The following is a 56,700-nucleotide window of genomic DNA, read 5'->3' as shown; positions in this document are numbered from 1 at the left end:
GATCTCCAGGAACTCGTCGGCCAGCAGCGCATTGGACGGCACTTCGCACATCATGATGATCTTCAGGCCGTTCTCGCCCTGCTTCAGGCCATTGGCGGCGAGCACTTCCACCACCTTGCGGCCTTCTTCCAGGGTGCGCACGAACGGGATCATCACCCACAGGTTCTCCAGGCCCATCTCGTTGCGCACGCGCAACACGGCCTGGCATTCCAGCGCGAAGGCCTTGGAGAAGCTCGGGTCGACGTAGCGGCTGGCGCCGCGGAAGCCGATCATCGGATTCTCTTCGTGCGGCTCGTAGTTGCTGCCGCCGATCAGGTTGGCGTACTCGTTGGACTTGAAGTCCGACAGGCGCACGATCACCGGATTCGGTGCGACCGAGGCGGTGAGGGTGGCGATACCCTCGGCCAGGCGGTCCACATAGAAGCTCACCGGATCCTTGTAGCCGGCAATCTTCTCGTCGATCTTCTTGCGGGTGGCCGCATCCTGACGGTCGTATTCCAGCAGCGCATTCGGGTGGATGCCGATGTGGCTGGCGATGATCATTTCCAGGCGGGCCAGGCCGATGCCGGCATTGGGCAACTGACCGAAGTCGAAGGCCCGTTCCGGGTTGGCCACGTTCATCATGATCTTGAGCGGTGCCGGCGGCATGTTCTCAAGGTCGGTGGTGGTGCGTTCGAAGGCCAGCTTGCCGGCGTAGATGAAGCCGGTATCGCCTTCGGCGCAGCTCACCGTCACTTCCTGGCCGTCCTGGATCAGGCTCAGCGCATTGCCGGTCCCGACCACGGCCGGAACACCCAGCTCGCGGGCGATGATCGCCGCATGGCAGGTACGGCCGCCACGGTTGGTGACGATGGCCGAGGCGCGCTTCATTACCGGCTCCCAGTCCGGGTCGGTCATGTCAGCGACCAGCACGTCGCCGGGCTGCACGCGGTTCATGTCATCCAGCGAACGGACCACGCGGGCCACGCCGGCGCCGATCTTCTGGCCGATGGCACGGCCTTCAGCGATCACCTCACCCGTGGCCTGCAGCGCATAGCGCTCCATCTGGGTGGCCTTGGCACGCGATTTCACGGTTTCCGGGCGGGCCTGCACGATGAACAGCTTGCCGGATACCCCGTCCTTAGCCCACTCGATATCCATCGGGCGGCCGTAGTGCTTTTCGATGACCAGTGCCTGCTTGGACAGCTCCTGGACATCTTCATCGCTGATCGAGAAGGTGCCGCGCAGTTCCGCCGGGGTGTCCTCGATCTTGACGCGCTCGCCCGGGACGTCCGAATAGACCATGCGGATGGCCTTGGAACCGAGCGAACGGCGCAGGATCGCCGGCTTGCCGGCCGTCAGGGTGGGCTTGTAGACATAGAACTCGTCCGGGTTGACCGCGCCTTGCACGACCATTTCCCCCAGACCAAAGGACGAAGTCACAAACACCACGTCACGGAAACCGGACTCGGTGTCCAGGGTGAACAGCACGCCGGAAGCGCCAACACCCGAGCGCACCATCAGCTGCACACCGGCGGAGAGGAACACGTCCTCGTGCTTGAAGCCGTGATGCACGCGGTAGGCGATGGCGCGGTCGTTGTACAGCGAGGCGAACACTTCCTTGACCTTGTGCACGACGTCGTCGGCCCCGGTCACGTTCAGGAAGGTTTCCTGCTGGCCGGCGAAGGACGCGTCGGGCAGATCTTCGGCGGTGGCCGAGGAGCGCACGGCCACGGCCACCTCACCGCCGCCGTTGTCGGCGCACAGTTTGGCGTAGGCGTCGCGGATGTCGGTGTCCAGCTGCGGCTGCAGCGGGGCATCGATGACCCAGCCGCGGATCTCCTTGCCGGCAGCGGTCAGCGCATTGACATCCTCGACGTCCAGCGTTGCCAGCTTGTCGAAGATGCGCTTGGACAGGTCGTTATGGGCGATGAAGTCCTTGAACGCTTCGGACGTCGTGGCATAACCACCGGGCACCGAGACACCCAAGCCGGCCAGGTTGCCGATCATCTCGCCGAGCGAGGAATTCTTGCCACCCACGCGGGCCAGGTCGGCCAGGCGCAGCTCATGCAACCACAGGATATTCTCGTTCAAGCGCGATGCTCCGTTGAGGCCATCGCCCGAGGCGGGCTTGGATGGCCACGTCCGTAGGAAGAAGCCAATATGATGCAGCGCACACCTGGGCGGCACAAGCTTGTGACAGCGCTTTGTCTTGTGCTTGTCTTTTCCGGGACAGGCGATGGCTGCCGGCCTGACCCGGGGTCATCATCACAACTTTGAGGAGCGGATATGGCGGCGATTCGGCCGGTTTTCTATGTTTCCGACGGCACCGGCATCACCGCCGAGACGGTGGGGCACAGTCTGTTGACCCAGTTCACAGGCTTCAGTTTCGTCACGGATCGCATGTCGTTCGTCGACGATGTCGACAAGGCGCACGACGCCGCCGCGCGCATCCGGGCCGCGGGAGAGCGCTACCAGGTGCGGCCAATCGTGATCAGTTCCTGCGTGGATTCCGACCTCGGCGCGATCCTGAACGAGAGCGGCGCGCTGGTGCTGGATGTGTTTGCGCCCTTTATCGGCCTGCTGGAAAGCGAGCTCGACGCCACCCGCCATTCGCGGGTGGGACAGGCGCACGGCATGGTCGATTTCGACACCTACCACCGGCGTATCAACGCGATGAACTACGCGCTCAGCCACGACGATGGCATCGCGGTGAACTACGATGAGGCCGACGTGATCCTGGTGGCGGTATCGCGCGCCGGCAAGACGCCGACCTGCATCTATCTGGCAATGCACTACGGCATCCGGGCGGCGAACTACCCGTTAACCGACGAGGATCTGGAGCATGACCGGCTGCCACCGCGGCTGCGTCCTTATCGCAGCAAGTTGTTCGGCCTGACCATCGATCCGGAACGGCTGCAGCAGATCCGCCAGGAGCGCCGGCCCAATTCGCGGTATGCCAGTGCGGAGACGTGCAAACGCGAGGTCGCCATGGCCGAGAAGATGTTCCGCGCCGAACGGATTCCGACGTTGAGCACCACCCATACCTCGATCGAGGAAATCTCCAGCAAAGTGCTGGGCACGCTGGGACTGCAACGGGAAATGTTCTGAAGCCCCCGCCGGGCAGCGCCATGCTGCCCGGTTCGCGGCACAGCGTGTAGGATCGAAACATGACCCGCGCACTGTCCCGCATCGACCGCATTCCCAAGCTGAGCCGTCTTGGCTGGCTGATGGGCCTGTATGCGGAAAACTATGTCCACCTGATGCGCCTGTTCGCACCGGATCACCTGCAGCCCGGCTGCCATGTGTCATCCATTGGCGATGGGTTGGACGTGCGGCTGGATGTCATCGAGTGCCACCGCTATACGGTCGAGCTGCGCATGACCTATGACATCTGCGACCCGCTGACCGGCGAGCCCGATCCTTCGGCCTATCTGCGGCTGTATCGGGACGCGCGCCAGGCCGAGACCACACATTGCTATGTTGGCCGCCGCTGGCAGGACGTGATGGGGATGTACCCGCCAGCCGATGAGCTGATCAGCCATCGCCTGCGTATGAACACCTTTCTGGGCAAATGGCTGGAGTACCTGGCCGAGCGCGGTCATGGGGTGGCGACGTTGCAACGCTTCCCCGGCACCCCGCACGCGGCGCGCGATCCAGCCACGCTGCAGCACCGCTGAGCCGCGGGAGGGGATCGGTCATAATGGCCGACCCTGCCGGCCGTGACCCTGCTGATGCCTTACACCCCGATTCTCGCCACGCTTGGTTATGTGCTGTCGGCAGATGGCCGCCAGGCATTGATGATCCATCGCAACACGCGCCCCGGCGACATCCACCTGGGCAAGTACAACGGGTTGGGCGGCAAGATGGAGCCTGATGAGGACATCCTGGCCTGCATGCACCGTGAGATCCGCGAGGAAGCGGGTATCGAGTGCGGCACCACGCGCCTGCGCGGGACCATCAGCTGGCCGGGCTTCGGCAAGCAGGGTGAGGACTGGTTTGCTTTCATTTTCGTCATCGACGATTACACCGGCACGCCGCTGGACGCCAATCCGGAAGGCACGCTGGAATGGGTGCCAGTCGACCAGCTCGAATCGCTGCCGCTGTGGGAGGGCGACCGCCACTTCCTGCCACTGGTGTTCGATACGGACCCGCGCCCATTCCATGGCGTGATGCCCTACCGCGATGGACGTATGCAGTCATGGAGCTACACCCGGCTTTGAGTGGCAGCGCCGCGGTCCAGGGCGACTGTTCGTGCAAATAGCGAAGCGCGCATTCGCGAAATTCGCGTTAGGCTGATGCGGTTCCGGCCAAAAGACCCGATATGAAGCGCCACTTTTCGATGCTCCGTGAATTCCAGCTCGCCGATTGGTTCACGCTCGGCAATGCCTTCTGCGGTACTGGCGCGGTGTTCGCCGCGATGCGCTTCCTGCAGGACGGGCAGCGTGGCTTTTTGATGTTCGGCATGGCGCTGATTCCGCTGGCTTTCATCTTCGACGCCCTGGATGGACGCGTGGCCCGCTGGCGCCAGTCCTCGTCCACGCTCGGGCGCGAACTGGATTCGCTGGCTGATGTCATCTCCTTCGGCGTCGCACCAGCCGCACTGGCTTATGCCTGCGGCATGCAGGGCGGCTGGGACTGGATGGTGCTGAGCTATTTCGTCTGTTGCGGTGTCAGCCGGCTGGCCCGCTACAACGTCACCGCCGAGGCCTTGTCCGGGGATTCGGACAAGGTGCCTTATTTCGAAGGTACGCCGATTCCCACCAGTCTGGCCTTGGTGATCGTGCTGGCGGTTGCCGCGCACTTCCAGGCCATCGGCCCCGCGCTCTGGGGCGGCAGCTGGCAGCTGGGGCCGTGGCAGCTGCATCCTCTGGTGCTGCTGTTCGCGCTGTCGGGTTCGTTGATGATCAGCAAGACACTGCGTATCCCCAAGCCCTGACACGGCCGCAGGGTGGCATTGTTATGATCCCCGGATACTCCGGGAGTGGATCGATGGCAGCGCCAGGCAACAACGACAGCAAGGGTTTCGAGGAGGGAATGCGCCGCCATTGGGAGGCCTGGACCCAGGCCATGCAGGGCCAGGGCGCCGCAGCCGCCGCCGACTTCCCGTGGCGCGAAAGCATCGAGCAGTGGACCCGGCTGGTTACCACTGACACTCCGGCGGAGGTCCAGGAACTGGGTGCGCGCTTCCAGCACCAGGCTGGTGACTGGCTGGCGGCGATGCAGCAGGTGGCGGCACGCTTCGCCGGCCGTGATACCAGTGCCGCCGAGGTGGCTGGCGCCTGGCGCGACACGGTGCAAGGGCAGGGCGATGATCTGCTGCGCTGGATGCTGGAGGCCGCCCGGGGAGGCAACGCACTCAACGACCAGCCATGGGTTCGCGAGTTCGCGCGCGCGGCGCAAACCGGCTTCGGTGGCGAATGGCTCAATTCTCCCTTGTTCGGCCCGGCCCGCGAGCACCAGGCGCGCTGGCAGGCGCTGCTGAAAATCCAGCAGGACTATCAGGCGCGGGCCGAGGCTTATATCGATTTGATCCGCACGGTTCTGGACGACGCATTCAAGCGCTTCGAGGCCAAGCTCGCCGAGCACGAATCTTCCGGAAGCCAGCTGACCAGCGCCCGGGCGATGTTCGATCTATGGATCGATGCCGCCGAGGATGCGTACGCAAAAATGGCGCTGTCGGAAGAGTTCCAGCGTATTTACGGGGAATTGGCCAACGCGCAGATGCGCCTGCGTGCGGCATCGCAAAGCGAACTTGAGCGCGCCTGCGAGGCGATGGGCGTGCCCACGCGCAGCGAGATGGATACCGCGCACCGCCGCATTACCGAACTGGAGCGCCAACTCCGGCGTTTGCTGGAGGCAACCGCGCGTACCACGGAGGCCCCGGCTTCGGCGGCGCCGGCTTCCCGATCGCGCAGCACATCCGCAGCGAAGGCCGAACCGCACGCCCCGAAAGCCTCCAAAAAAGCGGCAGCAAAAGCAACGCCGGCAAAGGTCAAATCGCCGCCGGCCAAACCACGGGAGAAGGTGGGCGCGACCAGTAAACAGCCGCCGGCCCGCGGTGAGGGCAAGGCATGAAAGGGCCACTGGGATTTGGCAGCGATGACCTGCTGCAGGAGACCCTGCAATGGCAGCGAAAACTGCTGGATGGCCTGAAGCTGCTGCCACAGGTGGAAGACGTCAATTACGGTGTCACCGAGCGCCAGGAAGTATGGAGTGACGGCAAGGTCAAACTGTACCGGTTCGTGGGAGAACACCCCAAAGGGGACCTGCCCCCGCTGCTGATCGTCTATGCCCTGGTCAATCGCCCGTACATGGTCGATCTGCAGGATGGCCGTTCGCTGGTGCAGAAGCTGCTCGCCTTGGGGCAGGACGTCTATGTGCTGGACTGGGGGTACCCGGACCGCTCCGAACGTTTTCTCACGCTGGAAGACTACCTGCTGCGCTACATCGACGGCGCGGTGGATCACCTCCGCGCGCAGCAGCGCGGCGCGCCGGTGAACCTGCTCGGCATCTGCCAGGGCGGCGTGTTCTCGCTGTGTTACAGCGCGCTGCGGCCGCACAAAGTGCGCAATCTGATCACCATGGTGACGCCGGTGGATTTCCATACGCCCGACAACATGCTGTCGCATTGGGCGCGCCACGTGGATGTGGATCTGTTCGTCGATACGCTGGGCAACATCCCGGCAGATCTGATGAATGCCAGCTACCTGATGCTCAAGCCCTTCCGCCTGAACGTGCAGAAATACGTGGGGCTGATGGACATCCTGGACGACAAGCAGGCGCTGGAGGATTTCCTGCGCATGGAAAAATGGATATTCGATTCACCGGACCTTGCCGGCGAAGCGTTCCGCCAGTTCGTCAAACAGTTCTACCAGGCCAATGGATTGATGGAAGGAAGCATCCTCATCGGCGAGGAAGCGGTGGACCTGGCCCAGCTGCAGATGCCGTTGCTGAACATCTATGCCGAGCAGGACCATCTGGTGCCGCCCGCCGCATCACGGGCGATGCGGGATCGGGTGGGCAGCCGCGACTACACGGAACTGGGGTTTCGCGGGGGGCATATCGGCATCTATGTGTCAGGCCGGGCACAACGCGAGGTTCCTGGCGCGATCCATCAATGGCTGAGCGAACGCGCATGAACCGTTGGACGGTGCTGTGGATATGCGCGGTCCTGACGGCCACGCCAATGCGCGCGCAGGCCGCCCCCACTGCAACCACGCAACGCGAAATCGCAGGACTGATGCAGGCGCTGGAAAATTCCGGCTGCCGCTTCCAACGCAATGGCAGCTGGTATGGCCCCGGCGAGGCACGCGCGCATCTGCAGCGCAAATACGACTACCTGCTCAAACGTGACCTGGTCGGCAGCAGCGAGCAGTTCATCGAACGCGCGGCCAGCCGCAGCAGCCTGAGTGGCCGGCCTTACCGGGTTGCGTGTCCGGATGCTCCCGAGCAGGACGCGGCGGCATGGTTCCAGCACACGCTGCGGCAGTTGCGCGCACCGTCACCCTGATGGCCGGCATTCGGGCGCGCGGTGATTGCGGTGCGAGGGCGTGATGACTGGTCACACGCCGTCCTTGCGTTGGGGATTGCGTGCCTTGCAGGGGCTTGGCGCGTTGTGGACGCTCCCCAATTCCCTTGTCGGCCTGGCTGCGGGCCTGGCCGGATGCGTTGCCGGCGCGCGCGCCTACTGGAGTCCGCGCGACTGTGCACTGGTGTTCAGCCACTGGCCCTGGGGGCCGGGGGGTGCAATCACCTTCGGCATGGTGATCCTGCATACCGGTGACAATCTCGACGGGCTGTGCGCGACCTATGAACATCGGGCCGGACACTGCGAGCATCCCCGCGTGCGACTGGGAGACCATGAACGTGCACATGTGTTCCAGTACATGGTGCTGGGGCCGCTGTTCCTGCCGCTCTATCTGCTTTGCGGCGGTGTCAGTGTGCGCAATCCTTTCGAACGTGCGGCGGATCGCTATGCACTCAGCGGCCGCGGCTGGTGGCCGGGGCGTCACTGAACTTGTGTGAAGGTTTGCCCTGTTTTGACACGGCAACACCACGGTCATGAAGCGTCAACGCGATCTGTACATCCTTCTAACACGCCGCCAAGTAAGGTGGCGCGGTTCTGGTTTCTGGAGGAGTACCAACCACCATGGCGGTTGTTCTTTATATCGGTGGCAGCAAGGATGGCGACAAGGGCGTGGTGCCCTACGGTTTCAGCAAGACCCGCGCGGACACGGAGCAAGGTCCGGAGTTCTATGTGGAGCGGATGATGGATGTGAACGGTAGAGGGCGGGTGCGCGTGATGGTGCTGGAGGATCTGCGCGACGAAATCGCCATCCAACGGCTGAGCCAGCACCTGGGGTGAGTGAGCTTGCCGCGCGCCGGGCAACAGGTCCGGCGCCTGCTGTCAACGGCTTCCGCTGACAGCCATGCGTTGCCAGAATGGCTCACCTGTCATCGTGGTTTCCGCATCAAGCAATGCAAGACATCAAGCTCGCGCAGCACATTGCGCAGACCATCGCTGCCGAGATCGGCGCAGATCCGTCACAGGCCAAGGCCGCCATTGCCCTGCTGGACGAGGGGGCGAGCGTTCCGTTCATCGCGCGCTACCGCAAGGAAGCTACGGGCGGCCTGGACGACACGCAGCTGCGCAATCTGGAAGTACGTCTGACCTATCTGCGCGAGCTGGAGGATCGTCGTGCCGCGGTACTGGCCAGCATCCAGGAACAAGGCAAGCTGACCGACGAGTTGCGCAGCGAGATTGCCGGGGCCGATACCAAGTCCCGACTGGAAGACCTGTATCTGCCATACAAGCCCAAGCGCCGTACCCGTGCCCAGATCGCCCGCGAAGCCGGGCTGGAGCCACTGGCCGATGGCCTGCTGTCCGATCCTTCACTGGACCCACAGGTGTTCGCCGCTGGATTCGTTGATGCCGACAAGGGGGTGGCCGATACCAAGGCGGCGCTGGAAGGCGCACGCGCCATCCTGATGGAACGGTGGGGCGAGGATGCGGCACTGGTCGGTGAATTGCGCCAGTGGCTGGCTGAAACCGGCGTCATCCGCGCCTGCGTGGTCGAGGGCAAGGAGGCTGAAGGGGCCAAATACCGTGACTACTTCGACCATGCCGAATCGCTGGCGAAGATTCCCTCGCATCGCCTGCTGGCGCTGTTCCGCGCGCGCCGCGAGGAATTCCTGTTTCTCGAACTGGACCCGGGCAGCGATGCCGAAGCCGGGCACCAGTACGCCGAAGGACGCGTGGCCTACAACGCCGGCATCGCCGACAAGGGGCGGGTTGCTGATCGCTGGCTGCTCGACGCCTGTCGCCTGACCTGGCGCGCCAAGCTGCACATGCACCTGCTGCTGGATCTGTTCAACCAGGCGCGCGAGAAGGCCGAGGCGGAAGCAATCGCGGTGTTCGGTGACAACCTCAAGGATCTGCTGCTGGCCGCTCCGGCCGGACCCAAGACAGTCCTGGGGCTTGACCCCGGCATCCGTACCGGCTGCAAGATCGCCGTGGTCGATGCCACCGGCAAGCTGGTCGCGACCGAGACCATCTATCCGCACGAGCCGCGCCGGCAGTGGGAGCAGTCGCTGCAGACGCTCAAGCACCTGTGCGCCAAGCACAACGTCGAGCTGATCGCGATCGGCAACGGTACCGCCAGCCGCGAAACCGACAAGCTCGCGGGTGAGGTCATCGCTGCCTGTGCCAATCCCAGGTTGCAGAAGGTGGTGGTCAGCGAAGCCGGTGCATCGGTCTATTCGGCGTCGGAGTTTGCCGCCAAGGAGTTCCCTGAGCTGGACGTGTCGCTGCGCGGCGCCGTTTCCATCGCCCGGCGCCTGCAGGATCCGTTGGCCGAACTGGTCAAGATCGAGCCCAAGGCCATTGGCGTGGGCCAGTACCAGCATGACGTGGACCAGTACCGGCTGGCCAAGGCACTGGATGCACGGGTGGAAGACTGCGTGAATGCCGTGGGCGTATTCGTCAACACCGCCTCGGCGGCATTGCTGTCGCGTGTGTCGGGCCTGTCGCCCAGCGTGGCGGAAAATATCGTGCGCCATCGTGACGAAAATGGCCCGTTCAAGCGCCGCAAGGAACTGCTCAAGGTGCCGCGCCTGGGCGACAAGACGTTCGAACAGTGCGCTGGATTCCTGCGTATCGCCGATGGTGATGAACCGCTGGATGCGTCGGCGGTGCATCCGGAAGCCTATCCGGTGGTCGAGCGCATCGTCTCCGCCGCTGACCGGCCGATCAAGGCCCTGCTTGGTGATGGCAGCTATCTGCGCAGCCTGAAACCCGAGCAGTTCACCGACGACAAATTCGGTGTGCCAACCGTGCGCGACATCCTCAGGGAATTGGAAAAGCCCGGCCGCGATCCGCGTCCTGAATTCAAGGCGGCGCGCTTTGCCGAGGGCGTGGAAGACATCAAGGACCTGCGTGAGGGCATGATTCTGGAAGGCGTGGTCAGCAATGTCGCCGCGTTTGGCGCATTCGTCGACATCGGCGTGCACCAGGATGGGTTGATCCATATCTCCGCACTGTCGGACACCTTCGTCAAAGATCCGCGCGATGTGGTCAAGGCCGGCGATATCGTCAAGGTCAAGGTGCTGGAAGTGGATGTGCCGCGCAAACGCATCGCGTTGACCCGCCGGCTGGACGATGCCACCGGCCCGGCCCGGCCTGAAGAGCGGGCGCCGCGCCGCGATGGGCAAGGCGCCGGCCCGCGTCGCGATAACGGCAACCGCGGCGGAGCCGGCCGCGGAAGCAACACCGGAAGTCGTCCGGGCGTCAGCTCCGCCCCTGCCAACAACGCGCTTGCCGATGCGTTCGCCCGGGCACGGCGCGGTGGTTGATTGCTGCAGATTGGCCGCCGAGGGTCTCCCCACGCAGACAGTCCCCGCACCACAGCGGGGCGGCAGCACGGTGACAAGGCAGGAGTCACCGGGAGATTTTTCAGGATTTAAGTGAAATCTTGCTGCCCAAGCGGAAAAGCTCAGCTATAATCGCCGGCCAGCCAGCCGAAGTGGCGGAATCGGTAGACGCAGCGGATTCAAAATCCGCCGCCCTTAAAAGCGTGTGGGTTCGAGTCCCACCTTCGGCACCAAGCATGTAAAACGCCCCTCGTCGACAACGACTTGGGGCGTTTTTGTTTATGCAGCACCGGGGACGATTGTGAAAGACGCTGCGGTCTTCGCCAGGTTGCACAGGTTCAAGCGGGTTTCGCGGTGCGGCTACTCGGCCAGCGTCCGATCTCCTGCCTGATCACCTCGCCCCTGCAGGACACCGGGATCGGCATCCAGCAACCTTGGCCTGCGGCAGTCGCAGGCCACGGTTGAGCAGGCGCTTACTTCGGCATCAGCACGCTGTCGACCACGTGTACCACGCCGTTGGACTGCATGACATCGGCGGTAGTGACCGCGGATTTGCCACCCTTGGCATCCACCACCCAGACTTTCCCGTCTTTCAGTTCGACGGTCAGTTCCTCACCCTGCACCGTCTTCAAGGTACTGCTGCCGCCCTGGCTGCTCGCGGCGGCGACCAGCTGGCTGGAAGGGTGGGTGCCCGGTACCACGTGATAGGTCAGGATGCCGGTCAGCGTGCCCTTGTTTTCGGGCTTGAGCAGGGTATCGACCGTGCCCTGGGGGAGCTTGGCGAACGCCTCGTTGGTGGGAGCGAACACGGTGAACGGGCCCTTTCCGGCGAGCGTGTCCACCAGCCCGGCGGCCTTCAGCGCAGCTACCAGGGTGCTCAGTTCACTGGTGTTGGAAGCGGTCTCGACGATGGTCTTCTGTGCACCCATCGCTGCGCCATCTGTGGCCGGATTGCCGGCGGCGAAAGCGGAAGGAACGGTGGCACCGGCAAGCGCGAGGCCGGCGGCGATGGCAAGACGCTGGATCTGGATACGCATGTTCAAGTCCTCATGGATATCGCCTCCGGTCGGAGGCGGGGGGAAAACGCAGCCTTGGCTGCGGTTGTTGTCGATCGGCAACCGCACCGTCTGTGCACCACGTGGCAGCGTGAACGGTGCAGCCGTTGAAACAGCGTCCGGATCAGAAGTCCCAGCGGGCGGCGACGCTCATCGGCACCGAAATCCGCTTGGCATCGTTGTTGATGCTGCCCAGGCCGAGCCCACCGATATCGGCGTCATCACCGCTGAGCTTGTCGACGTAGCGAACGCCGGCCTGCGCGGTAAAGCTGAAGGTCTCGCCGACCGGAATGATCACGCCCACATCCAGACCACCGGACGCGGACCAGGTCTTCTTGGTGAAGCGTGCATCCGGAATGGAAATGGCGGCATCCGGAATATCGAACGAGGCGTTGATGGCGTCGGTATGCGTCGCGCCGATGCGGGCGGCAAGGAAAGGACGCGCAGCGCCCGGCTGCATGAAGAAACGGCGGTAGCCGAACTCGGCGCCGTAGCTCTTGTAGGCGCTGAAACGGCCGTACACCGGCAGCTCTGTGTCCAGCGCCGGCACGAAGGCGCCGCCCACCTGCACGCGACCGGGCGAGGCATAGCTGTAACGCACCTGTCCGAACAGCTCGGCGCTGTCGCTCAAGCCATAGCCCATTTCCAGGCCGTAGGTGTCGGCCAGGCCATAGATGCGGTCATGGCTGCGCGACTGGATACGCAGCTCGGCACTGACCCCTGCCAGCGCAGGGTTGAGGGGTCCGAGGTCGGGCACGGGCGCGGTGGCACCGCCGTGCACGTCGCCGCTGGTCGGCATGTCAACGCCACCGAAGGCGGAAAAACTCCACTTGCCGGCTTCTACGCCGGACGCGTGGGCAGTAACGGATGCAGCCAGACCGGCAGCGAGAACGACAAAGGCAGCAGACTTCATTGGGGCTCTCCAGGCTGAAAGGGAAGTGCACAGGGTCATGCGTCTTCCAATACGCAGCACGCACACGCTTGGATGCACGCCAATCGCGATCGAAGCCGGAAAATCCATCGGATAGAAGTTGCGGGGTTGGCGTTGACGCGGCGTACACACGCGATAGCCCCAGAATCCACCGCGGTGATCGGTGAAATACGCAGTGCGGTGGCGCCTGCGGCCTACAGCTAGGCCCCCCGCCTGTTCGGCGGTGTCGGTGATGGCCATCCGGTGGGCCGCCGCAAGGCGTCTCGGCGGCGTGCCCGGGGTATGTGGCTGGAAGACGCCGATACCCGCCCCGTCATCCAGGCGCGGAACTCAGCGGCGCTGGAACAGGTAGTGCGAGACCATCCACTCCTGGCCGTCGGTATGCCCGAACAGCTCGGCGCAGGCCATCCAGAACATCCGCCAGCGCTGGAACCACAGCCCGGCGGCCTCGCCATAGGTCTGGCGCAGGATCGTCATCACCGCTTCGCGGTTGGCATCCTGGTGTTCCAGCCACTGGTTGGCGGTGCGCTCGTAGTGGGTGCCCTCGACCAGCCACTGCTGCTTGATCGTCAGTGCGTCCTGGAAGTGCAGCAGGGTATCGGCCGCCGGCATCAGCCCGCCGGTGAAGAAGTGGCGGCCCATCCAGTTGTCCGAACCGGCGGTCTCGAACGGGTAGAGCAGGGTGCGGTGCACGAAGATGTGCACGAACAGCTGGCCACCCGGGCGCAGCCAGCTGCCGATGCGGCCGAGCAGGGTGTCGTAGTTGCGCATGTGCTCGAACATCTCCACCGAGACGCAGCGGTCATAGGCGGCCTCGGGCAAGGCCAGGTGGTTCACGTCGCGGGTGAGTACCTGCACGTTGTGCAGGCCACGCTCCTGGCAACGCGCCTCGATGAAGGCGCGCTGGCCGTTGGAGTTGGACACCGCGGTGATGCGTGCGTTCGGGTAGTGCTCGGCCATCCACAGGGTCAGCGAGCCCCAGCCGCAGCCCAACTCGAGGATGTCCTGGCCATCGGCCAGCCCGGCGCGCTCGCAGTACAGCGCCAGCATCGCTTCCTCGGCCTGGGCCAGGGTCTCGTCGCCATTGGGGTAGTAGCAGCACGAATACTTCAGCCGCGGCCCCAGGCAGTGGGTGAAGAAGGCCGGCGGCAGCTCGTAGTGCTGGCTGTTGGCCGCCTCGGTCTCGATCGCCAGCGGGCTCTGGCGCAGCTCCTCCAGTCGCTGGCGCTGGCGCAGCGACTGCGCCTCCACGCCGCCTTCCAGTTCTTCGCTCAGCCGCTGCTCGCACAGCCGGCGGATGCCGGCGCGTACCAGCGCATCGGGCAGCAGGCCACGTTCGGCCAGGCCGAGCAGGCCGGGGGCCGCCCGGTCGGGCGAGAGTTCATTGCGGTCCAGGGTGGTGGTGGTCATGGCGCGGTCCTCGGCAATACGGTCAGGGTTTGGGGAACCAGGGGAAGAACATCGGCGTGCGCCGCTGGTACTCCCGGTAGTCATCGCCCCGCGTGCGCAGGGCCTGTTGTTCGGTGAACGGGATGCCGCTGATGAAGCGCAGGAACAGGTACATCAGGACCGGGCCGAGCAGGCCGAGCCAGACCAGCGGTCCGCCGAGCGCGGCCACGGCCCAGGCGCACCAGTGCAGCCATTCGAAGAAGTAGTTCGGGTGGCGCGAGTAGCGCCACAGGCCACGGTCACAAGTGCGGCCGCGGTTGGCCGGATTGGCGCGGAAACGGGCCAGCTGGGCATCGGCCAGTGATTCGCCCAGTACCGAGAAAAGCCACAGCGCAGCGGCGCCGGCCAGCTGCAGCGGTGACGGGTCCGGGTGGGCGACCACGGCGGCCAGCGGCAGCGAGAACAGCACCACCAGCAGAGCCTGGAACTGGAAGAAGGCCAGGAACTTGCGCTGGTCGCCGTGCCAGTACTGGCGCAGGGCCAGGTAACGGCCGTCCTCGGCTTCGCTGCGCACACGCCGCCACAGGTGCCAGGCTAGGCGCAGGCCCCAGGCAGCGGCCAGGCCACCGACCAGGGCGCGCGCGGTCAAGGCGCCGCTGCCGCTCAACGCCAGCCACAGCGCCGAGCAGGCCAGGCCGAAGGCCCACAGCACATCGACGATGCCGGCATTGCTGCGCCGGCGCTGCCATTGCCAGCCCAGCAGCATCAGCACGACGGCAAAGGCCCAGATCAACAACAGTTGCATGCCAAGGTTCATCGGGTCGGTTCTCCGGGTTGATCAGGTGCCAGGCCACGTGCGGCCAGCACTGCCAGCAATGGCATCGCCAGCGCCCAGCCGGCGGCCAGCGCGAGCAGGCCGTGCCAGCCGGGCTCGCTGAACTGCACCGCCTGCCAGCCACGGGCCGCGCCCAGGTAGGCCAGCGGGCCGCCGATCGCGCCCAGCAGCGCGGCCAGCCACAGCCGCCGGTGCAGGTAGCCCAGCAGCGGCACGATCACCAGCGCGAAGGCCAGCCACAGCGCCAGGATCCAGGCCGGCGAGCCGGCCCATGGCCAGGGCGCGGCATAGGTCAGCAGGCCGCTGCCGGTCCACAGGTTTTCCAGCACCAGGCCGATGGCCAGCGCCGCCAGCACCAGCCGGGTCTCCAGCGCACGCTGCGGCGAGACCGCCAGCCGCCACAGCGCGAACAGCACCGCGCACAGCACGCCCGGCCACCAGAGCCCGTGCCCGGCGCCGATCACCGCGGCAAACCAGGTGGCCTGGTAGACCAGCAGGATGGCCAGGTTGTTCATGCCGGCTCCACCACGCCCGGGCGCCAGCCCGGCTTGGCCATCACCAGGTGCGACACGCCGATCGAGCGCTCGCGGAAGCCGCCCTCGCAGTAGGCCAGGTAGAACTCCCACAGCCGGATGAAACGCTCGTCAAAGCCCTGCGCGCGCACCGCCGGCAGCTGGGCCAGGAAGCGCTCGCGCCAGGCCTGCAGGGTGCGCGCATAGGACAGGCCGAAATCCTCCAGCGCGATCAGCGCCAGGTCGCTGCTGCGGGTCTTGGAGGCCAGCATCGCGTTGACTGAAGGAATGAAGCAGCCCGGGAACACGTGGCGCTTGATGAAGTCCACCGACTTCAGCGCCTGCTCGTAGCGGTGGTCCTCGATGGTGATCGCCTGCACCAGGGCCAGGCCGTCGGGCTTGAGCAGGCGGCCGATCTGGCCGAAGTAGCTGTCCTGGAAATCGGCGCCGACCGCCTCGATCATCTCGATCGAGACCAGCTTGTCGTACTGGCCGGTGAGGTCGCGGTAGTCCGACTGCAGCAGGGTGATGCGCCCACCCAGCCCGGCCTCGGCGATGCGCTGGGCGGCCAGGTCGTGCTGTTCGCGCGAGATGGTGGTGGTGGTGACCCGGCAGCCGTAGTGGCGTGCCGCATGCAGGGCAAAGCCGCCCCAGCCGGTGCCGATCTCCAGCACATGGTCATCCGGCCCGAGGGCGAGCTTGCGGCAGATCAGGTCCAGCTTGCGGGTCGAGGCCGCTTCCAGGGTGTCCTCGGCGCCTTCCCAGCAGGCCGAGGAGTACATCAGGTCCGGCGACAGGAACAGGCCGAAGAACGCGTTGCCCAGGTCGTAGTGGGCGGCGATGTTGCGCCGGCTGCCTTCCCGGGTATTGCGCCGCAGCGCATGCAGGGCCTTCATCGCCAGCCCGCCCAGGCGCGCGCTGCCGGTTTCCATGCCGTCGAGCAGGTCGCGGTTGCGCACCAGCAGCTGGATCAGCCCGACCAGGTCGCTGCACTGCCACAGCCCGTCCATGTAGAGGGTCGGCAGGGATTCGTGTAAAAACGGGCCGAAAGTGAGCTAACTGCCTGTCGCAGCTGGCTTTATTGGCCGCTCCAGAAAATCGAGGGTTGGGCAGCACTCTCCCGCCGGCACTTGGGCGCACCGCGCTATTTTCTGTTCGAGATCCCTCTCCAGCTGTCGCAGCTCGCGGATTCGTAGACGGACATCGACGAGCTTTCGCTCGGTCAGCTGACGGGTCTGCTCGCAAGAACCTTCGCCTGTGATCTCTAGCAGGCCAGCGATCTCGTCGAGGCTGAATCCCATCATCTGAGCGCGCCGGATGAACTGAAGCCGATTGACATCGTTTTCGTCGTAACGACGCACGCCTCCTATGGGTCGCTCGGGTTGACGCAGCAGCCTACGCCGCTGGTAGTAGCGCACGGTTTCGACGTGCACATCGGCCGCCGCCGCCAGCCGGCTGATCGTAAACGTGTTCGGACGCACGGCTTGACTCCGTACCTAGGTACAGAGGCTAGTATGCTCTGATGCAAACAACCCCGGCCAAATCGTCTGTTCCAGCCATCGTTGGCGCGAGCATCGCCGCCATTGGCGCATCGGTCTGCTGCGTCGTGCCGCTGGTGCTGGTCCTGCTGGGCATCAGTGGCGCCTGGATCGGCACCCTGACAGCTCTCGATCCCTTGAGGCCCTGGTTCAGCGCCGCCGCCGTACTGTCCTTGGCCGTGGCGTTTTGGATGCTGTATCGACCGGCGGCACGGTGCGGTGTGGATGGCAGTTGCATCGCCCCGGACGCTCTGCGACGCAGGCGACGTTGGCTCTGGTTGGCGACAGCCCTCATCGTCCTGTTGCTGCTGTTTCCCTATTACATCGTCTGGATTCTGTAGGAGGCGCGATGCACAAGTGGATACTGGCCCTGGTGGCTGCTCTGTCGGTCGGTGCCGCTCTTGCGACGCCCGCAACCGTAGTGATGCTCGATGCTGAGAACATGACCTGTCCCGCCTGCGGCATCACCATCAGGAAGGCGCTGGAGAAGGTGCCGGGCGTGGCCGATGTGAAGGTGGACACCCGGGCTGAAACAGTCACGGTGACGTTCGAATCGAGCCAGACGGATGCAGCCGGAATCGCGCGTGCAGTCACGGAAGCAGGCTTCCCGGCCAAGGTGCGGACTGGCGGTGAGTGACGTCAAGCTGGAAAGCATCTTGACCTGCCCGGAGTGCGGCCATCGGGCGACCGAGACAATGCCCATCACAGCGTGTCAATTCTTCTATGAGTGCACGGGCTGTGGAGCGGTTTTGCGTCCGCATCAAGGCGACTGCTGTGTGTTCTGCTCGTTCGGAACAGTGCCATGTCCACCGATCCAACAGAACAATCCCTGTTGTGGTTGAACCGCGGACTCCGATAATAGTTGGACAGACAGGCTGCGAGATCGACTGTGCCACCCTGGAAAGCGCGCCGCTCAACCAGCGGTGTGCATGCGAAGTGGTCGACATCCTCCGTCTGCACGAGTCGATCCGGGGTGCCTTTCCGGAGTTCACGACTGATCCCGCCGTACACGCGCACTTATTTTCACCCTATGCCTTGTTCGTTGATCGGCCCGCGTTGGAGGCCATGGGACGAGTCGCGGCGGCGGTCTTCGACGTCGCAGGAAACCCGGGATATAGCCAACGGGTCCTGCAATGGGCCCCTGACATTGCAACCCATGATCCGGGTTCGGCGGGGGGCGTCCTGGGTCTGGACTTTCACCTGACGGTCGATGGCCCGCGGCTGATCGAGGTCAACACCAATCCAGGCGGTCTGCTCCTCAATGCCTTGTTGCTCGATGCCGTGCGGTCTTGCGCGCCGCCAGCATGGGCCACCTGGACCAACGCGGCCCAAGCGCGTGATGCGGCCGTCACGGCCTGGATGGAGGATGCTCGGCAGCAATCCGGGCGCACGCCGTCGCGCCTGGCCATCGTGGACAGCACTCCGCGAGCGCAGTTCCTTTACCCCGAGTTTGTGCTGTACGCGAACGCGTTTCGGGACCATGGCGTGGACTGCGTGATCAGCGCTCCCGAGGATTTGTCGTTTGGTTCGGACGGGCTTGAGGATGCCCACGGTCGAATCGACACTGTCTACAACCGGTTGACCGATTTCGCGCTCGAGGATGCCTCGCATGCAGACATTCGTGAGGCTTACCTGGCAGGGGACGTCGCGCTGATGCCGCATCCCCGAGCACACGCGCTGTTTGCCGACAAGCGCAACCTTGCGGTGCTCGGGGACCCGGCTCTGCTCGGCGGGTTCGGGGTCGATGCGGGTTCGACGGCACTGCTGGGCCAGGTGATCCCGCCCACGGTCGAACTCGTGCCCGCGAACCGGGATGCGTTGTGGGCAGTGCGCAACGGATATTTCTTCAAGCCTGCAGCAGGGTTTGGCAGCCGTGGGAGTTATCGGGGCGACAAGTTGACCCGGCGGACTTGGGCGTCTATGGCGTCGGCGACCTACATCGCACAGGCCTTCGCGCCACCGAGCATGCGGATCGTGCATGGGGGCCAGTCCCTCAAGGCGGATGTGCGCTGCTTCGCGTCCGAGGCGGGTGTCCTGTTGTTCGCGGCCAGGCTGTACCAGGGCCAGACCACGAACATGCGCACCCCCGGTGGTGGATTCGCAGCGGTGCTCACGTCGTCACGGATCGAGGAGTGATTCCCCACCGGAGCCGACCCTTGGGGCGTGTCGTGGCTACAGCCAGGCGAGTGCCGATTCAGCCAGTTCGCGCTCCTCATCGATCGCGACGTTCCATATGCTCGGCCCGCCCCCGCGGTCGATCCGCGTGGCTCCAGCATCGTTGACGTCAGGTGCCAGCGCCAGGCCGAGCCAGGCCAGTCGCGCGACGATGCGAGCCCGCAAAACCGGCGCGCGATGGCCGATGCCGCCGGAAAAGACGACATGGTCGAGACCGCCAATTGCCGTGGCCATGGCCGCGATGGACTGCGCAATCCGGACTGCAAAGAGCTCCACGGCAAGCTGGGCCTGCGGGCCGGGATCCGTCAGCAACACGCGCATGTCGCCATGGCCGGCGATTCCGGCAAGGCCTGCACTGCGGTACAGGCCGTTTTCAAGCGCCTGCGCATCCAGGCGTTCATGCCTCAGCAGATACAGCAACGCGCCGGGATCGAGATCTCCGGAGCGGGTAGGGCTCGGGATTCCACCCAGCGGAGTGAGCGCCATGGTGGTGTCGCGGCTGCGGCCGCCCTCGACGGCGCAGACGCTGCAGCCACCCCCCAGATGCGCGAAGACAGCGCGGCCCTTCAGGATTCCAGCGTCGTGGCTGGCCACTATGCGGAGCGCGGAGGCAAAGGCGAGTCCATGGAAACCGTAGCGGCGGATGCCCAGCGCATCCCATGCTTCAGGGACAGGCAAGCGCCGGCTCCAGGGCGCGAGCGACGCGTGGAAGTCGGTGTCGAAGGCCACGCCTTGGCGCGCGTGCGGCCAACGCATGCGCGCGGCACGCGCGAAAGCGAGGGCTACCGGCTGGTGCAAGGGTGCGAACGGCACCAATGCATCCAGTTTCGCGAGCACGGTTTCGTCGAGCTCGCGGGCGTCGTGAAGGTCACCGCCATGTACGATTCGGTGCACCACCACGTCGGGGCTGGGCCACGGCTCCGACAATGCCTCGAGCAGGGTGGCAAGGCGCTCCTGCGCATCCACGCCGACTGGAATTTCGGCCCGGGAGCGCTCGAGCAGACGAGACTGCGCGCCGTGTCCCTCAGTGTTGAACAGATAGGACGCGCCCTTGAGGGTGGACGAGCCAACGTTGAGTGCAAGAAGCCGGCGCGTGGTCACAGGTGTCCCCGAATCATGTTCATGGGGACCGCACCGCCCGGCGCAACAACTGCGCATTGATTGCCACAACGACGGTGCTCAGCGACATGAGCACTGCCCCAAGCGCAGGTTGCAGCAGGATCCCCCATGCGGCGAGAACGCCAGCGGCGAGAGGGATGGCGACGATGTTGTAGCCGGCGGCCCACCACAGGTTCTGGATCATCTTGCGATAGGTGGCCTTGCTCAATTCGATGATCGCAGGCACGTCGCGCGGGTCGCTGCGCACGAGTACGACGTCGCCGGCCTCGACCGCGACGTCCGTCCCTGTGCCGATGGCGATGCCGACGTCGGACGTGAGCAGCGCCGGAGCGTCATTGACACCGTCACCCACCATCGCGACGCGCTTGCCCTGGGCCTGCAGCTCCTCGATCTTTGCCACCTTGTCCTCGGGCAATACCTCGGCGAAGACGGTGTCGATGTTGAGTTCCTTCGCGACCGCGTTTGCGACCGCCGTGGAATCACCCGTCAGCAGGACAACCTCCAGTCCTTCGTCGTGCAGCCGCTTGACCGCGTCGAACGATTCGGGACGGATGGCATCCGCGATCGCAAATACGGCGAGCACCCGGTCGCCTTCCACCAGGTAGGTTGCAGATTGACCATCGGCTGCCGCTGATTCGGCAGCCCGCCGAAGCGTCTCCGGCGGTTCGACCGCGAGCATTCTCAACAGACCCGGCCCGCCAACGTGAAGCGAGCGCTCCTCGACGACTGCGCGCACGCCGCGTCCCGGCATGGACTCGAAGTCCTGCGACATCGGAACGTCGATGCCATGTTCCTTGGCGCTGGTCATCAGCGCCTGCGCGATCGGATGTTCAGCGTCGCGCTGGACCGACGCGGCCACGCGAAGCACCTCGTCGTCGGTGAGTCCATCGGCGGCAGTGGTCTTCACGACGCGGTGCGAACCGAGCGTGAGCGTGCCTGTCTTGTCGAACACGACCGTGTTCAGCAAACGGGCCTCTTCCAGGCCGCGTCGATCGCGCACGAGCAGGCCGTTCCGTGCGCCAATCGTGGTCGAGATGGCGGTCACCAGCGGGATGGCCAAACCCAGCGCATGGGGACAGGCGATCACGAGCACGGTCACTACGCGCTCGATCGTGAAGCTCCACGGTCGACCGAGGAGTGGCCAGACAATGGCGGTAACCGCGGCGGAGACGATGGCGATGATCGTGAGGTAGAACGCCGCCCGGTCCGCCAGGGCCTGGGCGCGCGAGCGCGACGTCTGGGCCTGCTCGACGAGCCGCATGATACCCGCGAGCGCGGTCTCGTCGCCGGTTCCCGTCACCTCGACACGCAACGAGCCCTGTCCGTTGACGGTGCCGGCGATCACCCGGTCGCCCGTCGACTTGTCCATCGGCTTGGACTCGCCGGTGATCATCGCTTCGTTGACGGCGCTGGTCCCTTCCTTCACGACGCCGTCGGCGGGAATGCTCGCGCCGGGCCTGATGAGCAGCAGGTCGCCGCGCTTCAGTTCCGCGACAGGGACTTCCTTCGCGGTACCGGCCTCATCCAACCGCACCGCCATATCAGGCAGCAGCTTCGCGAGTTCCTTGAGAGCGCCCTGTGCCTGGTTGATCGAACGCATCTCGATCCAGTGGCCGAGCAACATGATCGCCACCAGCGTCGCCAGCTCCCACCACAGGTCCAAGCCCTCGACAACGCCGAGCGTGACCAACGCGCTGTAAAGGAAGGCGACGGTGATCGCAAGCGAGATCAGCGTCATCATGCCCGGCAGGCGATTTCTCAGCTCGTGGTATCCGCCGCGGAGGAACGGCGAGCCGCCGTAGAAGTACACGATCGTGCCGAACACCGCCGGGATGTACGCCGACCCCGGGAACTGTGGTGCGGTGTAGTCGAACCAATGCTGGATCATCCCGCTCCAGATCAGAGTGGGGATGGTCAGCAGCAGCGTGAGCCAGAACTTGTCGCGGAAGCTCGCCACGCTGTGGCCGGCATGCTTGTCGTGCCCGGCATGGACGTCACCTTCAGCACCCGTGCGGGGATGCGGCGGTTGCTCGCCGTGCGCCTGATGATCTTGATGATGATGATTGTGTTGCGTCATGGGTCTGCCTTCCTGGATGCACTGATGCGCCGGGCACCAGCGGGGAGATAGATCAGTGTTCTGTTACAAGTGTCCCGATCTGGCGATGGCCATCACCAGCCGCAGTGAGAGCAATCCCGCAGCAGCGAAAGCCACCATAGCCAGGAAAGGCATGTGACCGAACACTTGCGGGCCGTCGGAATGCAGGCTCAACAGCGCACCGCTTACGTACAGGCCCAAGGTGACCAGGGCCAACGCCAGCCGGTTGCCCGTGCGCGCGATTGCCTCCTGCGTGGAACTCAGGCCATGGTGGTGTACGGAGAAGGCGGGTCGTCCGTCGCTCAGTTGCGCCTGCCGCAACAGGTCGGTGGCGATCTGTGGCAGTTGGCGCGCAGTGCGGGCCAGCCGCATGGCAAGCGGCCTGTTGCCGCTGGGGCGGCTGGCTTCGGCAATGTCGGCGATCGCGGCCGCCTGCGCGGACAGCGTCCCCAGCAGGTCCAGATTCGGATCCAGCGCCCGCAGCGTGTTCTCGACCAGGAACAGCGTCCGGATCAGGGACAGCAGGTGGGCCGGAAGCCGGAAGCCAGCGCCCTGCCCAATGCGTGCCACGCGCCAGATTGCCTCGGCAATGGACCACTGCGCCAGCGGACGGCTGGCCATCTCGGCCAGGATCAGGTGGATCTCGCGCACATGCGAGCGGCGGTCGACCTGCGACGGGAAGAAGCCCATGGCGATCGCTGCATCCAGCACGCCCTCGGCGTCGTCGGCCGCAATGGCCTCGACCATGCCGCCGAGCGCGAGCCGGGATGCAGGGTCGAGCACGCCGATCGATCCAAAGTCATGCAGGCACAGGCGACCGTCGTCAAAGAAGAACAGATTCCCCGGGTGCGGGTCGGCATGGAAGACGCCGGCGCCGAAGAGCTGATGCACGTAGGCACCGAGCAGCGCCCTTGCCAGTGCGGGAGCGGCCGCTGTGCCGTACGCGGCCTCCAGACGGGTCCCGTGGCTTCGATCCTGCACAAGCACGTTGCGGGTGGCATACGGCTCGACGACGTGCGGCTGGGTGATGCCGGGCAGGGCATCCAGCACCTTGGCCATGCGCCGCATGTTCTGCGCCTCGTGACGCATGTCGATCTCGTCACGCAGGAATGCGCCTAGTTCGTCCACCAGTTCGAGCGGCCGGTGGCGTTTCAGTGGCGGCCAGATCCACTGGGCGACGCGCATCGTGCGCCGCAGGAGCAGCAGATCCGCCTGCACCTGGGCATGGATCCCGGGGCGGGTGATCTTGACGACCACATCGCGACCATCATGCATGCGCGCTGGATGGATCTGGGCCACTGAAGCCGCGGCCAGGGGCTTGTCATCGAAGCTGGCGAAAAGTTCGCCGACCGGCGCGCCAAACGCCTGTTCGACGATACGCATGGCCTCCTCCGCCGGGAAGGGGGGCACATCGCTGTGCAATCGCGACAGCGCCTCGCGATAGGGCGCCGGCAGCAGGTCCCAGCGCAGGCTCAAGCCCTGGCCCAGCTTGACGAAGGTGGTGCCCAACCCCACCAGTGTGGTGCTGACGTATGCCGGAAGCAGGTCGGGTGCACGTCGGCGCAGGCGCAGCACGGCGACGCCGAGCTTGAGTCCCGCCCAGGCAATCTGGCCTCCGCGCCGCACCGTGCCCGCCATCAACGCGCGCTCCCGGTTGGACAACTCATGGCGTCGACCCACTTGCAGGACGCAGGATCGTGGCCGGATCGCCCCGACCATCCACTGCCGCCAGCTCCGCTTCCGACAACAGGCCGCCCCGGGACTGGCCGAGGACGCCCGCGGCCGCATCGACCACGTGCGCCCAGGTGCTGCGGTTGGCGAACAGCAGTCCCGGCACGTCCAGCGTGCCGCCGCGGTTGACGAAGCCGAGCGCCGCGGTCGTGGCCGGGCCAGTGTCGAGCCGGCGCAGCGCGCCCAGGAAGGGCTCGGGCCGCGTATGCGTGACGAATATGCGCGGCCGTTCCGCCGGGAACAGTGCATGGACCTCGCTGTCGGAGTGCACGTACCGCGCCTCGTCCGGATCGCGCGGCGTGCGGAACCGGCCGGGCTCGCCGAGATAGACGATCGCGGCCGACACGCCACGTTCAACGAGGCGCACCTGCGCGTGGCGCACTTCCTGCAATTGGTAAGCACCGGTGGCGACCAGCAGGATCGCCGCTGTCGCCGGGTTGCCGGCCAGGCACAGCGCACCTTGGGTGGCCAGCGCCTGCGCCTGCGTCGGTGTCAGCTCGTGCGGCACCGGTCGCTTGGGGACGACCAGGGTGGTGACCGTGCCGCGTTGCGCGTAGGCGTGGGCGAGGGCCGCGGCGGCGCCGTTGGCGTCCGGGGGAAACACCACGCGCGATATGTCGGCCATTTCGCCCAGGAGCGCCTCGGCCATGGTCGGATCCTGATGGGACTGCTCGTTCTTCGCGTTCTCCCACGTGTGCGAGGTCAGCACGAGAGGCACGCCCAGCCAGCCGGGCGGTCGCCCCGCCTGTGCCTGGTGACGCGCGAAGATCAATTCCTGGCGCACGGCGCCAAGCATCTTCGGTGCGAACGCCTCGTAGGTGACCACCAGGTTCAGCCCGCCCTTGTTGCCGAGCGCGGCGCATACCACGGCTTCCTCATTAAGCGCGGTGATGACCGCGCCAGTGGTCGATTCCGCGACACCGGGCTCGGGCTCGTGCACCCGGTGCTTCATTGCGTCCAGGGTGCGATCGAGCTTGTTGCTGCGCAGCTCGTCAGGATTGCCCACGCGCACGCGCAGCCCCGGGTTCGCTTCGGCGATGGCGACGAACTGCTCGTCGAGCGCGGTCATCGGCGAGCTCTCGCCGCCGGCGCCGCGGTCGGCGATCGCCGGGACGCGGGGCGGTTCCACCTGGCGATCGGCCAGCGCATGGTCGCGCTCGCGCACGCGCTGCTGGAGGTCGTGGCTGTTGAGTGCGGCAACAGCCTCCTCGAGCTCGGACGCGGCCACGAACAGCGCCGCGGCGCCTTGATTGAAGAGCGCGCGTGCCTCGGCCTCCTTCGACGGATTCCCGGGCAGGGGCAGGTTGTGCGAGGCGTTGGTCCCGGCGCCGGGGAATCCGAAGCCCTTCACGGTTTCGGCAATGCCATAGGGCAGCCGCACGTCGGCATCGGGAACGGCGGCGCCCGCTTGCAGGCGCGACTCCATCACATGGATACCCCACGCGATGCTGGCCGGATCGCGCCCGTCCAGCGCGATCGGATCAAAGCCGTTCAATCGCAGGTGCCGGTCCAGCCACCGCTCGCCGCCCTGCTGGGCGATCTGGCTGCGCTGTTCGATGCGCCGCCCGTTGAGGATGATGATCGGGCTGACCAGCCCGCTGTCCTCGGCACGCCACCAGCGCGGCGCCCAGTCGCTGCCGCGCTGTTCCTCGAACGCACCGTCGCTGAGGAACGCCACCAGGCGTTCGTCCTTGAGCGGTGCATGCACGTACTGCAGTTCGGCAAAGCCGAGATAGCCGCCTTCCATCACGCCCCCGGCGGTGTGCGCATTGACGTGGGAGCCCAGGGGCGACGCCGGTGTTCCGTCCGGATTGAGGGTGTAGGCATAGAAGTCGCCGACGAACCGGCTCAGCCCCGCGTCGGAGCGGTCGTAACGTTCGGCGTGCCGGGCGGTCATGTTGCCAACCAGCACGTTCAGCGCGTCGATGGCGGCCACGCAGTGCCCCTGGCCCATCATCCATGCGCGGGTGACGCCATCCAGGGCGTCCATCAGCAGGTAGCCGGCGTAGGCCGGCACCATGTTGAGGGACCCGCCAGTGTGGCCTTCGGGCGTGGCCTTGAAGTCATCGGCCTCGAGGGCCGCGCCGTCGGTGCGGACCCGCTGGCTGTAGGTCATGTGGGCCACCAGCCACATGCCGGCGCTGGTGACGCGATCGGCCGCGGCGAGCCGCTGCCAGGCGGTGCCGGCATCGGGCGTGCGGCCCAGGGCCACCAGCTCGTGCACCATCTGGCGGACCCGGAGCTGGGTGAGCGGGTCATGTCGGATCACGCCGTAGCCGGCCGCCCAATGGTCAAACGCGGGATCGGCCCGCCGGTGGGCGTCGGCGAGTTCAAGGGTCCGCTGGCGCTCGGCGGCCGACAGCTGGTCGGCGGTGCAGCAGTTGAGATGCAGGTTCATGGGTCCTCCGGGGAGTCGGCCGAAGCGGACATCAGGGTCGATGCCGCGTCAGCGAGGTCCGCGCCGAGCGCGATCGCGTTCGACGGGTGGGCAATGGTGTCGGTACTGACGATGCGGGCCAGACCTGCTTCCTGCAGGCGGGCATAGGCATCGCCGGCGAACACCGGATGGATGGCGACCAGCAGTGGCGGCGGCAACGACAACCGGCGCAGGTGTGCGAGGGTCTCCAGGATGGTGTGGCCGGACGACACGATGTCGTCGATCAGGACCGGGGTCCGGCCCGCCACGGCCTGCGGGTCGGGCAGGCTGACGCGCACGTCGTAGTCGCCGTGCCGCTCCTTGGCCAGCACCTGGTAGGGCATGCCGGACAGGGCGGCGATGTCCGCTACCCACTGCTCGCTCTCGCTGTCAGGGCCGATCAGCACAGCGTCGGGGACGGTCTCAGCGATCCAGCGGGCCACGGCCGGCGTCGCCGATACGTGGACCGTCGGAATGCGGTAGAGCGACTGCAGGCGCTCGACGCGGTGCAGGTGCGGGTCCACGGTCACCAGCCAGTCGAAAGCCTCTTCGAGGAATTGCGCAAACAGCGGTGTACTGACCGCCTCGCCGCGATGGAAGCGGGTGTCCTGGCGCATATACCCCAGGTAGGGTGCGATGAGGCCGACCGAACGAGCCCCGAACTCGCGCGCGGTCCGGGCGGCGAAGCGCAGCGGGAGGGCCAGGGCATCGGCGTTGCGCAGGCTGGCCAGGATCGCCACATCGGCGCCGTCCAGTGCGTCGTCCAGGGTGACCAGCGACTCGCCATCGGGGAAGTGCCGCCAGGCCACGGGTGCAATGCGCGCCTGCAGGGGCTGGTTGATGGTGCCGGCCAACACTGCATCGGCCGGGAAGGGCATCAGCACACGGGTCATGGAACCTCTCCAAGCACAAAGGGTTGCAGCGTCGCGGCGTGCTCCAGGGCGTAGGCCAGTTCTCCCGGCGACTCCGCATGCAGGGTCATCATGGGCTGTCCGCGCTCGACCGTATCGCCGATCCGCAGACCGGTTTCGAGGCCGGCGGTGGGGGATGTCGGGGCGCCGGCCAGCTTGGCCAGTTTGGCCAGCCTGCGGTTGTCGATCGCCGCGATGCGGCCCGATGCAGGCGCCGGGACGTCGGCGGTGAACGCCGCCCGTGGCGGTTCGCGGAAGCCTCCCTGGGCCTCGCAGATCGCCAGGAACTTGGCCAGCGCCGCCCCGGAATCCAGCACGCCGCGCGCGCGCTCCAGTCCGGTGCCGGCGTTGCTGCCCGCTGCCATGTCCAGCAGCGCCGCGGACAGCGCAAGTGCGCGTTCGCGAAGGTCGGCGGGTGCATCGGCCGCGTTGCGCAGCACCTTGAGCACGTCGTGCGCCTCGAGCGCCGGGCCGATTCCCCGACCCACCGGCTGGGTGCCGTCGGAGCGATGGATGCCCAACTGCAATCCCAGCGCGCCCGCGGTGTGGGCAAGCCGCGTGCCGAGGCTGTGGGCCGCGGCCTCACCTCGCACCTTGGCCGTCGGACCCACCGGCATGTCGATCAGGACGTGGGTGGAGCCCGCGGCTATCTTCTTCGACAGCACGCTGGCGACCAGTTGGCCGTCGCTGTCGAAATCCAGCGGGCGCTGGACCCGGATCAGGATGTCGTCGGCCGGGCTCAGGCGCACGTTGCCACCCCACACGATGCAGCCGCCCTCGCGCTCCACCACCCGGCGCATCGCCGCCAGGTCGAGCGCCACCGGCGCCATCACTTCCATGGTGTCGGCGGTGCCCGCGGGCGACGTGATCGCGCGCGACGAGGTCTTCGGGATGCGGTAGCCCAGCGCAGCCACGATGGCCACCACGATCGGGGTGGTGCGATTGCCCGGCAGGCCACCTACGCAGTGTTTGTCCAGCACCGGCCCTTCGCCCCAGTCCAGGCGCTGGCCCACGGAGATCATGGCTCGCGTCAGCGCGGTCGTCTCCGCATGGTCCAGGCGGTCACCCGCGCTGGCAGTGACGAAAGCTGCAAGCTCCAGGTCCGACAACCTGCTTTCCATCACGTCCTGCACCAGGGCGAAGTACTGCGCGTCGTCCAACCGGGCGCCGAACACCTTGGCACGGAGCGCGCCCGCCGACGCCGCGGGTTCCGCGTGCCTGACGCCGGCGAGGGCGTCGGGCGCGGGATCGAGGAGCGTCCACGCGGCCTCCGACAACGCCACCTCGTCCAGGCCGAGCCGATCGTCGATGACCACGTTCAGCGTCGCCACCAGCGTGCGGGCGTCCACGTCCAGCCTGACGCGCGTCATCGCGGCAAAGCCTTCCGAGCGACAGACCTCGCAGTCGCGGTGCATATAGACCACCGGCTGCTGGTAGGTGTCGATGCCGGCACGGGTGACGCGCAGGCGGGTGTGGCCCGGGGCCTGCGTGGTCATCTCGCATCCTCCAATCCGACTTGCTCCAGGTGCCCCGGCACGCGCGCACGCCAGCCCAGTTCACGCTGCACGCGCCCGCGCAGCGTGTCTGCAGCGTCGGGCTCGCCGTGGGTGAGGTAGACCATGCGCGGCGCGGACGGCGCGGTGCGCATCCAGTCCAGCAGCTCCCCGGCGTCGGCGTGGCCGGAGAAGCCCTCCAGCTGCACCACCTCGGCGCGGATGGGGACCTCGCGGCCGAACATGCGCAACGTGCGCTTGCCTGCCGCCAGCGCGGCACCGCGTGTTCCTCCGGCCTGGTAGCCCGCGAGCAGGATCGCGTTGCGGTCATCGGGGCCGAACGCCTCGATGTGGTGCAGCACGCGCCCGCCGGTGATCATGCCGCTGGCCGAGATGATGATCATCGGCCCGCGCTGGCGGTTGAGTGCCTTCGACTCTTCTACAGTGTTGACGAAGGTGGCCACGTCGAACATCCGCTGGCAGTCCTCGTCGGACACGTGGTGCTCGGAGTGGTGGTCGTGGTAGTGCCGGGTCGCGTTGATCGCCATCGGGCTGTTGAGGTAGACCGGCACGCGAGGGATGTCCTTGCGCTCACGCAGCCGGGCGATATGCAGCATGAGCGCCTGGGCGCGGCCGATGGCAAAGGCGGGAATGACGATCACGCCCCCGCGGGCGGCAACGCGGCGGATGATCGGTGCCAGCTCGGCTTCTTGGTCGATCGGAATGTGTTCCCGATTGCCATATGTGGATTCGCAGACCAGGACGTCACAGGCGGGCAGGGGCGTCGGCGGATTCATCAGCGACTCCTGCTGCCGTCCCAGGTCGCCACTGAAGTGCAGGCGCTGGCCCTGGACGTCAAGGCTGACATGGGCAGCGCCCAGGATGTGGCCGGCAGGATGGAAGCGGATCGTGACGCCTGATGCGACCTCGATGTCGCGACCATAGTCATGCCCCTTGAGCTGCTTCAGGCTGCGGCGGGCGTCATCCTCGGTATAAAGCGGCCGTGGTTCCTTGTGCTTGGAGTACCCCTTGCGGGCCGCGTACTTGGCCTCCTCTTCGAGCAGGTGTCCGCTGTCGGGAAGCAGCAGGCCGCACAGGGCCACGCTGCCATGGGTGCAGTGGATCCGGCCGCGGAACCCTTGTTTGACCAGTGCGGGCAAGTAGCCCGAATGGTCCAGGTGGGCGTGGGTCAGGACCACCGCGTCGATTGATGACGCCTCGACGGGAAACGGAGCCCAGTTGCGCTCGCGCAATTGCTTGTAGCCCTGGAACAGGCCGCAGTCCACGAGCACGCGCTGACCGTTGGCCTCGACCAGGTAGCGCGAGCCGGTCACGGTGCCCGCGGCACCGAGGAATTGCAGGGTGGGGTTGGAAGACGCTGTCATGGTGTGGCTCCTGTCCTGGAAGGGAAGTGATTGCGGAGGGCATGGCGAGGGCCGAGGCGCATCTGCATCGCCCGCGCGCCTGTCAGGGGCGGATCAGCTCCACTGTGTCGTTGACCTTGGGGCTCCCGGAGATCACTTCAGCCTCCGCGTAGTGGCTGTCGAACAGTTCGACGATGCGCACTTGGCCAACGTTCTCGCGGCGGTAGCGTGGACCGCCGGCCCGCGAATGCCGGATACGGCGCTTGTGCCGGATCACGTCCAGCACCTGCCCGACCTGGGCACCGTCGGCCTGCCCGACACAGACCACAAGCGTTCCGTCCTGCTTTTCCAGCACCTGGCCGCGCATCAACACGTTGTGGCGGAACCCACCCTCGTTCGCGGAGACGACCCCCGGCAATGCGAACGCGAGCGCGAGGGCCAGTGCGGCGACCCAATGGCTGCGATTGGTACCTCGGGGTCTGGAATGGGCGACGTGTGTGACCGTATTCATGGTGTGGACTCCTTAGATGGGCTGCGAGGGGTGGCGGCATCCGCCAGTGGAAGGCGTTTGAGCAGCAACGCGTTGAGGGCGACGATCACCGAACTGCCCGACATCGACAGCGCGGCGATTTCTGGCGACAGCACGAACGGATAGAGCACACCGGCCGCCAGCGGAAAGGCCAGCACGTTGTAGCCCACGGCCCAGCCCAGATTCTGATGCATCTTGCGCAGAGTGGCGTGGGCGATGGTGGTCGCGCGAACGACGTCATAAGGGTCGCTGTGCATGAGCACGATGTCGGCACTCTCGATGGCGACGTCGGTGCCGGCGCCGATCGCGAACCCAACGTCGGCTTGGGTGAGCGCCGGTGCGTCGTTGATGCCGTCGCCCACCATGCCGACCTTGAGGCCCTGCGACTGCAGCTTGATGACCTCATCGGCCTTGCCGCCCGGCAGCACGTCGGCCAGCACGATGTCGATTCCCAGGTCCTGTGCCACGCGCTCGGCCGTGGGGCGGTTGTCGCCGGTGATCATCGCCACCTTGATGTTGCGCCGGTGCAATTCGTCGATGGCCGCGCGCGAGGTCTCCCGGATCGCGTCGGCAATCGCGAAGAAGCCTGCGAGCCGGTCACCCACCCCGGCATAGATCACCGTGCGACCGGCACCGGTGAGGCGCGCAGCCTCCGCTTCCAATACCGAGAGGTCGATGCCGTGCTCGACCATCAGGATCCGGTTGCCCAGCACCACCTGCACCCCGTCAACCACGCCGGTAGCGCCCTGGCCATCGATGTTGGTGAACGCGGTAGCGCGCTCGGCTACCGGACCGGCACGCTTCAGGATGGCCTGCGCCAGCGGGTGCTCGGAGTGCGCCTCGACCGCGGCGGCCGCGGCCAGCAACCGCTCCTGCGTCCAGCCCGGCGCGACCGCCATGTCGACCACCTCGGGGGCGCCGACCGTCAGGGTGCCGGTCTTGTCGAAGATCACCACGTCCAGGCGTGCGCTCTTCTCAATCGATTCGGCATGCTTGAAGAGGATGCCGTGTCGTGCCCCCAGGCCAGTGCCGATCATGATCGCCATCGGCGTGGCCAAACCGAGTGCATCGGGGCAGGCGATGACGAAGACGGTGATCGTCAGCGTGAGCGCGAACAGCAGCGGCTGTCCCAGCCACCAGAACCAGACCGCGAAGGTCAGCAGCCCGATCACGATCGCAGCCAGCACCAGCCATTGCGAGGCGCGGTCGGCGAGCAGCTGCGCGGGCGCCTTGGAGTTCTGCGCGGTCTGGACCAGCTTGATGATCTGCGCCAGTGCCGTGTCGCTGCCGATCTTGGTGGCGGTGTAGGCGAATGCGCCGCTCTTGTTGATCGATCCGCCGACGACGGACTCTCCGGGATCCTTGCGCACCGGCATCGACTCGCCGGTCAGCATGGATTCGTCGACCTGAGAGCTGCCTTCCGTCACGATGCCATCGACCGGGATCTTCGCCCCGGGCCGCACGATCACGGTCTCGCCGACCAGCACTTCAGCGGTGGGAATGTCGAGCTCCTGCCCCTCGCGCCGGACGACCGCGCGGGGTGGGGACAGCTTCAGCAGCGCTTTCATGGCGTCCGAGGCGCCGGCGCGAGCCCGCATCTCGAGCCAGTGGCCAAGCAGGACGAAGGTCAGCAGGACGGCCGAGGCCTCGTAGAAGTTCGGCCCGTCGAAGAAGAACGTCGACGCGATGCTGAAACCGTAACCTGTGCCCACGCTCAGGAGCACCAGGACCGCCATGTCCAGCACACCCCGTCGCAGGGACCGGATCGCGGCGCTGAAGAATGGCCAGCCCGGATACAGCACGGCGCCGGTCGCCAGCAGGAACAACCAGACGTTCTCGCGCAGTCCGAACGGCACCGGCGGCGGCTCTATCAGCCCGCCCATGGGCGACCACACGAATACCGGGATCGCGAAGGCGAGGGCGACCAGGAAGCGGCGGCCCATGTCGCGCGCCGCGGCGTGCAGATCGCTGCCGTGGTTCATGCCCGCATGGGCGTCGTGGCCCCCGGCATCCGTGGCGTCATCGCCGTGGCCGGCGTGGGCGTCAGCGGGGCGCTCTGCGGCCAATTCCTGTCCGTGCCCGGCATGCGCAGCATGGGCGTGCGCGCCTGCGGCGGGGTCGGCATCGGGCATCGGCGCGTTGCATTGGAAGCCGCAGTCGCGGATCGCGGTGGCGACCGCGCCCGCCGACAGGCGGGCCGGGTCGTAGGACACCTGCAGGGTCGCGGTAGCGAAATTCGCGCTGGTGGCGTTGACTCCAGGCAGCGCGGCCACGGCCTTCTCCAGCGTGCGCGCGCAGCCGGCACTCACCATGTCGCCGATGGGCCAGGTGCGCGTGCGCACAGTGGGTTTGTGGACGTGCGTCATCGGGTTTCTCCTTGGGATGGAGCGGGGCCGCGCCGGCGTCGCGGGATGAAGGCCGGCACTTCCTGCATGTAGCGGACGTAGTCGTCGCCGAAGCGGCTCAAGCAGTCTTTTTCCTCACGACGCGCCAGGCGGGCATAGGCCCACACGAGCACTGGATAGCTGGCGAGCGTGAGCAGCGTGGGCCACTGCAGCAGGAAACCGGTCAGCACGAGCAGGAAGGCGACGTACTGCGGGTGACGCATGCGCGCATACACGCCCTCGCGGGCGAGCCGGCCTTCACGCTGTGCCCGATACAGCACCGGCCAGGCGGCCGACAGCAGCCAGAAGCCGCCGCCGATCAGGACGAAGCTTGCGATGTGGAATGGGCCGAAATGCGGGTTGGCGCGCCAGCCGAACCACATCTCGAGCAGATGGCCCGCGTCATGGCTCAGCCAGTCCACCTGCGGATAGTTGGCGCTGAGCCAGCCGCCCAGGACGTACAGCGTCAGCGGGAAGCCATACATTTCCGCGAACAGGGCCACGACGAAGGCGGAGAACATACCGAACCCACGCCAGTCCCAACGGGTCAGCGGTTTGTAGAAGCTCCAGGCGAAGAAGATGAAGAACGCGGCGTTGATGGCGGCGAGGAGCCAAAGACCGTAGCCGGAGTCGGGTGCCTGCATGTCAGTGCCCTCCGTTCGAGGTGTCGGACGTTTCGTCGTTCAGTGCCCGCTTGCTACGGCTCTCATGCTGGCCATGGGGTGTGTCGTCGGCATTGCCGTCGCGCCCATGACTTCCGGAACCTCCATGACCGCCATGCCCCTTGTGCATGAACACATGCATCAAGGGACATAGCAGCAGGATGGCCAGGGGCAACCAGCGAAGCGTCCCCCCAAGGTGGGCGCGGTGCTCGACGGCGAGATAGAACACGGCCAGCGCCAGGAAGATCCAGAAGACCCAGCGTCGGGAGCCTGAGGGGGCAGGACTGGAGGCTGTCATGGCAAATTCTCCTCTGTGGGGCGGCGTCCAAGAAGTCGCCGGGGGGTGGACTTGACGAACCCGCCGCCTTCAGCAGCGGCAACAGATTCGATCAATGCGCAGACGTCATCGCCAGTCGGAATGGAGTCCGGAAGCTCCGCCCAGGCGTGGATGGCACGCTCCATTCGTCCGTGCATGGCGAGCAGCCTGTCCAGTTGTTGGCGGGTGTCGTCGAGCCTGCGCCGAATGATGTCCCGCACAAGCGGACAGGGACTATGTCGCAGCAGGCTGTGGTGGATGATTTCCTCGATTTCCCCCAGCGTGAAGCCAAGGTGTTGCGCCGTGCGAATGAAGTGCAGGCGAAGGAGCTCCGAGGTGGAGAACAACTGGTAGCCGCCCTCGGTATGCGTGGCCGCTTGCAACAGACCGCGCCGCAGGTAGTTGCGCACCACATGCACCGTGACATCGCCCTGCCGTGCCAGCTGGCGGACCGTCATCAGCGGCAGCGTCACTTCTTCCTTGGTCGTCATCGGCTTGCTCCCGGCGAGGTGTTGATCAGGCTAGACCTGTGTCTCGCACACAGGTCAACCGGCCTTGCGGTGGGCGAAGCCAGTAACGCGCGAATTGGCCGTGGACGGACGGATGTTCGCGGCCACAGTTGCATGAGCCGTCGGTCCCTGCCTGCGTTGAACGGCCCCATCACTACTTCTCCTTGGGTAGTGCGGAGGAGGGGTGCGGCTTCCTGGCCAGCTGCCGCTGCTTGATCAGCGAGTACAGCGCCGGGATCACGACCAGGGTGAGGATGGTCGAAGACACCATGCCACCTACCATCGGCGCAGCGATTCGGCGCATGACTTCCGAGCCAGTACCGCTGCTCCACATGATGGGCAGCAGGCCCGCCATGATCGCGACCACGGTCATCATCTTCGGGCGCACGCGGTCGACCGCGCCTTCGATGATGGCCTCGCGCAGGTCCCGTGAATCCAGTGCCCGGCCTTCGGCCTGCCTCTGCGCGGCACGCGCTTCAAGTGCGTGGTCGAGGTAGATCAGCATCACCACGCCGGTTTCCGCGGCGACGCCGGCCAGCGCGATGAAGCCCACGATCACCGCGACGCTGGTGTTGTAGTCGAGCATCCACATCAGCCAGATGCCACCGACCAGTGCGAAGGGCACCGACAGCATCACGATCAGCGACTCGGTGACACGGCGGAAGTTGAGGTACAGCAGCAGGAAAATCAGCGCCAGCGTCACCGGAACGACGACACGCATCTTCTCCGCGGCACGTTGCATGTATTCGTACTGTCCACTCCAGGTCACGTAGTAGCCAGGCGGGAACTGCACCTGCTCGGTGACCGCTTCCTGCGCAGCCTTCACGTAGCGGCCGAGATCGCTCTCTCGGGTGTCGACGTAGATGTACGCCGCCAGCATCGCGTTCTCGGTGCGGATGCTCGGCGCACCCTTCCTGACCTCAATCCGCGCCAGTTCGCCCAGCGGCACCTGGGCGCCGCCGGGCACCGGCACAAGGACTTGGCTGCCTATCCGGTGCGGATCGTCGCGGAGTTCGCGGGGATAGCGCACGATCGCGCTGAAGCGTTCGCGGCCCTGGAGGATGGTGGTGACGATCTCGCCGCCCAGCGCGGCGGCCACCACGTTCTGCACCTCGCCCAGGGTGACGCCGTACTGGGCCAGGCTGCCAAGGTCGGGGGTGATGTCGAGGTAGTAGGCGCCGGTCAGGCGTTCGGCGAACGCGCTGGTCGTGCCCGGCACTTCGCGCACCACGGCTTCGATCTCGGTGGCCAGCGCGTCGAGTTGCTCAAGGTCCGTGCCGAAGAGTTTGATGCCCACGGGCGTGCGGATGCCGGTGGCCAGCATGTCGGTGCGCGCCTTGATCGGCATCGTCCAGGAGTTGGCGACGCCCGGGAACTTCAGCGCCGCGTCCATCTCGGCGATGAGCTTGTCGGTGGTCATGCCGTCCCGCCATTCGTCCTCGGGCTTGAGGTTGATGACGGTCTCGAACATCTCCAGCGGTGCGGGATCGGTGGCCGTCAGGGCACGGCCCGCCTTGCCGAACACCGACTCCACTTCCGGGAAGCCCTTGATGATCCGGTCCTGCTGCTGCAGCAGCTCCGAGGCCTTGGTCACCGACATGCCCGGAAGCGACGCGGGCATGTACAGCAGCGTGCCTTCGTTGAGGGTTGGCATGAACTCGCTGCCCAGCCGCGATGCAGGCCACAGGCTTGCAAACAGGGCGGCCAACGCAAACATGATTGTGGCCATGCGATGCCGCAGAACGACGTTGATCACCGGCCGATAGGCCGCAACCAGGAACCGGTTCACCGGATTCTTGTGCTCGGGCACGATCTTGCCGCGCACGAACAGCAGCATGAGTACCGGTACCAGCGTGATCGACAACAGCGCGCCACCGGCCATCGCGAAGGTCTTGGTGAAGGCCAGCGGCTTGAACAGGCGACCTTCCTGAGCCTCCAGGGCGAACACGGGCAGGAACGAGACGGTGATGATCATCAGGCTGAAGAACAGCGCCGGCCCGACCTCGCGACAGGCATCGATGATCAGCTGGGTCCGGCTGCGGGAGCCGTCGGAGCGCTCGATGTGCTTGTGCGCGTTCTCGATCATCACGATCGCCGCGTCGACCATCACGCCAATCGAGATCGCGATGCCGCCCAGGCTCATGATGTTGGAGTTCATGCCCAGCATGCGCATCGCGATCACCGCGATCAGCACGCCGACGGGCAGCATGACGATCGCGACCAGCGCGCTGCGCGCATGGAACAGGAATACCAGGCACACCAGTGCGACGATCAGGCTCTCCTCGAGCAGCGTCGTGCGTAGCGTCTTGATCGCGCGCACGATGAGATCGGAGCGGTCGTAGACCGCCTGGACGCTGACGCCCTCGGGGAGTCCACTCGCAAGCTGGGCGATCTTGTCCTTCACCCCCCCGATCACGGCCAGGGCGTTTTCGCCGAAGCGCGCAATGACGATCCCGCCCACAACGTCGCCTTCGCCGTCCAGGTCGACGATGCCACGGCGCTCATCGGGTACCAGTTCGACCCGGGCGACGTCGCCGATCAGCACCGGTGCGCCCCCTTCGGCGCGCAGAACCAGGCTCTCGATATCCTCGATACCGCGCAGGTAGCCGCGGCCCCGCACCATGTACTCGGTCTCGGCCATCTCGATCACGCGGCCGCCGACGTCGCGGTTGCTCTCGGCGATCACCTCGGACACGCGTGAAATCGGGATGTCGAACTCGCGCAGCCGGACCGGATCGACGGTGATCGAGTACTGGCGCACGAAGCCGCCGACGCTGGCGACCTCGGCCACGCCGGGCGCGGTGGTGAGCTGGTAACGCAGGTACCAGTCCTGCATCGCGCGCAGCTCGTCCAGCGAGTGGCGGTCGCTCTGCAGCACGTACTGGTAGACCCAGCCCACGCCGGACGCGTCGGGTCCCAGTGCCGGTGCCACGCCAGCCGGCAGGTTTTTCGACGCGACGTTGAGGTTCTCGAGCACGCGCGAGCGCGCCCAGTACAGGTCCGTGCCTTCTTCGAAGATGACGTAGATGAAGGAGGCGCCGAAGAACGAGAAGCCGCGGACGTCCTTCGACTTCGGCGTCGCGAGCAGGGCGCTGGTCAGCGGATAGGTGACCTGGTCCTCGACCACCTGGGGCGCCTGCCCCGGGTACTCCGTGAACACGATCACCTGCACGTCCGACAGATCCGGTTGTGCGTCCAGCGGCGTGTTCATCAGTGCGTAGATGCCACCGGCGACAATCGCCAGCGCCATCAGCAGCACCAGGAAGACGTTGCGCACCGACCATTCAACGAGACGGCCAAGCATGTCAGTGCCCCTCGTGGCCGGTGGGGGCGGGCGGAGTCTCTTCCGGGGTAGCCGGCATGGAATGACCGGCGTGCGGATCAGAGGCCTCGTCACCATGACCTGCGTGCGGGTCGGCGGCGTCCTCGCCGTGCCCGGCGTGTGGATCCTCAGCGGTGCCCGAAGGCGCGCCGTGTCCTGTGTGACCCTCAAGACCCTGGAGTGCCGACTGCAGGTTGCTTTCGGCGTCGATCAGGAAGTTGGCGGAGACCACGACCTGCTCGCCCTCGGTCAGGCCGTCGAGGATCTCGATGCGATCGCCGCCGCGCCGCCCCAGGCTGACATCGCGCGGTGCGAAGCGGCCAGGGCCGGTCTCGACCAGCACCACCTGGCGCGTGCCGCTGTCGAGCACGGCCGAGCGCGGAACGGTCAGGACCGGTCCAGCCCCCGGCTCCTCCAGCACCACCGTCCCATACAGCCCGGGCCGCAGGTCGCCAGCGGGGTTGGGCAGGGCGATGCGCACATCCACGGTGCGCGTCATCGCATCGATGACGGGCTGCACGAAGGTGACCTCGCCCTCGGCCACCTGGCCCGGCAGGGCCACGGTTTCAAAGCGGGCCGTTTGGCCGGGCTGGATACCCGCGGCCTGCGCCGCCGGCACCTTGGCGATCACCCACACCTTCGACAGGTCCGCCAGGCGCAGGATGGTTTCGCCGGGCTCGAAACGCGCGCCCTGGACCACCGGCTTCTCGATCACGACCGCGTCCGCGGGCGCGGTGAGCACCAGGCCCGTCTTGCCCATCTGCGCGTCACTGATTTCCCAGTTGCGCAGGCGGGTGCGGGCGGCATCGCGCAGGCGGACCATCGACGCCGCGCTCGCGGGATCGGACCCGGCCAGCCTGCGGGCGGTCTCGTCGGCCAGCCGGTATTCCTGCTGCGCCGCGGCCAGCTGCGGGCTGTAGACGGAGAGCAGCGGCTGCCCGGCGCTGACCCGCATGCCGGTCTGGTTCGCGTACAGCCGCTCCACCCAGCCTTCGAAGCGCGGGGCGATCGCGTACTGCCGGGTCTCGTCGACCTCGACCGTGCCGCTGGTGCGCACGGTAGCGGACAGGGCTCCGCGCTTGACCGCTTCGGTGCGCACGCCCAGCGCCTGCACCTTGTCCGGCGGCAGCACCACCGTGCCCGGTGCCGCCGGCGGTGCGTCGTCGGCATAGACCGGGACGTAGTCCATACCCATCGAATCCTTCTTCGGCACCGGCGACGTGTCCGCCAAGCCCATGGGATTGCGGTAATAGAGCACCTTGCGTTCTGCGGCCGGGCCGTCGATCGACGTGCCCGCGGTCGGGGAGTCGTTCGTGGCGCGGCCGGCAATCCAGCCGACGGCGAGGGCGGCGAGTGCAACGCCGATGGCGAGCGACAGGGTCTGGACACGGGTCATCGGATCTCTCCTTCGATGGCGCGCACGGCGGCGGCGCCCAACAGTTCGTCACGCAGTGCATCGACCCGTGCGAGGTCGGCGCCCTGCCATTCATTGAGTGCTTCCAGCAGCGTCCCGAAGTCGACTTCACCGACCTGGTAGCTGGCCAGGGCGGACTGCCAGGTGGCGTCGGCCTGCGGCAGCAGCGTGTTCTCGATCAGTCCGCGACGCTCGCGCGCGTTGGTCCACTGCGACCAGGCGGAAGCGCCGCGTTCCTCGACGGCCCGCAGCGTGGCGTCCCTGCGGGCAAGCGCTGCGTCTTCGAGCAGGCGCGATTCGCGCTCGCGCTCGCGGCGGGCACGCTGCTGGAACGGGATCTCGACCTCGAACATCAGCTCGGTGCTCTCGATGCCGTTGCCGAACTGCATCGCACCCACGCCCAGGGTGATGTCGGGAAAGCGGTTGCGACGCTGCAGTACCACGTTCGTGCGCGCCGCCTCGGCGCGAGCCTGCTGCGAGCGCACCGCGGGATGCGCATCGGCGTCATCCAGTGCCTCGGCAAGCGAGGCGCTGTGGACGGCGAGGCGCGGCGCCTCGTCGGGAGTCGCCAGCGGTGCATCGGACCGGCGCCCCAGCACCGCGTTCAAGGTGGCGGCCGCCTCCTGCTTGGTCGCGAGGCGTTCGATCCGCTCGCGCTGGAGGCTGGTCTGCTCGACCTGGGCGCGGATGGCATCCTGCTGCGCCGCGCGACCCAGGGCGTAGCGCACGCCGGCCATCTCTTCCACCTGGCGGAGCAGGGCGATGCGGCGATCAAGCACGGCCACGGCCTGGTCGGCATGCCAGTAGCGTGCGTAGGCCGCCTCGGCGTCGGCCAGCAAGTCGCGCGCAGTGGTGAGGCGATCGAGTCCGACCGCGACCGCGTCCTGGCTGGCCGCGGTCCGCGCCAGGGCGCGCTTGCCCCAAAGCGGGAGGCGCTGGCGCAGCGCGTAGTTGACCTCGCGCTCGGCACCGGCGGAGCGCCAGGGCTTGTCCGGATCGAGGCCGCGGAATCCAAGGGAAGCCGTCGGGTCGGGTAGGGCGCCCGCTGGCTGGATCCGTGCTTCGGCGGCCTGGGCCTCGAAGTCCATGGCCCGCAATTCCGGGTTGTGTTCCAGAACCCAGGCGCGGATCGACTCGAGGCTGTGCCCCGGGACGGGTTCGGTGGCGGTCACCGGCAGCGCCAGGGCCCACAAGGCGCCGGCAAGCACGCCGGCAAGAAGGTGCCGGAGCGGTGGCAGACGGCGGGACAGAGGGCGAGGGTGCAGGCGCCTGGCCGGCAGTCGGTCGAACGGGGATGCCATATCAGTGTCCTTGGGCCGACGCGACGCAGGTCGCTCGGACGAGGGCAGGAACACATGCCGTGACGCAGCCACGGCGCGAACGCACAGGACTGCGCCGCACAGACGTGCGGAGCAGTCAGCGTCCAGGCATCAGATCAGCAGGAGTGCCGCTGGATGGGCGGTAGGTCGGTGCCAGGCGGGTCTGGGCGGCGAATCCACCCATGTAGCCGTGACACCTGGCGCAGCATCCGCAATCGCGGCGATCGCAAGCCAGGAGAACCAGGCTTCGGCCAGCAGCGGCGGAATCGAAGGGATGCGCCCACTGTCCGCCGAGATGTCACCCTCGGTGCAGTGCGCGTCGCACACTGCCTTGCTCGCTGAGGGGAGCTCGGCATCGCAGCCGTGGCCATGGTCGTGTCGGGTGTCGGTGGCGGCAGCGACAAACGCCGCCGGCGTGACTGGGAGATCCAGGCAATCGCCATGGCCTGCGAGCGCGAACTGGGACCAGAGCAGGGCCACCATCGCGAGGAGGGCGGTGCGCTGGAACAAGTTCCGATGGCGGATGCGGACCATGGCGTGAGCTTACCTCTTACTGGAACCGATGCAATTGATCCAAGTCAATCCTTGGCCAGGCCCAGGGGCTGGCGCGGCACAGATGTGGTCGGCGAGGACGGTACGGCGGCCGACTTGGCAAGGCGAAGGGCGTTGGCCACCACCGACACCGAGCTCAAGCTCATCGCAAGCGCCGCGACCATCGGGCTCAGCAAGATCCCGAATGCGGGGTAGAGCACCCCGGCCGCGACCGGCACCCCCAGCGCGTTGTAGAGGAACGCGAAGGTGAGGTTCTGCTTCATGTTGGCCACGGTGGCCTGGGAGATCTTCCGGGCGCGCAGGATGCCCCGCAGGTCGCCCTTGACCAGGGTGATCTGGGCACTGGACATCGCGACGTCGGTGCCCGTGCCCATGGCGATGCCGACGTCGGCCGCGGCGAGCGCCGGGGCGTCGTTGATGCCGTCGCCCGCCATCGCCACCCGCCGGCCTTCGCGCTTGAGGCGCTGCACCAGCTCGGCCTTGTCCTCGGGGCGGACTTCGCCATGCACCTCGTCCAGGCCCAGCTCGGTGGCCACGGCCCGTGCGGTGGTGAGCCCGTCGCCGGTGGCCATGATGATGCGCAGCCCGGCGGCGTGGAGCTCGTTGATGGCCGCCGCGGCCGACGCCTTGATCGGGTCGGCAACCGCGACCAGCCCCGCCAGGCGCCCGTCCACGGCCAGGAACATGGCGCTCGCGCCCTCGCGGCGCATCCGCTCGGCCACGTCGACGTGCGCAGCGGGATTGGCGCCCAGGTCGTCCATGAGCGCGGTATTGCCCAGCGCAAGCGCATGGCCGGCCACGGACCCGCGCACACCCATGCCGGTCACCGAGTCGAAGTCCTCCACGCGGTCGAACTCGAAGTTCCGGCGTCGAGCCTCGGCGACGATGGCGTCGGCCAGCGGGTGCTCGCTGCCCTGGTCCAGGCTGGCGGCCAGGTGCAAGACCCGGTCGGCGTCGAAGCCCCCGAAGGCCACGACTTCCTTGAAGGCGGGGCGCCCCTCGGTGAGGGTGCCGGTCTTGTCGACGATCAGGGTGTCGATGCGGCGCATGTGCTCGATGGCCTCGGCGTCGCGGAACAGCACGCCCACCTGCGCCGCCTTGCCCGTGGCGACCATGATCGACATCGGCGTCGCCAGGCCCAGCGCGCAGGGGCAGGCGATGATCAGTACCGAGACCGCGTTGAGCACCGCAAAGGTCCAGGCCGGCTCCGGACCGAAGGAGCCCCAGATAAAGAAGGTGGCCACCGCGATCGCCAGCACCGCGAGCACGAACCAGTAGGCCGCGATATCGGCCATCCGCTGCATCGGCGCGCGGGAGCGCTGCGCCTGCGCGACCAGCTGCACGATCTGCGACAGCACGGTGTCGGAGCCCACCTTGGCGGCGCGGATCACCAGCGCGCCGGTGCCGTTCTGGGTCGCGCCGATGACCTGGTCGCCTGCGGTCTTCTCGACCGGAATCGGTTCACCCGTGAGCATCGACTCGTCGACGCTGGAGCGGCCTTCCACCACTTCGCCATCCACCGGCACCTTCTCGCCGGGACGCACGCGCAGGTGGTCGCCGGCGTGGACGTGGGTCAGCGGGATGTCTTCCTCGGTGCCGTCGGCGTTGACCCGCCGGGCTTCCTTCGGCGCCAGGCCAAGCAGGCCCTTGATCGCCGCGGACGTTTTCGAGCGCGCCCGCAGTTCCAGCATCTGGCCGAGCAGGGTCAGCGAAACGATCACCGCCGCCGCCTCGTAGTACACCCCGACGCGCCCATGTTCGGTAAACGACGGTGGGAACAAGCCGGGTGCCAGCGTGGCGACCAGGCTGTAGCCAAAGGCGGCCGCAACGCCAATCCCGATGAGGGTGAACATGTTCGGGCTGCGGTTGCGGATCGACTGCACGCAGCGCTCGAAGAACGGCCAGCCGGCCCACAGCACGACTGGTGTGGTCAAGACCAGCTCGACCCAGGTCTGCACGTCGATCGACAACGGCAGGATCTGCACGTCGCCCAGCACGACACGCGGGAGGTACTGGCCGAACATGGCCAGCACGAGCGTCACCACAGTCAGCGGAAGCGTCCACCAGAACCGGCGCGAGAAGTCGCGAAGTTCCGGATTGTCATCGTCCTCCAGGCTCGGCATTTCCGGCTCCAGCGCCATGCCGCAGAAGGGACAGTTGCCTGGACCTTGTTGCCGGACTTCCGGGTGCATCGGGCAGGTGTAGATGGCGCCGGGCTGTGCCACCTCGGGTTCGTCCTGGGGCGTCAGATAGCGCTCCGGATCGGCCACGAACTTCGCGCGGCATCGCTCCGAGCAGAAGTGGAAAGGTGTGTCGGCGTGGGTCGCATGATGCTGCGTCGTGGCGGGATCGACCTGCATGCCACAGACCGGATCGGTGACCCGTCCATCCGCAGCCTCGACAGGGGCTGCGCCTGCAGAATGGTGATGGTCATGGGACGACGGTGAGTTCATGCCGATGCTCGCTTTAGTGGGGATGGACTGCCAAGGCAGTGTGCCATTGCGGGTTACACAGCTATTCGGGGCTGAGCGTCCCGAGCACTGAAACAACAATCAGGATCAAGATGGCCAGCGCGGCCTCAGCCGTAACACTCTGCCGCAAAGCCCGCACCTCCTGCGCGGGATCTCCGCTGGTCAGCGCTCGTTCCAAGCGCGGCACCAGCGTCCATCGGTGCAGCGCTCCCAAACCCAGCATTCCAGCGAACAGGGCCAGTTTGAACAGCAGCAACTTCCCGTAGGTGCTCTGGAACAGGGCCGAAAACGACCACGCGGTGAGATCCCCGTAGTGCGCGATGCCGGACACGATGAGCGCACCAACGAAGATCGTTCCCAGCGTCGAAAAACCATGCAGAAAGTCATGCGTTGATCGCAGACGCCCGCTGCCGTTCGTCTCTTTGCCGCGCAGCAGCATGGCAAGGAACATCAGGACCGCTGCGATCCAGCCGCCTGCCGCGAGAAGATGGACGATGCCTGCAGCAAGCCGGACCGCGCCTGCCAAGCCCTCGCCAGCGGCGGCGTGGCCGTTCCATGCCAGCGAAGCGAGTGCGCCGCCCGCCAGCATCGCCCCCAGCGGGAAGGCGGTCTCCACCTTCCCGCGGCGACGATGCCATCCGAGCACGAACATCAGGGCGACCAGCAGCGCGCCTCTCGCCATGGCTGCCCGGCCCGCGGACGTCTCGAGCAGATACCAGCCAAGCGATGCGCGATCAACCTCGGCAAGCGGCATTCCCATGATGCCCGCGGTCTTGAAGACGACATCGAGCCCGGTGAGCACGAGACCGGCTACGGCACCCGCCAATAGAACGCCCATGAGTGACCACCCGGCCAAGGCGTCGGCGAGTGCCGATCGACGCGACCCGTACCAACCGAAGAGTGGAACCCCGAAAAGAACCATGATGACAAGGTATTCCAGGAATCTCAGTGCATAAGCCGACAGGTCGAACATTCGCGACTCCTCAGCGCACCGTGAAGCTGAAGCTGCCCGGCATGGGGTGGTTGTCACCACCGACGGCGCGGTATTCCACGGTATAGACGCCCGGAGTCAGCGGCTGGGGCAACTTGGCACGCAGGGTCTTACCGTTGTTGACGATCTCGGTCGTGAAATTCTCGATCGGCATGGTGGAACTGCCGTGCTTCATGAGCAACTTGAGACGCGACGCCCGCGGAATCAATGTTTCGTTGAACACGAGATCGATCTGGCCCGGCGAAGCCACCACCGCATTTGCCGCCGGTGTGGACTGCTGCAGCGCGGCGTGGGCGTGCGCGATCTGCAGGGAGAACTGCCCAGCCGCAATCGCGAGGACGAGCGCGAAGGAGCGAAGGACGTTTGATGATTTCATAGGGATAAATCCTCATTGCGAATGTGATGCAAAGCCCCGTTCGGCGCCGTGCTGTGTTGGATCCGACAAGCGTTAGGTGTCGGGCTGTCACCGAAACCACGGTTGGTCGGCTTTTGATATTTGAGATGAGGATCCCGCCGCTCAGGCGGGATCCTCGACGCGTCAAGCCGCCATGGCGCTGCAGCTTTCCGCGCAACGGCGACAAACTTCGGCGCAGCGCGCCATCTCCGGGTCGTTCATGGCGTCGCATGCTTCGGCGCACTGGCGGCAGATCTCCGCGCAGGCACTGCAAACCACCGAGTGAGCGCTGGCGCCACGCAACATGGCGTCGGCGCTGGTGGCGCAGATATCGGCACACGTCGCCAGCAGGGCGATGTGCTCCGGGGCTGCGTGGGCACCTCCTTTGCTCAGGCAATAGTTGATGGTCTCAAGGCAAATCGCGTGGCATTGCGTGCAGTTGTCGATGCACTCGTTCATGGCCTGAGACCGGTGGTCTTCGGAATGGTGAGTCATGTGGATCTCCTGCTTCATCGCGGACGAGAATCGGCGCGCCCGCAACACCGCCCCCTGTTGCTCTTGCGGATCAATGCTGTGCGAAGGGTTCGGTGGTTCCGTCGTGATGGACCAGCTCGACCGTATACGGCTGCTGGCGTCCTTCCGGGACCTCCATGCCCGGCGAACCGAGCGGCATTCCGGGCAGGACCAGGCCGCGTGCGTCCGGCTTTTCTTCGAGGAGGCGCTTGATGTCCTCGGCCGGGACATGGCCTTCGATGACGTATCCGTCGACCTCGGCCGTGTGGCAGGAGCCCTTTGCATAGGGGACACCCAGGCGCTCCTTGACCGGACCCAGGTCATCCATGTCATGCACATCCACGGTGAACCCCGCCTTCTTCACGTGGTCGATCCAGCTACCGCAGCACCCGCAGGTCGGGGTCTTGTGGACGGTCATGCGTGGCAGGGCGGCTGGAGTCGCGTCGGCTGTTTCCGGGACGACCTGTGCAGTGGGCGCGATGGTGGATTGCGCGGGTGTAGCCGCTTGGGTGCAGGCACCCAGGCCGGCGACCGCAAAAGCCGCCCACGCCAGTCGGTTCAATCTGCAGGTTTTCATTTCTGGTTCTCCGCTTAGCGCTTGGTCCGCGAAGACCAGTGGATGTGGGCGATCCGCCAACCGTCGGTGGTCTGCTTCAGCACCATGGTCTCGGTGCTCTGGACGGTCAGTGGCTTACCGTCTTTCTGGGCGTGCAGCTCGCTTTCGGTTCCGACCCATGCGAACTCACCAGCGGTGCGTGCACGCTGACGGAGCAGCTGGCGATGGGCGCCCTTGAGGAATGCCGCATCGCTGACTGCGTGATGACCCAGATATTCCTCGCGGCTGCGCTCGGCACCCCCGGACTCGAGGATGAGGACGTCGGCAGCGAGCAGGGCTTCGACCGTGGCCAGATCGCCGCTAGACAGGGCCCTGTTGAAACGCTCCGCTACGGCGACCGCGGCCTCTGCAGTGACTGGGACGTCGACGTCCGCAGATGCCGCGGCAGCGGGGTGATGTGCGTGCGGCTGTGTCGCCTGCGCCATTGCGGGGGACACGACGGCCAGTGCCAGTGCGAGGGTGAACGAGATTGCTGTTGCGTTCATTGCGTGGGCTCCAAGGAGATCAATGGGTGTGCGCATGGCCGTCATCGGCCACGGGCGTGTGTGGTGCAGGGTGCGACTCCACCTTGCCGTCGGGATGGCCGTGGCTCACCAACCCGACTTCCGTGTCGCTGGGTGTCGGGCCGTGGTGATCGTCGTCCACGCCCGGCGGGTGCGCATGCGGCATGGAGTTGTTGCCCGGCTCGAATAGGGCAGGGTGATCCTCGGCCTTTTCGTCGTCATGGTGGCCTTGCGTCTCGCCGCCGCCATGCGAATGACCATCACTGCTGGCCACCAACGCCTGGTAACCGGCCTTGTCCAGCGTGGGCAGCTTCTGCAGGAAGGCCGACATGTTCCAGATGAACTCATCGTCCATGCTGCCGCCCCACGCGGGCATGCCGCTGGCCTTGATGCCGTGCTTGATCACCCAGAACGCCTCAGCTGGAGCGACCGACTGTTTGCTTAGGTTCGGTGGCGCGGGGTACAGGCCCTTGCTCATCTCGGTGGCCGCCGCCTCTGGCGAAAGATGGCAGGTCACGCACATGGCGTTGTAGTTGCCCGCACCCTGGCGGATACGCTCAGGATCATCCAGGTTCGTGGGCACCTGAAGCTTGGCGGCGCGCACCTCAATGGAACGCTCGCGCGCCGTTTCAAGTAGCGCATACACCGGGCGACTATGCGGATCGTCGGCGGCCACGTTGTACACGCCCAGAGAGACCGTGGCAGTTGCCGCGACCGCAACCAATCCCACGCCGGCACCGAGCCATACCCACATCCTTTTGTTGGATTTCATTGTCAGTTCCCCTTAGAACCAGGTACGAAGGCCGATGACCAAGCGCGTGTCTTCAAAGGACTCGCCATGCTCGCGTCGCATGTCTGCGGTATTGCCAAACGCGCGCTCGTACACCACGCCGATGTAGGGAGCGAACTTTCGGGTGAACTCATAACGAAGTCGTAGCCCCGCCTCAGCGGTACTCAGACCCGAACCTATCCCGCGCAATGGATCGTTCTTGCCATAGGCGGTGACTTCCACCAGCGGCTGCAAGATCAGCCGGTTGGTTAGCAGCAATTCGTACTCGGCCTCGACATTGGCGGCAGTCTGGCCCCCTTCGCCGAGATAGGCTGTGGCGGACACTTCGAACTTCATCGGCGCCAAGCCCTGTACACCGATAGCGGCGAAGTTTTGAGATGCCCCAGGCTTGAAGTCATGACGCACACCGGCCACCACATCCCACCACGTGGAGATACTGCGGCCGTAGAGCACTTCCAGATCAGCCGACTCGGTCTGACCATCCGTGCGTTCGCCTTCACTGCGGAGCCAGACGCGATTGAGGTCCGTACCGATCCAAGCCTGGCCCTCCCAGCCCAGCCCGGTGCCCGGATCGGCATCCCAGGCTTCCAGGCGATTGAGCAGCACGTAGCTCTTGATCGAGTTGTCATGCACCGGATGCGCGTGTTCCGGCGCGATGGCCGCCTTGCGATCCGCGTCCGTCACCGCGGGTATCGGGGTGCGCGGCTGCGTTGGCACTGCAGGCCCGTGTCCCATCTGACTGTGGTCCATGCCCTGCATCGACTGTGTCTGCGCTTTGGGCGTTGCGGGCGTGCTCGGAGGCGCGCCGTGCCCCATCTTGGAATGGTCCATCCCCTGCATCGCAGGCGTGGCCGTACTAGAGGTGTCGGCTGCAGCGGGCTGTGCCATCTGACTGTGATCCATGCCCTGCATCGACTGCGCCTGTGCTGTGGGCGCCGCAGGTGTGCTCGCGGGCGAGACGTGCCCCATTTGCGAATGGTCCATGCCCTGCATGGCAGGCTCGGCTGCTTTAGCCTGCGGCGCGGCGTGGCCCATCGTCGCATGATCGATCGTCGCTTCGCTCGGCTTGGCCGGTGTTGCAGGCTTTTGGGCTGGCGCAGGTTTTGATGTCGGCGCCTGTTGTGCAGAGTGATCCTGAGTCTGGGTCTGCGCGCCCTGCTCCATCGGCATGGAGCCGTGCTGCATGGATTGGGCGCTGGCCGCATTGGCCAGGGCCAGCGAGATAGCCAGCGTCAGCGCAGTCAGGGTGGTATCGCGTCTATTGATGTTCATTCGTCGACCCTCACCGTGCGCATCATTCCGGCTTCCATGTGATAAAGCAGGTGGCAATGGAACGCCCAGCTGCCCAACGCATCGGCACGCACGCGATACGTGCGTCGGCTACCCGGCGGCATATCCACCGTGTGCTTGCGCACCATGAAGTTGCCGTTGTCGTCCTCCACGTCACTCCACATGCCGTGCAAATGGATGGGATGGGTCATCATCGTGTCGTTAACCAATACGATGCGCATACGCTCGCCGTAGTTCAGCCGCAGCGGCTTGACATCGGAGAACTTCTGACCGTTGAAGCCCCAGGAGAATTTCTCCATATGTCCGGTCAGATGCAGCTCGATCTCGCGACCGGGGTCGCGTCCGTCAGGGTCTTCAAAGGTGCTCTTGAGCATGGAATACGTCAGTACATGACGGCCGTTATCGCGCAGGCCATTACCCGGATCATCCAAGCGCGAACTCACGCTCATGGCCTGGTTGTCCAACAGGGGATTGTTGGTCTCGCTGGCAGGGTGTGATTGCATGCCCCCGTGCTGCATGCCTGCCATGGCACCATCGCCGGCGGCGGGCATCGCATGGCCTGCATGGGCCGAGGTCGCGTTACCGCTGGCAGGTGGGGTCATGCCAGGCATGCCCATGGCCGCACCACAGCCGCCTTCCATGCCCTTGCTGCCGCCAGACATATCCATCGATCCATGATCCATGCCCATGTCTGCCATCGTCAGCAGCGGCCGGGGATCCACAGACGGAACGGGCGCGCGTAATCCTTCGCGCACGGCGAGCGTGCCGCTGACGTAGCCGGTGCGACCGGAGTCTTGGGCAAAGATGGTGAATGCGTCCTGCCCGGAGGGCTCCACGATCACATCGAAGGTTTCTGCTACCGCGATGCGGAACTCGTCGACGGAAACCGGATGGACATACAAGCCATCTGCTGCCACCACGGTCATCTTTAGCCCCGGAATACGCACATCGAAGTACGTCATGGCAGAGCCATTGATGAAACGCAGGCGCACCTTCTCGCCACTGCGGAACAAACCGGTCCAGTTGCCCAGCGAGGTCGTGCCGTTCATCAGGTAGGTGTAGGTGTTGGCGTTGACGTCGGACAGATCCGTGGGCGTCATCCGCATCACGCCCCACATCTTGCGATCTTCCAACGTGGCCGACAGGCCGTTGCGCTTCACATCGCGCGCAAAATCGCCGACCGTGCGCTTGTAGTAATTGTCATGGCCCGGCATCTTCTTCAAACGATCGAACAGGGCCGTCGGGTCCAGGTCTGTCCAATCGCTCAGCATCACGACGTAGTCGCGATCGAAGCTGAAGGGCTCCGGCTCCAATGGGTCGATGATGATCGGGCCATAGAGCCCGGCTTGTTCCTGGAACCCCGAGTGGCTGTGGTACCAGTAGGTGCCGCCCTGATGCAGGGTGAACCGGTAGTGGTAGGTCTCACCACGTCCGATACCGTCAAAGCTCAGGCCCGGCACGCCGTCCATGTTGGCCGGCAAAATGATGCCGTGCCAATGGATGGAGGTGTCCGCGCCATGGAGGGAGTTAGCGGGCAATGCATTGGAGACACGCAGGTTGACCGTGGTGCCTTCCCGCCAACGCAGCAACGGCGCCGGAACGGACCCATTGACGGTGATCGCGGTGCGGGTCTTGCCGGTGAAGTTCATCGGCGTCTCGCCGATGGTTAGGTCAAACTCGGTGCCCGATAGTACGTTGGGTTGTCCCGGGCCCTTGAGCGCCCAACTGGCTTTGGGCCAGAAACCTAATCCTGCGACTGCGCCTCCCAAGGCCAAGCCCTGGACAAATCGCCGCCGCGAAGGTAGCAGCGGCGGTCCACCGTGTGGACCACGAAAATCATCATGCGACATGAAAATGCTCCAAGCGTCGTGTTGCCACCGGCGGGCGGTGGTACAGAGCGGGCGGCTGGCCTATAAATAGGCATGCAAGCCACACCAACGGCGCCATTGCGGCGCTTAGGGACGCTTAGCCGATCGGTGGTCGGATCAGATGAGGCAAGGCAGGTGCCGCATGCCCTAGGGGCAGCGGCATGACATCCAGGCCCAAGGCCAGTTGCACCGAAACATGCAGGCGCGCCGGAAGTGCGCTCGCGCACGCGTGTACGCAGGCGCACCGGCACGCAGAAGACTTGCAACAGTCGGGACCGGCATGGTCGCCATGCCCAGTGCCAGCCCTTTCAATCGAGGTGGCATCGGGATGATTCTCAGCACTGTGATGGGCGACGCAGTCTTCGTCGCCTTGCACCGCGGCAGCCACTTCGCTGGCCTGCGCTTCCATGGCCGGGTTCATACTGATCGACGCAAATGCCGACCACGCGCCGTTAAGCACGAGCATGACGATCAGGAGCAGTCGCAGTAGAAGTGAGGAGGCTGACACGGGCGACATTGTAAATCACTTTAGACAAGGCGCGTGTGTATCGGTCGTGAACAAAATCTCAAGTAGGCCTGAGATGCCGCCACTTGTCAGTCGCACTAGTCACGGCCACTGCAGCTCCCTCCAGGAGCGCCCAATGGGCGGGTTGAGGCGAAGGGTTGCCCATAGGGCTAGCGCTTGTTCGGTTTACTTCTCGGGTGTGGCCTCGATCAGCTTCACCAACTCCCGCTTCTGCTGCTTGCTTAGCGAGCCCCAGCGCAGGAGCAACTTGGCCAGCAGATCATCGTCGGTGTAAAGGAAGGCGGCGGGGATCCCCAACGCTTGGGCCAACCGCTCAGCAGTCTCCAGCTTGGGCTCGTGCTTGCCACGTTCGTACTGGTTGACTCGGGGGCTGGCCACGTAAGGATCCAGACCGGCCCGGATGCCCAACTCCTTCTGCGACAAACCCGTGTGCAGGCGGGCTTGTTGGAGGCGTCGAGCGAAGGTCGGTGTTGAGTCGACGGACAAAGTCACGCGCACCCCCCATGGAAACCCCATAAGGATGGCGGATGTGGGGTTAAGCCGAGATACGTGCAAAAATGCCCCCCAGAATTTTTTTTTCTTCCGTGAAATCATTTGGTTGCCGGATTTTTGTTGGTACCTGAACTGTCGGCGCGATCGGGCCGCAACTGCGCCAGCAACTGCTCCAAGGTGTCCTGGCGCACACCGGCACGCAACGCTTCGGCCTCGGCTTGTTCACGCCGTTCTCGCTCCTTGGCCAAGTCGGCGTGAGCATTGGCCAGCTTGACCCGTGCGCTCTCCAACGCTTGGGCGTCCTGGGTCCAGCGTGCCAGCAAGGCCTGGTACTCCGCAGCCGTAAGCCGCAGCGCGTCCAGCTCCTTCCGCTGGTCGTCCGCAGCTTGCCGCACCTGCGCCAGTTCCCTCTCTAGGCGGCTGTGGCGTTCCAGCCACTGCCCGTTGTCGCGGTTGAGCTGAACCAGTTCGTGGTTCTTGGCGGTCAGCGCCTCGTTGGCCTGGCGCAGCGCGACCTGCAGTTCCTGCACCTGGTGCTCGTGGCGGCGCTGTTCCTGTTCGCGTTGGTCCTTGACCGAGGTGCGGTAGTGCTCCAACGCCTCGCGAGCATGCTGGTGCTTCTGCTCCAGCGACTGGGCATGCGCCTCGTGCTCCGCCAGCCGCGCGGTCAGTCCCGCGATCCGTTCGCCGAGCTGCGCGACCTCGGTGACCCGTTCGGCCAAGGCCTGCTGGGCTGCGGCGTGGGTCGTCTTTTCTTCGCGTAAGGCAGTTTCAATGCGCTGAAGCTGCGCGCTCAGCGTGGACGCCTCCTGCTGGGTGCGTTCCAGCGCCTCGCTACGCTCCTGCAAGTGCGCTTCGAAGCGCTGCCGGGCCTCGGCGATTACAGCCTCGGCCTCCTCGTGTAGGCGACCGGCAAGCCGACCGACCAGGTCCTGTAGCGCGTCGCTGACCGCGACCTTGGCGCCAAGGCCTTGCCCTTCATCTTCTTCCAGCTCCTTCAGGTAGCGGTGAATGGTTGTCTTGGAGCCGGTGTTGCCCAGCGCCACCCGCACCGCGTCCACCGACGGGTGTTTGCCCTGTGCCCGCAGCGCATCGCGGGCCTTCTGGATGTCGCTCTTGTACAAGCCGCCGCGTGCCATCGCACTCTCCGACTATTTCGTAATGTATTACATACCACGTAATTACATACCAATCAAGTTACACTACTCGCCGAGTACGGGTCGTATCTAAAGGCGGGATAATATTGAATTATCCCGCGTAACCAGCGTTTCGGCCATTTCAAGTCGTCAAAACAGTACGAAACCGCCCAAGGCTGGCGATCCCTGGGTAGTATGGCCCAGAGCGGAAAGGAGGCCAGCCGGGGTGCAAGCAGGCGCCGCCACCGAACTCGTTGGCCATCAAAGGACTGTGCATGCCGATCGAACGTATCGTCATCGACAATTTCAAGTCGTTTCGCCATCTGGACCTGCCCCTCAACGCCCACATGAACCTGGTGGTGGGCGACAACGAGGTCGGTAAGTCCACCCTGCTGGAGGCCATCCACGTGGTGGTCACCGGGCAACTGCATGGGCGCAATCTCGCCTACGAGCTCACGCCCTACCTGTTCCACCAGCCCGCGGTGCAGGAATATCTGGCGACCCTTGCTGCAGGCACGCCGGCTTCGCCGCCACGGATCTCCATCGAAGCCTATCTGGGCGCAGATGTCGCGCTGGCGTCGTTGCGCGGCACCAACAACTCCCTGCGCTTGGATACCGCCGGCATCCGGCTGCTGGTCGAGCTCAACGACGACTACCGCGAGGAGTTCAACGCCTACCTGCAGCAGCACCAGGGTGCGGTCAGCCTGCCGGTGGAGTACTACACGGTGCGCTGGTATTCCTTCGCCAACAATGGCGTCACCGCTCGCAGCATTCCGTTCGATTCGACCATCATCGACACTCACGGCATCAAGACCTTGTCCGGTGCCGATCGCTATATCGCCGGCATCATCGATCAGGCACTGACGCCTGCGCAGCGCGTCTCGCTGTCGTTGAGCTTCCGCCGCATGCGGCAGAGTTTTTCCGAAGAGGCGGACGTGGCGGCCATCAATGCGTACCTGACCGAGCACACCGGGGACATCAGCCACCGGGCGCTGACGGTGGGTGTGGACACATCGCCGCGCTCAACATGGGAAACCAGCTTGTCACCTTACCTGGATGAGCTCCCGTTCACCCAGGCCGGCAAGGGTGAGCAAAGCGCGGTGAAGATGAAGCTGGCGATGCACGCGGCCGGCGCTGCCCACGTGCTGCTGATCGAGGAGCCGGAGAACCATCTGTCCTATTCCAGCATGACCCAGCTGATCGACAAGATTGCGGCCCTCTCCACCGCCCAGCAGGTGATCATCGCCACCCACAGCAGCTTCGTGTTGAATAAGCTGGGCGTGGACAACGTGATCCTGTTCAGCGCGCAGGGCCAGATGAAGCTGGACCAGCTGCCGAGCGATACCCATGACTATTTCATGAAGCTGCCGGGCCACGACACGCTGCGATTGATCCTGGCCAAGCAGGCGATCCTGGTGGAAGGCCCTTCCGACGAGCTGATCGTGCAGCGCGCCTACAGCGACCACCATGGCGTGGCGCCGATGGCTCGCGGCGTAGACATCATTTCGGTCAAGTCGCTGGCATTCAAGCGCTTCTTGCAGATTGCAGATCGGCTGAAAATCCAGGCCAAGGTGATCACCGACAATGATGGCGATATCGCCGTTGTGCAGGAGCGCTATGCCGAACACATCAACGCGATCTATTACGATTCCGACGAAAGCGCCCCATCGCTGGAAGAGCAGCTGATCAAAGCCAACTCGCTGGCCGAACTCAATACCGTGCTGGGCAAGACGTTTGCCGATGAGGTGGCGCTGCTCAAGTACATGAAGGGCCATAAGACCGATACGGCCCTGGCGATCTTCAACAGCCCGCACTCGATCAGGTTCCCGGACTATGTCCAGCGCGCCATCACCTAACCGGGTCCTGCTTTCGGCGGCCGGCTCGGGCAAGACCACCTTGCTGGTCCGGCAGGCCCTGGAGCGGCCTGGGCGTCGCATCGCGATTGTCACCTACACGCTGGAGAATCTAGAAGAGATCCGGCGCTCGTTTGAGGTCCACGCCGGTGCGGTCCCCGTGCATGTCACTTTGCACAGCTGGTATGGCTTCCTGCTGTGCCAGTGCATCCGCCCGTACCAGGCAGCGCTTTGCCCTGAGCCTCGCATCGAGACCATCCTGTTCGTAGAAGGTGTCACCAATAACAGGGCCCCACGCACCCAGGTGGCGCGCCACTACTTGGCAGGCAACCGGATGTATTCGGACCGGGCGGCCGATTTCGCTGTGCGCTGCGATGAGCTCACCCAAGGTCAGGTCATGGCACGCCTGGCGGCCATGTACGACGAGCTCTACATCGACGAAGTTCAGGACCTCGCCGGCTTTGATCTGGATCTGGTCGAGCGGCTGTTGAAGAGCGGCATTGCCATCACGTTGGTGGGTGATACGCGGCAGGCGACGTATGCCACCAACTATGCTCAAAGGCACAGCCAGTATCGTGGACCCAATCTGGCAGCGCTGTTTCAGATTTGGGAGGCGGACGGCTTATGCCAGCTGGATCACCGCCTCATCAGCCTTCGCTGCGTCCAGGCCCTGTGCGATATGGCGGACACGCTCTATCCGCAGATGCCGCGAACCCAATCAGGCAATGGCGAGGTCACCGGGCACGATGGCATCTACCTCGTCGCTCCAGCGGATGTTGAAGCGTACATGCAGGAGTTTGCGCCCACCGTGCTCCGGCATGACCGGCGGCAAGCGTGCGACGGACTACCGGCCGTGAACTTTGGGCAGTGCAAGGGCCGCACCTACAGCCGGGTCCTCATCTTTCCGAACGGCCCGCTGACACAGTACCTGCGCACGGCAGATGCAGCGCGTATCACCGCCCCACCAAAGTACTACGTGGCCTTCACCCGGGCGCGGCAAAGCGTGGCCTTTGTGTATGCCGGCGCGTGCGCGTTGCCGGGTTATCAGCTCTATGCGCCCGCCAACGCAGACGCATAGAGCCACGGGCGATCACATTTTCTTCAAGGGCGCCGCGGTGGGCTGTGGTGGCACCGGACCCGGGTCGTTGAAGCACAGCATGACCTGATCGATGTCAAATTGATCGGCCAGCACGCGGGCGATCACCGCATGCACCAGGTCCAGGTCGACCGAGGGCGCAGCGACGGTGATGGTGGCCGCGATCGCACGACCGCGCTCTTTGGCGGGGACTAGGCGCAGGTCATCCACCGCTTTCACGCCGGGGTCGGTAAACATCGCCGTACGCACTTGTTCCAGCTCGGCTTCATTCATGTTGGCGGTGACTCCAGGGAATGTGATTGTCAGGCGGGATAGGTCTGAATCTTGCAATCAAAAAACACCGGCCTTGCCAGCAAGGTTGGTAGGCGGGGGACAGGCTCCGGCCGATGACGACTGTCGCCAGCGACCGCTGCAACCCTGAGCGCGCATCTTTGAGGCTCCGGTGGGCTTCGGGCGCATTGAAACCAGAAGTCGCCACCACGGACCTACCTCGGGGTATTGCTTCCGGCCGGTAGAAGACCTCCACAAACGTGATCTCGATGCGCCACCTCTCACAGAGCGAGACTGACGACGGGTGGTCCCATCCGCCCTTGCGTCATATTTGTCGCGCTCGCAGTTGTCAAGAATTAGCCTCCATGATTTGGATTGGTTGATCGGATCCTATTTCCTGCGAGGCTTGGGTAATCCCCCCGCAAAACCAGCGCAGTGAGAAGTAGAAGTTTTCGAAGGAAAATTTCTA

General features: G+C 65.6%; 52 protein-coding genes, 1 tRNA gene and 1 pseudogene (1 of these 54 only partly in view). 17 read left to right on the top strand and 37 right to left on the bottom strand.

Annotation, left to right across the window (positions count from 1 at the left end):
- A protein-coding gene (gene ppsA, locus ARC78_RS12500) for a phosphoenolpyruvate synthase (protein ID WP_057506408.1) crosses the window boundary here: on the bottom strand, positions 1-2,073 show its 5' portion. 303 nt of this gene lie to the left of the window's left edge; the window shows 2,073 of its 2,376 coding nt (coding positions 1-2,073); its start codon is at positions 2,071-2,073; the stop codon falls past the left edge of the window.
- Between the two features lie 195 nt (positions 2,074-2,268).
- Here ppsA and ppsR point away from each other — a divergent pair, with 195 nt between their 5' ends.
- The 11 genes from ppsR to ARC78_RS12445 all read left to right on the top strand — a co-directional run bounded on the left by ppsR (position 2,269) and on the right by ARC78_RS12445 (position 11,084).
- Positions 2,269-3,090: a posphoenolpyruvate synthetase regulatory kinase/phosphorylase PpsR gene (gene ppsR, locus ARC78_RS12495; RefSeq protein ID WP_054657634.1), complete on the top strand. Its 822-nt coding sequence runs from the start codon at positions 2,269-2,271 to the stop codon at positions 3,088-3,090.
- A 59-nt stretch (positions 3,091-3,149) separates the two neighbouring features.
- Positions 3,150-3,659 (top strand): DUF1249 domain-containing protein, encoded by a 510-nt coding sequence (locus ARC78_RS12490; protein ID WP_054657635.1) that lies wholly within the window; start codon positions 3,150-3,152, stop codon positions 3,657-3,659.
- 54 nt (positions 3,660-3,713) lie between these two features.
- Complete coding sequence (locus tag ARC78_RS12485; protein WP_054657649.1) at positions 3,714-4,202, top strand: NUDIX hydrolase; 489 nt, start codon at positions 3,714-3,716, stop codon at positions 4,200-4,202.
- A 101-nt stretch (positions 4,203-4,303) separates the two neighbouring features.
- Positions 4,304-4,918, top strand: coding sequence for a CDP-alcohol phosphatidyltransferase family protein (locus ARC78_RS12480; RefSeq protein ID WP_054657637.1), 615 nt, complete (start codon positions 4,304-4,306; stop codon positions 4,916-4,918).
- A 23-nt stretch (positions 4,919-4,941) separates the two neighbouring features.
- Entirely contained in the window at positions 4,942-6,057 is a 1,116-nt protein-coding gene (gene phaE, locus ARC78_RS12475; RefSeq protein ID WP_338062233.1) for a class III poly(R)-hydroxyalkanoic acid synthase subunit PhaE, read from the top strand.
- Positions 6,054-7,121 (top strand): class III poly(R)-hydroxyalkanoic acid synthase subunit PhaC, encoded by a 1,068-nt coding sequence (locus ARC78_RS12470; protein ID WP_054657642.1) that lies wholly within the window; start codon positions 6,054-6,056, stop codon positions 7,119-7,121. Before phaE ends, ARC78_RS12470 begins: the two co-directional genes overlap by 4 nt.
- On the top strand, positions 7,118-7,492 hold the full coding sequence (locus ARC78_RS12465) for a YfeK family protein (protein ID WP_054657644.1): 375 nt from the start codon (positions 7,118-7,120) through the stop codon (positions 7,490-7,492). Before ARC78_RS12470 ends, ARC78_RS12465 begins: the two co-directional genes overlap by 4 nt.
- A 43-nt stretch (positions 7,493-7,535) precedes the next feature.
- Positions 7,536-7,997, top strand: coding sequence for a hypothetical protein (locus ARC78_RS12460; RefSeq protein WP_057506407.1), 462 nt, complete (start codon positions 7,536-7,538; stop codon positions 7,995-7,997).
- Positions 7,998-8,131: 134 nt separating this feature from the next.
- A complete protein-coding gene (locus tag ARC78_RS12455; protein WP_054657647.1) occupies positions 8,132-8,347 on the top strand; it encodes a hypothetical protein in 216 nt (71 codons plus the stop codon).
- A gap of 113 nt (positions 8,348-8,460) precedes the next feature.
- Positions 8,461-10,833, top strand: coding sequence for a Tex family protein (locus ARC78_RS12450; RefSeq protein ID WP_057506406.1), 2,373 nt, complete (start codon positions 8,461-8,463; stop codon positions 10,831-10,833).
- Positions 10,834-10,997: 164 nt separating this feature from the next.
- Positions 10,998-11,084: transfer RNA gene (locus ARC78_RS12445), tRNA-Leu, on the top strand.
- A 240-nt stretch (positions 11,085-11,324) separates the two neighbouring features.
- Here ARC78_RS12445 and ARC78_RS12440 read toward each other — a convergent pair.
- The 7 genes and pseudogenes from ARC78_RS12440 to ARC78_RS12410 form a co-directional block, all read right to left on the bottom strand.
- Positions 11,325-11,888 carry a fasciclin domain-containing protein gene (locus ARC78_RS12440; protein WP_054659828.1) on the bottom strand — a complete coding sequence of 188 codons (564 nt, stop codon included), beginning with the start codon at positions 11,886-11,888 and terminating at the stop codon, positions 11,325-11,327.
- A 142-nt stretch (positions 11,889-12,030) separates the two neighbouring features.
- On the bottom strand, positions 12,031-12,819 hold the full coding sequence (locus tag ARC78_RS12435; RefSeq protein WP_145974338.1) for a hypothetical protein: 789 nt from the start codon (positions 12,817-12,819) through the stop codon (positions 12,031-12,033).
- Positions 12,820-13,167: 348 nt separating this feature from the next.
- Positions 13,168-14,247: an SAM-dependent methyltransferase gene (locus ARC78_RS12430; RefSeq protein WP_054659832.1), complete on the bottom strand. Its 1,080-nt coding sequence runs from the start codon at positions 14,245-14,247 to the stop codon at positions 13,168-13,170.
- A 22-nt stretch (positions 14,248-14,269) separates the two neighbouring features.
- The gene (locus ARC78_RS12425; RefSeq protein WP_241772737.1) at positions 14,270-15,031 is read right to left on the bottom strand and encodes a DUF1295 domain-containing protein; all 762 of its coding nucleotides are present in this window, start codon (positions 15,029-15,031) and stop codon (positions 14,270-14,272) included.
- 8 nt (positions 15,032-15,039) lie between these two features.
- Positions 15,040-15,576, bottom strand: coding sequence for a DUF2878 domain-containing protein (locus tag ARC78_RS12420; protein ID WP_057506404.1), 537 nt, complete (start codon positions 15,574-15,576; stop codon positions 15,040-15,042).
- Positions 15,573-16,586, bottom strand: a pseudogene (locus ARC78_RS12415) (class I SAM-dependent methyltransferase); the annotation flags it as partial. The pseudogene ARC78_RS12415 and the gene ARC78_RS12420, both read right to left, overlap by 4 nt.
- A 42-nt stretch (positions 16,587-16,628) precedes the next feature.
- Complete coding sequence (locus ARC78_RS12410) at positions 16,629-17,054, bottom strand: MerR family transcriptional regulator (protein WP_017355167.1); 426 nt, start codon at positions 17,052-17,054, stop codon at positions 16,629-16,631.
- Between the two features lie 41 nt (positions 17,055-17,095).
- Between ARC78_RS12410 and ARC78_RS12405 the strand changes: the two genes are divergently transcribed.
- From ARC78_RS12405 to ARC78_RS12395, 4 genes are all read left to right on the top strand, one after another.
- Positions 17,096-17,452, top strand: a complete 357-nt coding sequence (locus tag ARC78_RS12405) for a mercuric transporter MerT family protein (RefSeq protein WP_017355168.1) — start codon at positions 17,096-17,098, stop codon at positions 17,450-17,452.
- Between the two features lie 8 nt (positions 17,453-17,460).
- Positions 17,461-17,748, top strand: a complete 288-nt coding sequence (locus tag ARC78_RS12400) for a heavy-metal-associated domain-containing protein (protein ID WP_017355169.1) — start codon at positions 17,461-17,463, stop codon at positions 17,746-17,748.
- Positions 17,678-17,953: a GDCCVxC domain-containing (seleno)protein gene (locus ARC78_RS16970; RefSeq protein WP_465251337.1), complete on the top strand. Its 276-nt coding sequence runs from the start codon at positions 17,678-17,680 to the stop codon at positions 17,951-17,953. The genes ARC78_RS12400 and ARC78_RS16970 overlap by 71 nt, the downstream gene beginning before the upstream one ends.
- A gap of 94 nt (positions 17,954-18,047) precedes the next feature.
- Positions 18,048-19,247, top strand: a complete 1,200-nt coding sequence (locus tag ARC78_RS12395) for a hypothetical protein (protein ID WP_017355170.1) — start codon at positions 18,048-18,050, stop codon at positions 19,245-19,247.
- A gap of 36 nt (positions 19,248-19,283) precedes the next feature.
- On the opposite strand, the gene ARC78_RS12390 is transcribed toward ARC78_RS12395, so the two are convergent.
- The 28 genes from ARC78_RS12390 to ARC78_RS12255 form a co-directional block, all read right to left on the bottom strand.
- Positions 19,284-20,387, bottom strand: a complete 1,104-nt coding sequence (locus ARC78_RS12390; protein WP_036196077.1) for an acetate/propionate family kinase — start codon at positions 20,385-20,387, stop codon at positions 19,284-19,286.
- A 19-nt stretch (positions 20,388-20,406) separates the two neighbouring features.
- The gene (locus ARC78_RS12385) at positions 20,407-22,482 is read right to left on the bottom strand and encodes a heavy metal translocating P-type ATPase (RefSeq protein WP_082316348.1); all 2,076 of its coding nucleotides are present in this window, start codon (positions 22,480-22,482) and stop codon (positions 20,407-20,409) included.
- A gap of 63 nt (positions 22,483-22,545) precedes the next feature.
- Positions 22,546-24,138, bottom strand: a complete 1,593-nt coding sequence (locus tag ARC78_RS12380; protein ID WP_017355174.1) for an ABC1 kinase family protein — start codon at positions 24,136-24,138, stop codon at positions 22,546-22,548.
- Positions 24,139-24,163: 25 nt separating this feature from the next.
- Positions 24,164-26,629, bottom strand: coding sequence for a phosphoketolase family protein (locus ARC78_RS12375; protein ID WP_017355175.1), 2,466 nt, complete (start codon positions 26,627-26,629; stop codon positions 24,164-24,166).
- Positions 26,626-27,540: a ribose-phosphate diphosphokinase gene (locus ARC78_RS12370; RefSeq protein ID WP_017355176.1), complete on the bottom strand. Its 915-nt coding sequence runs from the start codon at positions 27,538-27,540 to the stop codon at positions 26,626-26,628. The genes ARC78_RS12375 and ARC78_RS12370 overlap by 4 nt, the downstream gene beginning before the upstream one ends.
- A complete protein-coding gene (locus ARC78_RS12365; protein WP_049404647.1) occupies positions 27,537-29,054 on the bottom strand; it encodes a thymidine phosphorylase family protein in 1,518 nt (505 codons plus the stop codon). The genes ARC78_RS12370 and ARC78_RS12365 overlap by 4 nt, the downstream gene beginning before the upstream one ends.
- On the bottom strand, positions 29,051-30,436 hold the full coding sequence (locus ARC78_RS12360) for an MBL fold metallo-hydrolase RNA specificity domain-containing protein (RefSeq protein WP_017357192.1): 1,386 nt from the start codon (positions 30,434-30,436) through the stop codon (positions 29,051-29,053). The genes ARC78_RS12365 and ARC78_RS12360 overlap by 4 nt, the downstream gene beginning before the upstream one ends.
- A gap of 82 nt (positions 30,437-30,518) precedes the next feature.
- Positions 30,519-30,926 (bottom strand): hypothetical protein, encoded by a 408-nt coding sequence (locus ARC78_RS16660; RefSeq protein ID WP_049436410.1) that lies wholly within the window; start codon positions 30,924-30,926, stop codon positions 30,519-30,521.
- Complete coding sequence (locus tag ARC78_RS12350) at positions 30,923-33,310, bottom strand: heavy metal translocating P-type ATPase (RefSeq protein WP_049404642.1); 2,388 nt, start codon at positions 33,308-33,310, stop codon at positions 30,923-30,925. Before ARC78_RS12350 ends, ARC78_RS16660 begins: the two co-directional genes overlap by 4 nt.
- Positions 33,307-33,972 (bottom strand): methyltransferase family protein, encoded by a 666-nt coding sequence (locus ARC78_RS12345; RefSeq protein ID WP_017357195.1) that lies wholly within the window; start codon positions 33,970-33,972, stop codon positions 33,307-33,309. Before ARC78_RS12345 ends, ARC78_RS12350 begins: the two co-directional genes overlap by 4 nt.
- A gap of 1 nt (position 33,973) precedes the next feature.
- Entirely contained in the window at positions 33,974-34,288 is a 315-nt protein-coding gene (locus ARC78_RS17035) for a DUF2933 domain-containing protein (protein WP_065427866.1), read from the bottom strand.
- Complete coding sequence (locus tag ARC78_RS12335; RefSeq protein ID WP_017357196.1) at positions 34,285-34,797, bottom strand: MerR family transcriptional regulator; 513 nt, start codon at positions 34,795-34,797, stop codon at positions 34,285-34,287. The genes ARC78_RS17035 and ARC78_RS12335 overlap by 4 nt, the downstream gene beginning before the upstream one ends.
- Before the next feature lie 172 nt (positions 34,798-34,969).
- On the bottom strand, positions 34,970-38,119 hold the full coding sequence (locus tag ARC78_RS12330) for an efflux RND transporter permease subunit (RefSeq protein ID WP_049404640.1): 3,150 nt from the start codon (positions 38,117-38,119) through the stop codon (positions 34,970-34,972).
- Position 38,120: 1 nt separating this feature from the next.
- The gene (locus ARC78_RS12325) at positions 38,121-39,533 is read right to left on the bottom strand and encodes an efflux RND transporter periplasmic adaptor subunit (protein ID WP_017357198.1); all 1,413 of its coding nucleotides are present in this window, start codon (positions 39,531-39,533) and stop codon (positions 38,121-38,123) included.
- Positions 39,530-40,852, bottom strand: coding sequence for a TolC family protein (locus tag ARC78_RS12320; protein WP_239503521.1), 1,323 nt, complete (start codon positions 40,850-40,852; stop codon positions 39,530-39,532). The genes ARC78_RS12325 and ARC78_RS12320 overlap by 4 nt, the downstream gene beginning before the upstream one ends.
- Before the next feature lie 129 nt (positions 40,853-40,981).
- Positions 40,982-41,404, bottom strand: a complete 423-nt coding sequence (locus ARC78_RS12315; RefSeq protein WP_049404632.1) for a hypothetical protein — start codon at positions 41,402-41,404, stop codon at positions 40,982-40,984.
- 44 nt (positions 41,405-41,448) lie between these two features.
- Entirely contained in the window at positions 41,449-43,875 is a 2,427-nt protein-coding gene (locus tag ARC78_RS12310; protein ID WP_275043995.1) for a heavy metal translocating P-type ATPase, read from the bottom strand.
- Between the two features lie 61 nt (positions 43,876-43,936).
- Entirely contained in the window at positions 43,937-44,866 is a 930-nt protein-coding gene (gene copD, locus ARC78_RS12305) for a copper homeostasis membrane protein CopD (protein WP_017354978.1), read from the bottom strand.
- A gap of 10 nt (positions 44,867-44,876) precedes the next feature.
- A complete protein-coding gene (copC, locus tag ARC78_RS12300; protein WP_017354979.1) occupies positions 44,877-45,260 on the bottom strand; it encodes a copper homeostasis periplasmic binding protein CopC in 384 nt (127 codons plus the stop codon).
- A gap of 162 nt (positions 45,261-45,422) precedes the next feature.
- On the bottom strand, positions 45,423-45,791 hold the full coding sequence (locus tag ARC78_RS12295) for a four-helix bundle copper-binding protein (protein ID WP_017354980.1): 369 nt from the start codon (positions 45,789-45,791) through the stop codon (positions 45,423-45,425).
- A 52-nt stretch (positions 45,792-45,843) separates the two neighbouring features.
- Positions 45,844-46,368: a DUF411 domain-containing protein gene (locus ARC78_RS12290; protein ID WP_229301210.1), complete on the bottom strand. Its 525-nt coding sequence runs from the start codon at positions 46,366-46,368 to the stop codon at positions 45,844-45,846.
- A gap of 14 nt (positions 46,369-46,382) precedes the next feature.
- Positions 46,383-46,892 carry a nuclear transport factor 2 family protein gene (locus ARC78_RS12285; protein ID WP_026070602.1) on the bottom strand — a complete coding sequence of 170 codons (510 nt, stop codon included), beginning with the start codon at positions 46,890-46,892 and terminating at the stop codon, positions 46,383-46,385.
- 19 nt (positions 46,893-46,911) lie between these two features.
- Complete coding sequence (locus ARC78_RS12280) at positions 46,912-47,682, bottom strand: c-type cytochrome (RefSeq protein ID WP_026070603.1); 771 nt, start codon at positions 47,680-47,682, stop codon at positions 46,912-46,914.
- 12 nt (positions 47,683-47,694) lie between these two features.
- Entirely contained in the window at positions 47,695-48,972 is a 1,278-nt protein-coding gene (locus ARC78_RS12275; RefSeq protein WP_017354984.1) for a copper resistance protein B, read from the bottom strand.
- Positions 48,969-50,840 (bottom strand): copper resistance system multicopper oxidase, encoded by a 1,872-nt coding sequence (locus ARC78_RS12270; RefSeq protein ID WP_017354985.1) that lies wholly within the window; start codon positions 50,838-50,840, stop codon positions 48,969-48,971. The genes ARC78_RS12275 and ARC78_RS12270 overlap by 4 nt, the downstream gene beginning before the upstream one ends.
- 115 nt (positions 50,841-50,955) lie before the next feature.
- Positions 50,956-51,375 carry a CopL family metal-binding regulatory protein gene (locus tag ARC78_RS16385; protein ID WP_080354476.1) on the bottom strand — a complete coding sequence of 140 codons (420 nt, stop codon included), beginning with the start codon at positions 51,373-51,375 and terminating at the stop codon, positions 50,956-50,958.
- Between the two features lie 174 nt (positions 51,376-51,549).
- Positions 51,550-51,900: a helix-turn-helix domain-containing protein gene (locus ARC78_RS12260; RefSeq protein WP_049404629.1), complete on the bottom strand. Its 351-nt coding sequence runs from the start codon at positions 51,898-51,900 to the stop codon at positions 51,550-51,552.
- Positions 51,901-51,974: 74 nt separating this feature from the next.
- Positions 51,975-53,015 (bottom strand): DNA-binding protein, encoded by a 1,041-nt coding sequence (locus ARC78_RS12255; RefSeq protein ID WP_017354988.1) that lies wholly within the window; start codon positions 53,013-53,015, stop codon positions 51,975-51,977.
- A 272-nt stretch (positions 53,016-53,287) separates the two neighbouring features.
- Here ARC78_RS12255 and ARC78_RS12250 point away from each other — a divergent pair, with 272 nt between their 5' ends.
- Both ARC78_RS12250 and ARC78_RS12245 read left to right on the top strand, forming a co-directional pair.
- Positions 53,288-54,868 (top strand): ATP-dependent nuclease, encoded by a 1,581-nt coding sequence (locus ARC78_RS12250; protein ID WP_017354989.1) that lies wholly within the window; start codon positions 53,288-53,290, stop codon positions 54,866-54,868.
- Complete coding sequence (locus tag ARC78_RS12245) at positions 54,846-55,943, top strand: UvrD-helicase domain-containing protein (protein ID WP_017354990.1); 1,098 nt, start codon at positions 54,846-54,848, stop codon at positions 55,941-55,943. Before ARC78_RS12250 ends, ARC78_RS12245 begins: the two co-directional genes overlap by 23 nt.
- A 12-nt stretch (positions 55,944-55,955) precedes the next feature.
- Here the strand turns inward: ARC78_RS12245 and ARC78_RS12240 are convergent, their stop codons facing one another.
- Complete coding sequence (locus ARC78_RS12240; RefSeq protein WP_027080079.1) at positions 55,956-56,234, bottom strand: hypothetical protein; 279 nt, start codon at positions 56,232-56,234, stop codon at positions 55,956-55,958.
- Between the last annotated feature and the right edge of the window lie 466 nt (positions 56,235-56,700).

The sequence above is a fragment of the Stenotrophomonas pictorum JCM 9942 genome, assembly GCF_001431585.1.
GTDB lineage: Bacteria > Pseudomonadota > Gammaproteobacteria > Xanthomonadales > Xanthomonadaceae > Stenotrophomonas > Stenotrophomonas pictorum.
The sequence above is the reverse complement of the archived record's forward strand: the minus strand, read 5'-3'. Positions and strand labels throughout refer to the sequence as shown.

Coding starts and splice junctions, on each gene's coding strand:
- ARC78_RS12470 (WP_054657642.1), top strand. CDS start 6,054: ATGAAAGGGCCACTGGGATTTGGCAGCGATGACCTGCTGCAGGAGACC.
- copD (WP_017354978.1), bottom strand. CDS start 44,866: ATGTTCGACCTGTCGGCTTATGCACTGAGATTCCTGGAATACCTTGTC.
- ARC78_RS12330 (WP_049404640.1), bottom strand. CDS start 38,119: ATGCTTGGCCGTCTCGTTGAATGGTCGGTGCGCAACGTCTTCCTGGTG.
- ARC78_RS12450 (WP_057506406.1), top strand. CDS start 8,461: ATGCAAGACATCAAGCTCGCGCAGCACATTGCGCAGACCATCGCTGCC.
- ARC78_RS12250 (WP_017354989.1), top strand. CDS start 53,288: ATGCCGATCGAACGTATCGTCATCGACAATTTCAAGTCGTTTCGCCAT.
- phaE (WP_338062233.1), top strand. CDS start 4,942: ATGATCCCCGGATACTCCGGGAGTGGATCGATGGCAGCGCCAGGCAAC.
- ARC78_RS12345 (WP_017357195.1), bottom strand. CDS start 33,972: ATGCAGGCACCCGACTCCGGCTACGGTCTTTGGCTCCTCGCCGCCATC.
- ARC78_RS12310 (WP_275043995.1), bottom strand. CDS start 43,875: ATGAACTCACCGTCGTCCCATGACCATCACCATTCTGCAGGCGCAGCC.
- ARC78_RS12400 (WP_017355169.1), top strand. CDS start 17,461: ATGCACAAGTGGATACTGGCCCTGGTGGCTGCTCTGTCGGTCGGTGCC.
- ARC78_RS12380 (WP_017355174.1), bottom strand. CDS start 24,138: ATGGCGGGCACGGTGCGGCGCGGAGGCCAGATTGCCTGGGCGGGACTC.
- ARC78_RS12350 (WP_049404642.1), bottom strand. CDS start 33,310: ATGACGCACGTCCACAAACCCACTGTGCGCACGCGCACCTGGCCCATC.
- ARC78_RS16660 (WP_049436410.1), bottom strand. CDS start 30,926: ATGAATACGGTCACACACGTCGCCCATTCCAGACCCCGAGGTACCAAT.
- ARC78_RS12460 (WP_057506407.1), top strand. CDS start 7,536: ATGACTGGTCACACGCCGTCCTTGCGTTGGGGATTGCGTGCCTTGCAG.
- ARC78_RS12485 (WP_054657649.1), top strand. CDS start 3,714: ATGCCTTACACCCCGATTCTCGCCACGCTTGGTTATGTGCTGTCGGCA.
- ARC78_RS12360 (WP_017357192.1), bottom strand. CDS start 30,436: ATGACAGCGTCTTCCAACCCCACCCTGCAATTCCTCGGTGCCGCGGGC.
- ARC78_RS12455 (WP_054657647.1), top strand. CDS start 8,132: ATGGCGGTTGTTCTTTATATCGGTGGCAGCAAGGATGGCGACAAGGGC.
- ARC78_RS12385 (WP_082316348.1), bottom strand. CDS start 22,482: ATGACGCAACACAATCATCATCATCAAGATCATCAGGCGCACGGCGAG.
- ARC78_RS12260 (WP_049404629.1), bottom strand. CDS start 51,900: ATGGGGTTTCCATGGGGGGTGCGCGTGACTTTGTCCGTCGACTCAACA.
- ARC78_RS12405 (WP_017355168.1), top strand. CDS start 17,096: ATGCAAACAACCCCGGCCAAATCGTCTGTTCCAGCCATCGTTGGCGCG.
- ARC78_RS12365 (WP_049404647.1), bottom strand. CDS start 29,054: ATGACCACGCAGGCCCCGGGCCACACCCGCCTGCGCGTCACCCGTGCC.
- ARC78_RS12325 (WP_017357198.1), bottom strand. CDS start 39,533: ATGACCCGTGTCCAGACCCTGTCGCTCGCCATCGGCGTTGCACTCGCC.
- ARC78_RS16385 (WP_080354476.1), bottom strand. CDS start 51,375: ATGTCGCCCGTGTCAGCCTCCTCACTTCTACTGCGACTGCTCCTGATC.
- ARC78_RS12370 (WP_017355176.1), bottom strand. CDS start 27,540: ATGACCCGTGTGCTGATGCCCTTCCCGGCCGATGCAGTGTTGGCCGGC.
- ARC78_RS12440 (WP_054659828.1), bottom strand. CDS start 11,888: ATGCGTATCCAGATCCAGCGTCTTGCCATCGCCGCCGGCCTCGCGCTT.
- ARC78_RS12425 (WP_241772737.1), bottom strand. CDS start 15,031: ATGCAACTGTTGTTGATCTGGGCCTTTGCCGTCGTGCTGATGCTGCTG.
- ARC78_RS12280 (WP_026070603.1), bottom strand. CDS start 47,682: ATGAAATCCAACAAAAGGATGTGGGTATGGCTCGGTGCCGGCGTGGGA.
- ARC78_RS12270 (WP_017354985.1), bottom strand. CDS start 50,840: ATGTCGCATGATGATTTTCGTGGTCCACACGGTGGACCGCCGCTGCTA.
- ARC78_RS12275 (WP_017354984.1), bottom strand. CDS start 48,972: ATGAACATCAATAGACGCGATACCACCCTGACTGCGCTGACGCTGGCT.
- ppsR (WP_054657634.1), top strand. CDS start 2,269: ATGGCGGCGATTCGGCCGGTTTTCTATGTTTCCGACGGCACCGGCATC.
- ARC78_RS12295 (WP_017354980.1), bottom strand. CDS start 45,791: ATGAAGCAGGAGATCCACATGACTCACCATTCCGAAGACCACCGGTCT.
- ARC78_RS12480 (WP_054657637.1), top strand. CDS start 4,304: ATGAAGCGCCACTTTTCGATGCTCCGTGAATTCCAGCTCGCCGATTGG.
- ARC78_RS17035 (WP_065427866.1), bottom strand. CDS start 34,288: ATGACAGCCTCCAGTCCTGCCCCCTCAGGCTCCCGACGCTGGGTCTTC.
- ARC78_RS12375 (WP_017355175.1), bottom strand. CDS start 26,629: ATGAACCTGCATCTCAACTGCTGCACCGCCGACCAGCTGTCGGCCGCC.
- ARC78_RS12430 (WP_054659832.1), bottom strand. CDS start 14,247: ATGACCACCACCACCCTGGACCGCAATGAACTCTCGCCCGACCGGGCG.
- ARC78_RS12240 (WP_027080079.1), bottom strand. CDS start 56,234: ATGAATGAAGCCGAGCTGGAACAAGTGCGTACGGCGATGTTTACCGAC.
- copC (WP_017354979.1), bottom strand. CDS start 45,260: ATGAAATCATCAAACGTCCTTCGCTCCTTCGCGCTCGTCCTCGCGATT.
- ARC78_RS12335 (WP_017357196.1), bottom strand. CDS start 34,797: ATGACGACCAAGGAAGAAGTGACGCTGCCGCTGATGACGGTCCGCCAG.
- ARC78_RS12285 (WP_026070602.1), bottom strand. CDS start 46,892: ATGAACGCAACAGCAATCTCGTTCACCCTCGCACTGGCACTGGCCGTC.
- ARC78_RS12245 (WP_017354990.1), top strand. CDS start 54,846: ATGTCCAGCGCGCCATCACCTAACCGGGTCCTGCTTTCGGCGGCCGGC.
- ARC78_RS12255 (WP_017354988.1), bottom strand. CDS start 53,015: ATGGCACGCGGCGGCTTGTACAAGAGCGACATCCAGAAGGCCCGCGAT.
- ARC78_RS16970 (WP_465251337.1), top strand. CDS start 17,678: ATGCAGCCGGAATCGCGCGTGCAGTCACGGAAGCAGGCTTCCCGGCCA.
- ARC78_RS12320 (WP_239503521.1), bottom strand. CDS start 40,852: ATGGCATCCCCGTTCGACCGACTGCCGGCCAGGCGCCTGCACCCTCGC.
- ARC78_RS12420 (WP_057506404.1), bottom strand. CDS start 15,576: ATGAACAACCTGGCCATCCTGCTGGTCTACCAGGCCACCTGGTTTGCC.
- ARC78_RS12490 (WP_054657635.1), top strand. CDS start 3,150: ATGACCCGCGCACTGTCCCGCATCGACCGCATTCCCAAGCTGAGCCGT.
- ARC78_RS12435 (WP_145974338.1), bottom strand. CDS start 12,819: ATGAAGTCTGCTGCCTTTGTCGTTCTCGCTGCCGGTCTGGCTGCATCC.
- ARC78_RS12290 (WP_229301210.1), bottom strand. CDS start 46,368: ATGAAAACCTGCAGATTGAACCGACTGGCGTGGGCGGCTTTTGCGGTC.
- ARC78_RS12315 (WP_049404632.1), bottom strand. CDS start 41,404: ATGGTCCGCATCCGCCATCGGAACTTGTTCCAGCGCACCGCCCTCCTC.
- ARC78_RS12465 (WP_054657644.1), top strand. CDS start 7,118: ATGAACCGTTGGACGGTGCTGTGGATATGCGCGGTCCTGACGGCCACG.